At 54.9% G+C, this 57671-nt stretch carries 45 protein-coding genes and 3 pseudogenes (1 of these 48 running past the window's edge); 24 read left to right on the top strand and 24 right to left on the bottom strand.

Annotated features, from left to right (window positions below; translation table 11 throughout):
- The 3 genes from A462_RS20650 to A462_RS20660 all read right to left on the bottom strand — a co-directional run.
- On the bottom strand, positions 1–2945 hold the 5' portion of the coding sequence (locus A462_RS20650; RefSeq protein ID WP_008433968.1) for an efflux RND transporter permease subunit. It extends 247 nt beyond the left edge of the window; 2945 of the gene's 3192 nt are visible here — the first part of the coding sequence; it begins with the start codon at positions 2943–2945; the stop codon falls past the left edge of the window.
- Between the two features lie 11 nt (positions 2946–2956).
- Positions 2957–4201, bottom strand: coding sequence for a multidrug efflux RND transporter periplasmic adaptor subunit MexE (gene mexE, locus A462_RS20655; RefSeq protein ID WP_008433966.1), 1245 nt, complete (start codon positions 4199–4201; stop codon positions 2957–2959).
- Positions 4202–4340: 139 nt separating this feature from the next.
- Positions 4341–4619, bottom strand: coding sequence for a LysR family transcriptional regulator (locus tag A462_RS20660; protein WP_008433963.1), 279 nt, complete (start codon positions 4617–4619; stop codon positions 4341–4343).
- Positions 4620–4791: 172 nt separating this feature from the next.
- Here A462_RS20660 and A462_RS20665 point away from each other — a divergent pair, with 172 nt between their 5' ends.
- Positions 4792–5370, top strand: coding sequence for a TetR/AcrR family transcriptional regulator (locus tag A462_RS20665; RefSeq protein WP_008433961.1), 579 nt, complete (start codon positions 4792–4794; stop codon positions 5368–5370).
- Positions 5371–5643: 273 nt separating this feature from the next.
- Here the strand turns inward: A462_RS20665 and A462_RS20670 are convergent, their stop codons facing one another.
- Positions 5644–6675 (bottom strand): GlxA family transcriptional regulator, encoded by a 1032-nt coding sequence (locus A462_RS20670; protein WP_032899221.1) that lies wholly within the window; start codon positions 6673–6675, stop codon positions 5644–5646.
- Between the two features lie 170 nt (positions 6676–6845).
- Between A462_RS20670 and A462_RS20675 the strand changes: the two genes are divergently transcribed.
- Both A462_RS20675 and A462_RS20680 read left to right on the top strand, forming a co-directional pair.
- The gene (locus A462_RS20675) at positions 6846–7454 is read left to right on the top strand and encodes an SCO family protein (protein WP_008433956.1); all 609 of its coding nucleotides are present in this window, start codon (positions 6846–6848) and stop codon (positions 7452–7454) included.
- Between the two features lie 727 nt (positions 7455–8181).
- Positions 8182–10215 carry a hypothetical protein gene (locus A462_RS20680; RefSeq protein ID WP_008433953.1) on the top strand — a complete coding sequence of 678 codons (2034 nt, stop codon included), beginning with the start codon at positions 8182–8184 and terminating at the stop codon, positions 10213–10215.
- Positions 10216–10523: 308 nt separating this feature from the next.
- Here the strand turns inward: A462_RS20680 and A462_RS20685 are convergent, their stop codons facing one another.
- Positions 10524–11822, bottom strand: coding sequence for a YiiX/YebB-like N1pC/P60 family cysteine hydrolase (locus A462_RS20685; protein WP_008433950.1), 1299 nt, complete (start codon positions 11820–11822; stop codon positions 10524–10526).
- A 461-nt stretch (positions 11823–12283) separates the two neighbouring features.
- Positions 12284–13264: a GlxA family transcriptional regulator gene (locus A462_RS20690; protein ID WP_008433949.1), complete on the bottom strand. Its 981-nt coding sequence runs from the start codon at positions 13262–13264 to the stop codon at positions 12284–12286.
- Between the two features lie 102 nt (positions 13265–13366).
- Here A462_RS20690 and A462_RS20695 point away from each other — a divergent pair, with 102 nt between their 5' ends.
- Together A462_RS20695 and A462_RS20700 are read left to right on the top strand one after the other, a co-directional pair.
- Positions 13367–14035 carry a DUF1326 domain-containing protein gene (locus tag A462_RS20695; protein ID WP_238544230.1) on the top strand — a complete coding sequence of 223 codons (669 nt, stop codon included), beginning with the start codon at positions 13367–13369 and terminating at the stop codon, positions 14033–14035.
- Positions 14032–14865, top strand: a complete 834-nt coding sequence (locus tag A462_RS20700; protein ID WP_008433946.1) for a DUF2182 domain-containing protein — start codon at positions 14032–14034, stop codon at positions 14863–14865. Before A462_RS20695 ends, A462_RS20700 begins: the two co-directional genes overlap by 4 nt.
- An 82-nt stretch (positions 14866–14947) precedes the next feature.
- Here the strand turns inward: A462_RS20700 and A462_RS20705 are convergent, their stop codons facing one another.
- The gene (locus A462_RS20705; protein ID WP_008433944.1) at positions 14948–15994 is read right to left on the bottom strand and encodes a GlxA family transcriptional regulator; all 1047 of its coding nucleotides are present in this window, start codon (positions 15992–15994) and stop codon (positions 14948–14950) included.
- Positions 15995–16097: 103 nt separating this feature from the next.
- Here A462_RS20705 and A462_RS20710 point away from each other — a divergent pair, with 103 nt between their 5' ends.
- The 8 genes from A462_RS20710 to A462_RS20745 all read left to right on the top strand — a co-directional run bounded on the left by A462_RS20710 (position 16098) and on the right by A462_RS20745 (position 23654).
- The gene (locus tag A462_RS20710; protein WP_008433942.1) at positions 16098–16739 is read left to right on the top strand and encodes an HD domain-containing protein; all 642 of its coding nucleotides are present in this window, start codon (positions 16098–16100) and stop codon (positions 16737–16739) included.
- 109 nt (positions 16740–16848) lie between these two features.
- Positions 16849–17730, top strand: coding sequence for an NmrA family NAD(P)-binding protein (locus A462_RS20715; RefSeq protein ID WP_008433939.1), 882 nt, complete (start codon positions 16849–16851; stop codon positions 17728–17730).
- Between the two features lie 209 nt (positions 17731–17939).
- Positions 17940–18701 carry an SDR family oxidoreductase gene (locus A462_RS20720; protein ID WP_008433938.1) on the top strand — a complete coding sequence of 254 codons (762 nt, stop codon included), beginning with the start codon at positions 17940–17942 and terminating at the stop codon, positions 18699–18701.
- Positions 18702–18780: 79 nt separating this feature from the next.
- Positions 18781–19902: an alkene reductase gene (locus A462_RS20725; RefSeq protein ID WP_008433936.1), complete on the top strand. Its 1122-nt coding sequence runs from the start codon at positions 18781–18783 to the stop codon at positions 19900–19902.
- 105 nt (positions 19903–20007) lie between these two features.
- Positions 20008–21414, top strand: a complete 1407-nt coding sequence (locus A462_RS20730; RefSeq protein ID WP_008433934.1) for an aldehyde dehydrogenase family protein — start codon at positions 20008–20010, stop codon at positions 21412–21414.
- Positions 21415–21492: 78 nt separating this feature from the next.
- Positions 21493–22089 (top strand): SIS domain-containing protein, encoded by a 597-nt coding sequence (locus tag A462_RS20735; protein WP_008433932.1) that lies wholly within the window; start codon positions 21493–21495, stop codon positions 22087–22089.
- Between the two features lie 22 nt (positions 22090–22111).
- A complete protein-coding gene (locus A462_RS20740) occupies positions 22112–22723 on the top strand; it encodes a LysR family transcriptional regulator (protein WP_008433931.1) in 612 nt (203 codons plus the stop codon).
- A gap of 310 nt (positions 22724–23033) precedes the next feature.
- Complete coding sequence (locus A462_RS20745; RefSeq protein ID WP_008433929.1) at positions 23034–23654, top strand: glutathione S-transferase family protein; 621 nt, start codon at positions 23034–23036, stop codon at positions 23652–23654.
- Positions 23655–24094: 440 nt separating this feature from the next.
- Here the strand turns inward: A462_RS20745 and A462_RS20750 are convergent, their stop codons facing one another.
- On the bottom strand, positions 24095–25132 hold the full coding sequence (locus A462_RS20750; RefSeq protein ID WP_008433927.1) for a GlxA family transcriptional regulator: 1038 nt from the start codon (positions 25130–25132) through the stop codon (positions 24095–24097).
- A gap of 462 nt (positions 25133–25594) precedes the next feature.
- Between A462_RS20750 and A462_RS20755 the strand changes: the two genes are divergently transcribed.
- The 6 genes from A462_RS20755 to A462_RS20785 all read left to right on the top strand — a co-directional run bounded on the left by A462_RS20755 (position 25595) and on the right by A462_RS20785 (position 31900).
- Positions 25595–26134 (top strand): hypothetical protein, encoded by a 540-nt coding sequence (locus A462_RS20755; RefSeq protein WP_008433925.1) that lies wholly within the window; start codon positions 25595–25597, stop codon positions 26132–26134.
- Positions 26135–26231: 97 nt separating this feature from the next.
- A complete protein-coding gene (locus A462_RS20760) occupies positions 26232–26942 on the top strand; it encodes an SDR family oxidoreductase (RefSeq protein ID WP_008433922.1) in 711 nt (236 codons plus the stop codon).
- Positions 26943–28325: 1383 nt separating this feature from the next.
- Positions 28326–29627 (top strand): MFS transporter, encoded by a 1302-nt coding sequence (locus tag A462_RS20770; RefSeq protein WP_008433919.1) that lies wholly within the window; start codon positions 28326–28328, stop codon positions 29625–29627.
- 156 nt (positions 29628–29783) lie between these two features.
- Positions 29784–30386, top strand: coding sequence for an SCO family protein (locus tag A462_RS20775; RefSeq protein WP_008433916.1), 603 nt, complete (start codon positions 29784–29786; stop codon positions 30384–30386).
- Complete coding sequence (locus tag A462_RS20780; protein ID WP_008433915.1) at positions 30386–30874, top strand: copper chaperone PCu(A)C; 489 nt, start codon at positions 30386–30388, stop codon at positions 30872–30874. The genes A462_RS20775 and A462_RS20780 overlap by 1 nt, the downstream gene beginning before the upstream one ends.
- Before the next feature lie 336 nt (positions 30875–31210).
- On the top strand, positions 31211–31900 hold the full coding sequence (locus tag A462_RS20785; protein ID WP_008433912.1) for a haloacid dehalogenase type II: 690 nt from the start codon (positions 31211–31213) through the stop codon (positions 31898–31900).
- A gap of 76 nt (positions 31901–31976) precedes the next feature.
- On the opposite strand, the gene A462_RS20790 is transcribed toward A462_RS20785, so the two are convergent.
- Together A462_RS20790 and A462_RS20795 are read right to left on the bottom strand one after the other, a co-directional pair.
- Complete coding sequence (locus A462_RS20790; protein ID WP_008433911.1) at positions 31977–32438, bottom strand: MarR family winged helix-turn-helix transcriptional regulator; 462 nt, start codon at positions 32436–32438, stop codon at positions 31977–31979.
- Between the two features lie 51 nt (positions 32439–32489).
- Positions 32490–33371 carry an NmrA family NAD(P)-binding protein gene (locus tag A462_RS20795; protein ID WP_008433909.1) on the bottom strand — a complete coding sequence of 294 codons (882 nt, stop codon included), beginning with the start codon at positions 33369–33371 and terminating at the stop codon, positions 32490–32492.
- 542 nt (positions 33372–33913) lie between these two features.
- On the opposite strand from A462_RS20795, the gene A462_RS20800 reads away from it, so the two are divergent.
- Positions 33914–34717: an HD domain-containing protein gene (locus A462_RS20800; protein WP_008433906.1), complete on the top strand. Its 804-nt coding sequence runs from the start codon at positions 33914–33916 to the stop codon at positions 34715–34717.
- 510 nt (positions 34718–35227) lie between these two features.
- On the opposite strand, the gene A462_RS20805 is transcribed toward A462_RS20800, so the two are convergent.
- Positions 35228–35821: a hypothetical protein gene (locus tag A462_RS20805; protein WP_008433904.1), complete on the bottom strand. Its 594-nt coding sequence runs from the start codon at positions 35819–35821 to the stop codon at positions 35228–35230.
- 138 nt (positions 35822–35959) lie between these two features.
- Between A462_RS20805 and A462_RS20810 the strand changes: the two genes are divergently transcribed.
- Both A462_RS20810 and A462_RS32900 read left to right on the top strand, forming a co-directional pair.
- Positions 35960–36577 carry a TetR/AcrR family transcriptional regulator gene (locus A462_RS20810; protein ID WP_008433902.1) on the top strand — a complete coding sequence of 206 codons (618 nt, stop codon included), beginning with the start codon at positions 35960–35962 and terminating at the stop codon, positions 36575–36577.
- A 279-nt stretch (positions 36578–36856) separates the two neighbouring features.
- The gene (locus A462_RS32900) at positions 36857–37465 is read left to right on the top strand and encodes a hypothetical protein (RefSeq protein WP_008433900.1); all 609 of its coding nucleotides are present in this window, start codon (positions 36857–36859) and stop codon (positions 37463–37465) included.
- A 100-nt stretch (positions 37466–37565) separates the two neighbouring features.
- Here A462_RS32900 and A462_RS20815 read toward each other — a convergent pair whose 3' ends face one another.
- The 13 genes and pseudogenes from A462_RS20815 to A462_RS20865 all read right to left on the bottom strand — a co-directional run bounded on the left by A462_RS20815 (position 37566) and on the right by A462_RS20865 (position 56446).
- Positions 37566–39020, bottom strand: a complete 1455-nt coding sequence (locus A462_RS20815; protein WP_008433898.1) for a hypothetical protein — start codon at positions 39018–39020, stop codon at positions 37566–37568.
- Positions 39017–40003 (bottom strand): nucleoid-associated protein, encoded by a 987-nt coding sequence (locus A462_RS20820; RefSeq protein WP_008433896.1) that lies wholly within the window; start codon positions 40001–40003, stop codon positions 39017–39019. The genes A462_RS20815 and A462_RS20820 overlap by 4 nt, the downstream gene beginning before the upstream one ends.
- Positions 40004–40336: 333 nt before the next feature.
- Positions 40337–40693 carry a transcriptional regulator gene (locus tag A462_RS20825; RefSeq protein ID WP_008433891.1) on the bottom strand — a complete coding sequence of 119 codons (357 nt, stop codon included), beginning with the start codon at positions 40691–40693 and terminating at the stop codon, positions 40337–40339.
- A 339-nt stretch (positions 40694–41032) separates the two neighbouring features.
- Positions 41033–41197 (bottom strand): annotated as a pseudogene (locus tag A462_RS35055) (hypothetical protein); the annotation flags it as partial.
- 474 nt (positions 41198–41671) lie between these two features.
- Positions 41672–42211, bottom strand: coding sequence for a hypothetical protein (locus A462_RS20830; RefSeq protein WP_008433889.1), 540 nt, complete (start codon positions 42209–42211; stop codon positions 41672–41674).
- Complete coding sequence (locus tag A462_RS33280; protein WP_083853198.1) at positions 42201–44096, bottom strand: tyrosine-type recombinase/integrase; 1896 nt, start codon at positions 44094–44096, stop codon at positions 42201–42203. The genes A462_RS20830 and A462_RS33280 overlap by 11 nt, the downstream gene beginning before the upstream one ends.
- Positions 44096–45886 carry a site-specific integrase gene (locus A462_RS33275; protein WP_083853197.1) on the bottom strand — a complete coding sequence of 597 codons (1791 nt, stop codon included), beginning with the start codon at positions 45884–45886 and terminating at the stop codon, positions 44096–44098. The genes A462_RS33280 and A462_RS33275 overlap by 1 nt, the downstream gene beginning before the upstream one ends.
- Positions 45883–46596, bottom strand: a complete 714-nt coding sequence (locus A462_RS34235) for a tyrosine-type recombinase/integrase (protein ID WP_157222833.1) — start codon at positions 46594–46596, stop codon at positions 45883–45885. Before A462_RS34235 ends, A462_RS33275 begins: the two co-directional genes overlap by 4 nt.
- A gap of 580 nt (positions 46597–47176) precedes the next feature.
- Positions 47177–47626: pseudogene (locus tag A462_RS20845) on the bottom strand (DUF808 family protein); the annotation flags it as partial.
- A 67-nt stretch (positions 47627–47693) separates the two neighbouring features.
- Positions 47694–49115 carry an efflux transporter outer membrane subunit gene (locus A462_RS20850; RefSeq protein ID WP_008433884.1) on the bottom strand — a complete coding sequence of 474 codons (1422 nt, stop codon included), beginning with the start codon at positions 49113–49115 and terminating at the stop codon, positions 47694–47696.
- The gene (locus A462_RS20855; protein WP_032899230.1) at positions 49112–52237 is read right to left on the bottom strand and encodes an efflux RND transporter permease subunit; all 3126 of its coding nucleotides are present in this window, start codon (positions 52235–52237) and stop codon (positions 49112–49114) included. Before A462_RS20855 ends, A462_RS20850 begins: the two co-directional genes overlap by 4 nt.
- Positions 52238–52242: 5 nt before the next feature.
- Positions 52243–55305: an efflux RND transporter permease subunit gene (locus A462_RS20860; protein WP_003210588.1), complete on the bottom strand. Its 3063-nt coding sequence runs from the start codon at positions 55303–55305 to the stop codon at positions 52243–52245.
- Between the two features lie 13 nt (positions 55306–55318).
- Entirely contained in the window at positions 55319–56446 is a 1128-nt protein-coding gene (locus A462_RS20865; RefSeq protein WP_008433882.1) for an efflux RND transporter periplasmic adaptor subunit, read from the bottom strand.
- Positions 56447–56687: 241 nt separating this feature from the next.
- Between A462_RS20865 and A462_RS20870 the strand changes: the two genes are divergently transcribed.
- Positions 56688–57293, top strand: a complete 606-nt coding sequence (locus tag A462_RS20870) for a TetR/AcrR family transcriptional regulator (RefSeq protein ID WP_003210590.1) — start codon at positions 56688–56690, stop codon at positions 57291–57293.
- Positions 57294–57504: 211 nt separating this feature from the next.
- Positions 57505–57671, top strand: a pseudogene (locus A462_RS20875) (REP-associated tyrosine transposase); the annotation flags it as partial.

Below are 57671 nucleotides of genomic sequence, written 5' to 3'. Positions count from 1 at the left end.
GGCCGCAACCGCATGCGGCAAGCCTCCAGCACCGCGTCCAGCGGCGACATGCCCTGCTCCTGTTTGTCCTTGGCGAACTCGACGATCAGGATCGCGTTTTTGCAGGCCAGGCCAACCAGCACAATCAGGCCGATCTGGGTAAAGATGTTGTTGTCGCCCTTGGAAATGATCACCCCGGCAATCGCCGACAGTAGAGTCATCGGCACGATCAGGATCACAGCCAATGGCAGGCTCCAGCTTTCATACAACGCCGCCAGGACCAGGAACGCCAACAACACGCAGAGCGGGAACACCAGCAACGCCGTGTTGCCTGACAGGATCTGTTGGTAGGTCAGGTCGGTCCATTCGTAGGTCATGCCATTCGGCAGTTCTTCTTTCAGCAGCTTTTCAATCGCCGCCTGGGCTTGGCCGGAGCTGTAGCCTGGCGCGGCACTGCCGTTGATTTCGGCGGTGACGAAACCGTTGTAGTGCGAGACGCGGTCAGGTCCCGAACTCGGACTGACCTTGACGAAGGTAGCCAGCGGGATCATCTCGCCGTGGTCATTGCGCACTTTCAATTGGCCGATCTGTTCCGGCTCCTGGCGGAACTGTTGTTCGGCCTGCACGTTGACCTGATACGTCCGCCCGAAACGGTTGAAGTCGTTGGCATACAAGGAGCCCAAATACACCTGCAACGTGTCGAAGATGTCGTTGATCGCCACGCCGTGGGTCTTGGCTTTTTCCCGGTCAATGGCGGCCTCGACCTGCGGTACGTTGACCGTGTAACTGGTGAACAGGTTGGCCAGTTCCGGAACGCTGCGGCTCTTGCCGATGATGTTCATGGTCTCTTTGTACAGTTCGTCGTAACCAAGGTTGCCCCGGTCTTCAATCTGCAAGCGGAACCCGCCGATGGTGCCCAGGCCTTGAACCGGCGGTGGCGGGAACACCGCAATGTAGGCGTCCTGGATGCCGCCAAACTTGGCGTTCAGCGATGCAGAAATCGCCCCGGCGGACAGGCTCGGATCCTTACGCTCATCAAACGGTCGCAAACCGATGAAGGCGATGCCGGCATTCGGGCTGTTGGTGAAGCCATTGATCGACAGGCCCGGGAAGGCCACGGCGCTGTCGAAGCCCGGCTCGTTCATGGCGATGCTGCTCATGCGGCGGATCACGTTTTCGGTGCGATCCAGGCTGGCGGCGTCCGGCAACTGGGCGAAGGTCACCAGGTACTTTTTGTCCTGAGTCGGAACGAAACCGGTGGGCGTGGTGCTGAACCCCAGGTACGTCATCGCGATCAGGCCGGCATAAACCAGCAACGCCACGCTACTGCCACGAATGACTTTGGCCACGGCAATCACGTAGCCATGGCTGGCCTTATCGAAGAAGCGGTTGAACGGTTTAAACAGCCAGCCGCCCAGCAGGCGATCCAGCACTTTGGAGAAACGGTCCTTCGGCGCGCCGTGGGCCTTGAGCAACACGGCGGCCAACGCCGGCGACAAGGTCAGCGAGTTGAACGCCGAGATCACGGTCGAGATGGCAATGGTCAGTGCGAACTGCTTGTAAAACTGCCCGGTCAGGCCCGAGATAAACGCTGCGGGCACAAACACCGCACACAGCACCAGCGCCGTAGCGATGATCGGACCGGTCACCTCGCCCATGGCTTTTTTGGTCGCCTCGACCGGTTCAAGCCCCGACTCGATGTTCCGCTCGACGTTCTCCACCACCACGATCGCATCATCGACCACGATCCCGATCGCCAGGACCAGGCCGAACAGCGACAGCGCATTCAGCGAAAACCCGAACAGGTGCATCACGGCAAACGTACCGATCAGCGACACCGGCACTGCGACCAACGGAATGATCGACGCGCGCCAGGTTTGCAGGAACAGGATGACCACCAGCACAACCAGGATCAATGCTTCGAACAAGGTGTGCACCACGGCTTCAATCGAACTGCGCACGAAGATCGTCGGGTCATAAACGATCTCGTAGTCCATGCCTTCCGGGAAGCTTTTCTTCAGCTCCGCCATCTTCGCCCGCACCTGGTTGGAGATGTCGATTGCATTCGAGCCCGGGCGCTGGAAGATCGGCATCGCCACCGCTTCCTCGTTATTGAGCAAGGCGCGCAAGGCGTACTGGTTGGAACCCAGTTCGACCCGGGCAATGTCTTTCAGGCGCGTGATTTCGCCGTCCGGACCGCTGCGGATGATGACGTTCTCGAACTCTTCTTCGCTGACCAACCGCCCTTGGGAGTTGATCGACATCTGGAAGCTCGTGGCATTCGGTGCAGGCGGCGAACCCAGTTGCCCGGCGGCGACCTGACGATTCTGCTCACGCACTGCGTTGACCACGTCGGTCGCGGTCAGATTGCGCGAAGCGGTCTTGTTCGGGTCGAGCCAGATACGCAGCGAGTAATCACCAATACCGAACATCTTCACGTCACCAATACCGTCCAGACGCGCCAGCTCATCCTTGACGTTGAGGATCGCGTAGTTCGACAGGTAGAGCATGTCGTAGCGCTTGTCCGGCGATACCAAATGCACCAGTAACGTCAGCTCCGGAGACGCCTTGTCGACAGTGATGCCGATACGCGTCACTTCCTCGGGCAGCTTAGGTTCGGTGCGGGTCACACGGTTCTGCACCTGGACTTGGGCGTTGTCCAGATCAGTGCCCAGGGCGAACGTCACGGTGAGGGTGAGTCGGCCATCCGCCGTGGATTGCGAGGACATGTACAACATGTTCTCGACGCCGGTGATGGCTTGCTCCAGAGGCGCCGCTACAGTTTCACCAATGACTTTCGGGTTGGCGCCGGGGTAGTTGGCGTGGACGACCACGGTGGGTGGCACCACTTCTGGGTATTCGCTGATCGGTAACTGGAACAGCGAGATCGCGCCGGCAATCAGGATAAGCAGCGACAGCACCGCCGCGAAGATCGGTCGCGTGATAAAGAACTGGGAAAACTTCATATCGGTGCTCCTTATCCGCGAGGCGCAGCGGTTGATTCGGCTTTCACCAGCGCAGGTGATTTAGCAGAAACCGGTGGATTGGAGGCTTCGATTGCCTGGCGTTTTTGCGTCAGGATCGCCACGACTTCAGGGCTGGCCATTGGCGCATCCTCAGGACTGATCACCGCACCGGGACGTACGCGCTGCAGGCCGTTGATGACGATACGATCCTCTTTTTGCAGACCACTGCGCACGATGCGCAAGCCTTCCAGTTTCGGTCCGAGATCGACGCTGCGATACACGGCTTTGTTGTCCTGATCGACCACCAGCACGAATTTCTTGCCGAGGTCGGTGCCTACCGCTTCGTCTTTGATCAGCAGGCCGGGATAGGCGGCGCTGCCCACCAGTTTCAACCGTGCATACAGACCGGGGGTGTACTGGCCGTCTGCGTTATCGAACACCGCGCGACCACGGATGGTGCCGGTTTTCGGGTTGACCTGGTTGTCGACAAAGTTCATCTGCCCGAGGTGACTGTTGCCCTCCTCGTTCGACAAGCCCATGTACACCGGCGTGGCTTGACCGCGCTGCCCCTGGCGGGAAAGTTGGCTGTACTTGAGGAACATGCGTTCGTCTGCGTCGAAATAGGCATAGACCTTGTCGGTGGAGACCACGCTGGTCAGCGGTGTGGTGTCGGCGGTCACGATGTTGCCAGCGGTGATTTCCGCCCGGCTGACGCGGCCGCTGATCGGTGCAGTGACGCGGGTGAAACTGAGGTTCAAGCGCGCCAGGTCCAACTGCGCCTGAATGGCATCGACCCCGGCCCGGGCTTCCTGCGCGGTGGTGGTGCGGGTGTCGGCCAGCTCGGCAGAGATCGCGTTACTGCTCAACAAGCGCTGGCCCCGCTGCGCTTCGTTGCCGGTGCGGACCAGGGTGGCGCGCGCCTGTTGCAGCTGCGCCTCGATGCGATGCACTTCGTGTTCGAACGGGCGTGGGTCAATCTGGAACAGCAAATCGCCCTTCTTCACCAGCGCGCCGTCGTTAAAGGCTACGCGATCAATCTGCCCGGTTACCCGAGGACGAACCTCGACGGTTTCCGGCGCTTCCAGGCGGGCGGTGACTTCGTCCCATTCGGTAATGGGTTGCTCCAGCACCTTGGCCACGGTGACGTGCGGCGCACCCGGCGCCTGGGCGGCATTGGGTGTGCGTTCACACGCGGTAAGCACTACCAGCGCCAGTGCAGCAAGGGGATAACGCAAAGGTTTGAGTGACTGTTCCATAGGTAGTGTCCGCCAGACGGTTTGGGAATTTCCGGATTCTCGGCGTCGCGCGAGGTCGCGACGAATTGAACGGAGTGAAGTTGGCTATCACCAATAATGATGACCATCATGTTTAAGGGTAAAAAAGGATCGATCCCGCTTAAACCTTGGTATTGGTGAGCACGGTACAAACGGAATCCAGCGCCGGCCCCAACGCCTGCGCAGCATTCAACGCTCGCTTAGTGGGCACCATCCGGCGACCGATGCGCTCGAACAAAGGGTCGTTGAACAGCTTGCGCAAACGCACCAGCGCCGCGCTGACCGCAGGCTGGCCCAGCGATAATTGCTTCGCGGCGCGGGTGAGATTACGTTCCTGGATGAGCGCCTCGAACACCACCAACAGGTTCAGATCGATACCGCGCAGATCATTACGATTCATGAGTCCGGTCCACGTAGAGATTTTCAACTTGAGTCACAGGCTCGGGATCCGACAGACTTGCGTCGATTCGGGCAAAGCCATTGCAACGACCTTATATGACGACCATAATAAATACCAGCCTCTCAGCGACGCTTTTCCCAAGTGCAATCGACTGGGCTACAGGAGCAGTCTCATGAAAGTCACAAAAGACCAGGCCGCCGCGAACAAAGAAGCGATCCTCACGGCTGCGTCCCGGCTGTATCGGGAAAAGGGCATCGATGGCATCGGCATTGGTGAACTGTCGCGCTCCGTGGGCCTGACCCATGGCGGCTTCTACGGACAGTTTCCGGGCGGCAAGGAACAACTAGCCTCAGAGGCCGTCAGTCGGACGTTCGAGTCCAATATCCAGGACTGGCAAAACGCCAAATCCATTCCCGAACTGATCAAGGGTTACTTGACGCAAGCGCATCTTGATAACTGGACCGAGGGCTGCCCTATCCCCGCGCTGGGCGCCGACGTGGCCCGCACGGGTGGGACCGTCAGTGTTTCCTTCACCAAAGGCGTCGAACGCTTGATCGAAACGTTGATGGCGTTGGTCGATGGGGAAAGCCATGACGAGAAGTATCTGGAATCGCTGCGCATCCTGTCATCGATCGCAGGGGCCATGCTGATTGCCAGGGCGTTGAACAAGCCTGAGTTATCCGAGCAGTTTCTGCAGTCGGTGATCAGTGCTTGGCCTACTGCTCCCGCACCAAAAGAACGGGCTGCGTAGCGCCATTCAAATTTTTCATACGGGGACAAACTAAAACCATCCTCAGCCCTGATCGAAGATTCTCGCGAAACACCTCTGAAACGAGGGCGTCTGATCGACTAGCGGCAGATTAAGTTAGATGGCTCGGCAACTACTTGGGTGGGCTGGATTGCAGTATCACCTGCTGGACTGCACTGCCGAACAATCCAATGACGACGCTGAGTCCATTGGCATAAACGACAATGGGAAACTGGTAGAGATACAAGCCCCTAAAGCTCTGACTATTTACAACGCTTAGGTCAACTCGCCATTTCGGGAGAAGCGTTGTGCGTATTCAGTAGGGCTAACCCCAAGACGTCGCACAAATGCATTTCTTAGGACATCCACGCTGTGGTAACCACAGCGACGCGCGACTTCTGATATCGACTGCCCTCCAAGCTCAAGTTCTCTACAGGCTGCTTCCACCCTAACGTCCTCGACGTACTTTGCCGGCGAAGTTTGCAGCTCTTGCTGGAACATGCGTAATAACGTCCTGATGCTTGTGGAGAGCCTGCCGGCCAGTGCTTCGACTGACAGTTCCGAATTTAAATTTTCCCTGATCCACTGGCATAGCTCACCCAGATTCGTACCGGGTACATCCTGCGACCGACTGGTGACACTGAACTGCGCCTGTCCACCAGGACGCCGCAAGAACAGGAGCAGGTTTTTCGCAATGTCCAAAGCGACGTCATCGCCTAAATCCTCGCTGACCAATGCCAGCGCAAGATCGATCCCGGCGGATGTGCCAGCCGACGTGTACACATTACCGTCTTTGACCCAGATCAGATCTGGATCAACCTGCACATTTGGATAGCGCTCAGCCAGCGCGCGCGTCATCTGCCAATGCGTCGTGGCCTTACGCCCCTCTAGGACTCCTGCCTCGGCAAGTGCGAACGCACCTACACTTATCGAACACAGGCGCCTCACCGTCGTCTCGGACTGCGAGCCAATCCAAGTGATAGCCGCCTCATCAAGCTGACCCATTACTTCCCAGCCCGCAGCCACGATCAACGTGTCGATTGCTTTGTTTTCGAGGCGCTCTTGCGCAAGCGTCCTGTGCGCAGTGAGTTTGAAGCCAGTGCTGTTCTCCAGATGTTCATTAGCATCCGAACAAACCAACTCAAGTACGTAGGGGGCATCCTCCCGGTCGTACAGACTATTCGCAAAGGCGAACACATCTGCGGGTCCAACCACGTCGAGCGCATCTATGGGCGGCATAGCCAAAATCACCACTCGTTTTTGCGTCCGACCTACAGTTGGATGAGTTGCATTGGTCTTTTTCTTCACGGCCCGCTCCCGCCTTTGTCATGGGCGCATATTGGCACAAATCGTTGTAAATAGTTAATATTGCCAAACTGAAAGACACGTAAACATCTGGCGACTTCATTTTCTAGGAGCAAAATTCGAGTGACCGGCATTTTTCGACACCGTACCAGTGACCGAACGAGCCTAGACGAATGAGTGTTTTGGTAAGTCGCCGCCAGGTTATTGCAGGCTTAGGAGTATTGAGTCTCAGCCTACTGGCCGGCTGCGATTCTGGAGGTAGGCCGCTGTACAAGTACGGCAAGGATCTGAGTGATCAGATACTTGGGCGCACATTCAAGTTAACGGATACCGACGGCTATGAGACGTCGCTCTCAAGCTTTCGCGGCATGATGCCAATGGTGATATTTGGCTTTACCAAATCCCCTTCGATCGTCCCCACTGCCTTGGCTCGCGCGGCAGAAATCAAAAAGATGATGGGCAAAGACGGTGAGCGTTTCCAGCTTGTATTTGTCACCTTAGACCCCGAACGGGATACGCCGGCGATATTGGATGCCTACGTCAAATCCTTTGATCCGTCATTTGTCGCCCTTTACGGCACGCCGAAGGAAACGGCCGCCACCGCGAAAGAGTTCAATGTCGTCTACGAGAAAATTTCCAGCGGATCGACGTACACACTGTCTCACTCAACCACCAGCTTTGTTTATGACTACAGGGGAACGCTGCGGCTCGGTCTTTCTCAATCGCTTTCTGCACAAGAGTGCGCGGAAGACTTGCTGAACCTCATGGAGATCTGCGAATGATCCGGCGCTCCCATCGATAGATAAACGTTTGGAAGCGCAACCGTCGAAACTGGAAGGCATGACGATTAAAGCCGCCACGCTTTAGAGCGTCCGGGCCTCGAAGCGCATGGCTCACAGGTAGTTTTTCCTTCAGGGCGTTCACCTGCCTGAACCCTGAACCCTGAATGAAAAAGACCAGACTGACGCAGGTGATTTTGGCTTGGTCGCTAGGTTTTGGACGAAAAGTGCCTGCGTGACAATCATGCTGCGTTAAAAACAGGCTCGGAATACCCATTTACAACCCGTAAACTCCGCTTAAACGCCCGTTAGGCCTTGCCTGATCGCCGCTCGGTTTCGCACAATCACTGAGGGTATGCGCGTAACATTGACCCGGAGCGTTTCAGCTTTGCCGAACAAATCTACTAACGGACTACCCGGATACCGGGGATTTGAGTATCAGATCGAAGCAACCGTTTGGGTCGCGCTTCACTTGATGCTCGAGGCAAAGCGCTGCGACGCCATAGATGTTGAACCTCAGAGTGCCGAGGATCTGGAGCTTGCCATCAATGCTGACGAGTCCAGTTCGTCAGTGACTTTATCTGTGAGTTCTACTAGGCGCTTGGTGCTGCAGTTCAAAACTCGTAGTACAGCGCCATGGACCAAGGATGCGTTGAGTGACGTAGTGGGTAATGGTCGACCCCGTGAACGCAAGGGAAGTGGTCCAGCACCCCGTATACGTGCCTTGGAAATGTTGATCCAGCGTCTCGACACGACTTATGTGCTCGTGACGGATGCGGGCGTGGACTCCGCCATATTCCATCTCGTTACTCCGTCGCTGCTTGACAGTAGTGCTAACAGGAACCCCATTGGTCTCCTGGACAATAAGCTGAAGTCATGCGCCCCCGCGCTGCTGGGTCGCCTGGCGATCTTGCCTGCAGTCACCCGAGAGCTTATCGCTTTCCGGACTAAGGATCTTATGTCGCGTGTTGGTAAAGTGCCGCATGTTTTGCTCGATAAGTGCTTGGTGTCACTCAAATCGCAAATTAGAAAGCGGTTGCTGGGCGATCTTGCCGGTGGATTCGCTTTGGCGGAGCTGGAATCAACGCTTAAAACCTGCGGAGGAGTACTCGATAACGACCCCATACTTGGTTACTTTCCGCCAGACGAAGTGGCACACCTCGAGGCGCTCCTCTCGGAGCGAAACGTACTGGTGCTGGTCGGGCCTCCAGGCATGGGTAAATCTTCACTGGCTTCGTATCTAGTCCGACTCCATCGTCGCTACGACGTGCCGTTCATAATTCATTATGAGCGAACCTCGCCCGGCGAAATCGAGCGTCGAATGCAGGAGCCTGGCCCCGCTCTGTTTGTCATCTCCGATCCTTGGGGGGTCAGCGACAACAGGGGGCGCAGTGACATGACGCATGATTTGTCACGGATCATCAGTACAGCGAGCGCAGATAAAAGGTTCATCATCACATCTCGTAATGATGTGTATGACGACGTCGATTTGATGACGCAGCAGCAACTTGAGCGGTTCGTAGTACCACTTTCTCTGGAAAGTTATACGGAGCGAACGTTGTGGGACATCGTTACGTACCGCCTCTCGAAGCAGCCCTCAGCCTTACACGTTGCGCAAGGGTTTCGGTTGCAAATCCTTTCGGAGTTAAGAAGCCCCGCTGAACTCGACCTCTTCGGAACGCTGCTTTCCGAGACCGCCCATGACACCTTGGAAGCATGGGCGGAGGCATTGAGGGATCTGCTTTTTGAGGATCAACCATGGACGGCGATGCACTCTGCGGACAGTGATGTCATGGACTTAATAAAACGTGCCGGCAGCGTGGTATCAGGCCGATACGCTAAGGAAATCCTGTCAGAGTGGATGGCGGGCCACACGGCCTATGTGGCTGCCAGTTGGGTTTTGTTTGAGTCGTTTGAGCATTTGGATGAGTCCGAATTCATACAATTACTTGAGTCGGTGAAGGCGCTTTCGAAAGGACGGCCTCCACGACAATTCGTCGCGTTCCTCAAGAAAAACAAAATTGTGGAGGATCGGGACGGACAGTTGATCATTCACTCCCTTAGCCTGGGAGGCATGCGTGATCTGCTCGACTCTTCGAGGCATGACGCACTGCTGGCAATTGAAAAAGTTGTCCTTCATTACGTGGCTTGGATGTCGGGGGCGGACGAAATGAATAGCTTGGGTCATGCCTTGCGCGTTCTGGAGACGTGGGATAAGTGGAACGTTGGATCGGTCGTCGGTTTTCAAGAGACGATTGCGTCGATTGATGGCTTCTTGGAGAGGAAGTGCCTGGCGAGTGTTGGTGAGGCGTTCCGGGATGCTGTGTTCATGGCTGGTTGGTGGAAGTTGTCTAACAGCAAAATGGTGCAATTCGCCGGCTCGTGGAGAGCCCGAGAATCAAGTTCGAAATGGTACCCACCGGATCTCTCGCCGAACTTCATTCACGACCTTGTCACCTCTGGCGATGCCGCCAAGTTCCTTCCACTATTTGTGAGTGAGGTGATGCCAAATACGCCGGTCCACTACGGCCAAGATGTTCAAGCATTCGTCGCATACATCTGTCAATTCCAGGTGGATCTCGGGCCTGCGGCCCGCTCTGCACTGGATCTGATGTACTACAGATTGACCGTTGATGATGGCAGCGGTAGTTATCTTGACCCAGATATCGATCTTAATCTCAAGCCGTTGAAGGCTTTGTTTAACAGTTGTACAGGCGAGCACTACCCTGAACTTCCCGGCCCAACTCCTCATTGGGAGTTGTGATTGCTGACGAGGCACGGTCGTGCTGGGTGTGGCGTGAGTGTAAGGTTCTTCATCCGTTTGAGCTTACCAAACTCCCTACCACTCGGCTTCCCGCTCCGCATTCCTGACAAGCCTTTGCAGGCGCACCGCCGCCTGCAATTGGGTTTCCAACGGATGATCGAACAACAGCGCCCGGGCTAAGTTGGCGAGTTGCAGCGGGCCGTCGCACACCCGCTGCGCCGCGTGATTGACGTAATATCGGCGAACAAGCGTATCGCGAGCCTCAGCAAGTCGTTACACCGAAGTCCGGTACAACACCGGCTGTAAGGTCACACGCCAGGGTAGATGCATCTGATTGCGCTGATGACATTTGAGTATGTCGCTCGATAAGCCGCTTGGTAATCTGGGTTGGCGACCCATGGGAATGCATGATCCGGTTTGTAGAGTATGGCGTTTAACGTGTCTGGTAGAGCGTTGGCGAACGCGCTCACATAGACCGGGTTGACCTTGCTGAACCGGGCAAGTGAATCGTCCTGGCCGTGCTGGGCAAGAATGCTGAGCAGACCGATTTCGGTCATGAGTAGGTAGGATAGGTATCTGATCGTTTCTCGCGCTTTTTCCCTGTCTCTAGTTTCTGTGCTCGTGGGGAGACCTGCGTACATTCCACGTTTGTCGGCCCCGGCGCCGCTATTGATCATGCTGTCCTTGATCAGCAGCTCCAGATCTGGAAGTGCAGCGAGATTTAAAAGGTTATCGAGCTGGGAAAGAACAAGTTTGATACGGTGGGCATGCTGCTCATCCATGCGTCCGGGTTCTTCGCGTAGCAATCGGACCTCATTGAATACGGCCGCGCTGAATTGTGTGAGGCAAGCCTGCGCTTGCATGATTTGGCGAGTGCTTTCGTGTAGCGCCTCTTGAACCCTTACCTGCAGTTGGAGGTTAGTCAGCACCAGGCTATCGGTCTCATTTAGAAATTTCGACAGCGGGAGCGTCTCATCCATTATGGAGATGCTCATGCTTTCCAAGTCAGTATCCGGGGGCAATTGGGGGAACAATGAGTCTGCTGTGATGTTTTGCCAGTCCGGGCGCTGGCACCGCCTGTGAAGATCAAGGGGCAGTACTTTATGGTCTGGAAGCTCGCTCAAGGGTAAACCGACAATGCGGTAAGCCTGGGCAACCAATCTCGAACAGAACTGAGTGACATCGCCAGCACCGCCCGCGCCGAAGTATGTGGTGAAGTCATACTGTTGCTTAAGGTAGTGGATGCCCGCTTCAGCGATTCTCTTTGCAGTTTCCTCAGAAACACCGGAATTTCGATAGATCTCGTAGGTACTGTCCTTGAACTTCAGTGCGTCGGAGACGACCTGGAGTGTGACCTCTGTGCCGTCGGCGTGAATGATGATGCCATCCCCAGCGCCAAGCATCACATGCGAGAACTTGGGGAGGATCGGTTTCAGGCTGATCTTGTCGGTAGTGCGAAGGCTTGCCAGGATGCGTTGACCTTGGATGTTGCCCCATTGGAGTATCGCATCGACTCCTGACGTACGAGGAAGAACAAAGATGATGTCTCCCGCCCGCACTGCCATGTGGTTGAATTGTTCATCCTGATTGTTATCGACTTGATGCATATCGAGGTCACCGCGGGTTGATAAGGTTGAGCATGACGGATGGGCTATCAGAGGCGCGTCTTGGTGGCTGTCGGTAAGACGTCACGCCCCCCCCCCGCCGCACTTTTATTCGGAAAGTTCCTGTGTAGGGACATGCATGTTGAAAACAGGCTCAGAATGCTCACGAGGAATCAGTGAACTCCGGTCCTAGCTTCTCTTTTATTTGCCTAATCCCCCGTTCGGCTACTTTTCGTGCCAACCCTAAATACGACTTTTCGCTAGTTCAGGAATCTGTAGATCTCTCTTCGCGACGCATATTTACAACGTGCTGTCGATTGTAAAGCTGATAGGCAAGTGCCTGCTTTCGGCCGTTCATTGGCGGTCACTCCCGCGAAAAGTGCAGGGTCGAATCCGACGCAAATGACTGGTCAGATCGAATGCAAAACAGTGGGCAATTCTGCGCAATTACCCATTGATCAATCCTAGATCCGATTGACGCTAAACCGTTGGCGATACTCGCCAGGGGTCAATCCAGTAACTCTGATAAATATCTTGCGAAAAGCGCCGGGGTCGCTGTAGCCAACCTCCCACGCAATTGCCTCGATCGGCAACGTACTGAATTGCAACATCTCACGCGCGCGCCCAACTCGCAGCCTCTGGCAATAATCGATGGCGGTGAAGCCCGTGGCCTTGCGAAAACGCCGCAAAAACGTTCTTTCTTCCAGGCCGGAGCGCAGAACCAGCGACGCAAGGGCCGTATCTTTCGCACCCGTCGCCTGTAGCCAATGTTGGACTTTCAGAACCGGGGCGTCGCCATGAGTCAGGTTTGGAGAAAAAGCACTGTAGTAGCGCTGCTCTCGGCCGGGCGGATCTACCAGCAAATAATGTGCGGTTTCCGCCATGATGACCGGCCCTAGAAAACGGTCGACCAACTTCAAACCAAGATCAATCCACGCCATCAGCCCTCCTGCACTGATGATATCTCCGTCATCGATTACAAGACGGTCGATATCAAGATTCGCATCGGGGAACCTTTGCCGAAACAAGTCGGCATGGTCCCAGTGCGTGGTGACCGACCGCCCCGCCAGCAGACCGGTTTCTGCCAACAGGAACGCTCCTCCGCAGACAGAACACAACGTCGTTCCCGCCCGATGATGGCCGAGCAGCCAGTCAACAAACGGCGCGGCTTCCTCTGACGAGACCTGCGTACCCAAGCGAGGTGGCATCAGTAGCACCGTTGGGTTTCCACTGGCCTCCCCTGCCTTCTCATCGACTCTGACAGGTGTACCACCGGGTCCGTCAACCTGCCATTGGCTGACCTGCAGGAAAACGCCCGTCTCCTTGTAATGCTGCGCCGCAAAACGGTCCGCTACCCCGAATAGATCGATCAAACCATGCACGGCCGCAAGCTGTACGCCAGGGAAAAGGACGATGCCGATTTCAATTGTGAGCGGTCTGGCCATGTGTCGGTATTTACCCTGTTTATGTCGATATCGCCACGAGACACTATCATGCCTGCGAATCATCATGTCAAAAGTTTCACCACCAAACGAAAGGGGTAGGAGATGACAAACGAAGTAGCAACAGTCGCAACTCCAGAGTGGCGAATTGCAGGTGAATGGCTGGATGTCTGTTCGTGCAACTCACCGTGCCCATGCACGTTCGCTCAACCTCCCACAGGCAATCATTGCGAAGTGCTGTGGGCGTACCGAATCAATGAGGGTCACTACGGCCCGACACCGATGGCAGGTCTGAAGGTGGTCCTGCTCGCCAACTTCACCGGTAACCTTTGGGACGGCGCATGGTTGGATGCGGGCGTGTTCCTCGACGCTGCCGCCGACGATGCACAGCGAGCGGCCTTGGCAGCAATTTTCACCGGCCAGGCCGGCGGCTGGATGACACAATTCGTACCAACGCACGTGCGTGAACTCCGGGGCGTGGAGTTTGCAAAGATTTCGGTCGACATCGAGAGCACGCTCGAACACTGGCGGGTGACCGTCGATGACAAGGTCGAGGCGAGTGGGCAGGCCATGAAGGGGCCGACCTCCGATCCGACCAAGCTGCTGCAGAGCTTCAACCCACCCGGCAGTGAAGTCGGTCCCACCGACGCAGCTGTGACATGGGGCAAGAGCGTTGCGGGCCGTTGGAAGGCATTTGGGTTCGATCAAAACATCCCGGCCGGCCAAGCGAGTAAGCACATCCCGTTCGACTGGCACGGACCGGACGCACCATGATGAAATCGGTCCTCTCCGCTTCACGATCCGCAGCTTCTGCGCTCGGGCGGGGTCAAGCGGGCCTGGGCTGGACGATCGTTATCGTTGCGCTTAGCCTCGCCGCCTGGTTCGAAATGCTGGTGGTCATGGGTGACATGGATGAGGGGCCAGGAACCCCGTTACACGGCTTACCCACCTACCTTATTGGCTGGGTTGTCATGTTGACAGCAATGATGCTGCCATCGGAGCTCAACTACATTGCGGCGTTTGCCGCCATGCTGAAGTCCCGTGGAGGAAAATCACTCGCCCGAACGCGGCGCATGGCGTGCTTCATCGCGGGCTATGGCGTCGCCTGGATCGGCTACGGACTGGCGGCCTATCTGCTGGACTATGCGATTCGTGCCCTCAACCTCGAGTTTCTTGCGTGGTATAGCGCTGGTCCCTATTGGGCTGGCGCTGTTTTGATTATCGCGGGAATCTTCCAGGTCTCGGCTTTGAAAAATGTTTGCCTTACGGGATGCCGTTCGCCGCTGTCTTTTTTCGCTCAATATTGGCGAGGGGGCGATTTCGGGGCTGTTCTGATGGGCGCGCGACACGGCATGGTCTGTGTGGGCTGCTGTTGGGCGATGATGGCGGTGATGTTCGCTGTCGGCGTCATGAGTCCTAGCTGGATGGCATTGCTGACCCTGTTGATGTTCGCTGAAAAGGTACTGCCCGGTGGGCATAAGCTCGCGATTCCAATCGCCGTGTTCCTCGGAGCCATGGGGATCTGGATGGCGTTGTCACCCGACACAGTACCGTTTCTGAAAAACCCTATGACAGGCACCATTTGCAAGCCGCATGTGCACTGACTTACGGAGTGAATTCGTTTTTCGTAGTGGGGGGCGGCGGCATTTTATGCCGCCGCCCCAGTCTTTTGTCCATCGCGGCGAACTACGCCATCTCGCCATTGGGCGAGAAGCGTTGCGCATACTCCTTCGGGCTTACGCCAATCCGCCGCACGAAGGCTTTTCTCAGGACATCCACGCTGTGGTAACCACTCCGACGCGCGACCTCTTCCATGGACCGTCCACCCAGTTCAATCGAGCGACAGGCAGCTTCTATTCGTACGTCCTCGACATACTTCGCCGGCGTGGTCTGCAACTCTCGTTGGAACAAGCGGATTAACGTCCTGACGCTGGTGGAGAACCTGTCCGCGAGTATTTCTACTGTCAGGTCCGAGTGCAGGTGCTCCGCAATCCACAGACACAACTCATCCAGATTGGAACCAGGAACATGCTGTGATTGAAGAGCAACGCTGAACTGCGCCTGCCCGCCAGGACGCCGCAGAAAGAGGACGAGATTTTTCGCGATCTCCATAGCCACTTCATCGCCCAAATCTTCGCTGACCAACGCAAGCGCAAGATCGATGCCGGCAGAAATACCGGCTGACGTGTATACGTTGCCGTCCTTGACCCAGATCGGATTAGGATCAACCTGCACCTGGGGGTAGCTATCGGCCAGGCTTCGCGCCATACGCCAATGAGTCGTCGCCCTGCGACCATCCAAAAGTCCTGTCTCAGCCAGAGCGAACGCCCCAACACAGATCGAACACACCCGCCGAACACTCGCGGACTTCGTTCTTATCCAATCAATAGCGGACTGGTCTACCTGCTCTCGAGCTTTCCAGCCCGACGTCACGATCAACGTGTCAATTGCTTCGTTGTCACTACGTTCTTGGTCAAGCGTCTTGTGTGCCATCAGCGCGATGCCCGTGCTGCTCTCCAGGTGCTCGTTGGCGCCTGCAGAGACCAGCTCGAGTAGATAGGGTGCGGTGTCACCGCGATGCAACCGATTAGCAAAGGCAAACACCTCAGCTGGGCCGGTCACATCGAGCGAGTCCACTGGAGGCAACCCCAAAATTACCACTCGCTTTTGCTTGGCACTGATAAGCGGATGGCTTGCTTTCGTTGACTTGCTCACGGCTATCTCCCCACACATACGAGATAAGCATATTGGCACAAAAAGACCGAAAATAGTCAATTACGCCAAGCAAAAATACCTAGACTGAATTTCGACCCGATTCAACGCTGAGGAAGCAATCATGAGTACACCAATCATCATCGGCGGCTTCAGTGCTCCAGACTCTGAACTCGCCCGTAAAGCGTCTGCCCTCGTCGAGCGCGTCCACACAAAGGCGCTTCTGCACCACGTGCACCGGACATGGTGGTTTGCCGAATTCCTGGGCCAACAACGTGGCATGAAATACGACCGTGAGACGGTTTACCTCGCCGCGCTTTTACACGATTTGGGACTGACAAACGAATTCTCTGCCGACCAACGCTTTGAAGTCGACGGCGCAGATGCCGCTAGCCGCTTCCTGCTTGAGAACGGTTATTCAAAGTCGAAAACTGAACTCGTGTGGGATGCAATCGCGCTTCACTCGAGTGCTGGCATCGCCGACCGCAAACAGCCGGAGATTGCCCTCATTTACCTCGGTGCCCATGTCGACGTTATGGGGCTGAACATTGAGCAGATCACGCCTTCGCTGATCGAAGATACGCTCGCGCTCTACCCTCGTATCGGGATGAAGGCCGCCTTTACCGAGGCAGTTGCCGAAGTCGCCCGGAAAAAACCTTTTACTGCCATCGGCACCGGGCTCGCTGACGTCGGACGTCGCCACATCCATGGATTCGATTGCCCGAACGTGTGCGACCTGATTGATAACGCCCCCTTCGACAGCTGACAAACGACGTTGCGCAGCAGCACGCTCTACGACACTTCAGTCTTGATAAGACCTGGCGCAGTGTCCTCCGCCGAGCAGCGTGCGTATCACCAACACCGGAGAATTTATCATGCAGCAACGTAAGTATCTCGTCACTGGGGCCACCGGAAAAACAGGCGTGCATACCATTCGCTATCTCCTCAACGGAGGGCACGCGGTTCGAGCTTTCGTTCACAAAAAAGACGGACGTAGCGAAGCACTAAAGAATGAGGGCGCCGAAATATTTGTTGGCGATCTCTTGGAGCATGACGACATCGTTCGGGCGATGGATGGGATCACAGGTGCTTATTTGTGTTACCCCGTTCGGCCAGGTTATATCCAGGCGACTGCCTACTTTGCAGATGCTGCTAAACGGGCAGGCGTCGAGGTCGTCGTGGAAATGTCGCAGATTTCTGCGCGTGAAGACTCGTTAAGCCTCGCAGCCCGCGACCATTGGATTGCCGAGCGGATTATCGACTGGTCTGGTGTGCCGACCGTCCATATCCGTCCGACGTTCTTTGCTGAATGGCTGATTTTCCCCTGGGTCCTTGATCAGATCGTTAAACAAGACAAGATCACGCTGCCATATGGTGGAGGAAGACACGCGCCGATTGCCGCTGAAGATCAAGCTCGATTTATCGCCACCGTTCTCACGCAGCCTTCTGGTCATATTGGAAAGACCTACCCACTTTATGGCCCGGTCGAACTGGACCACGAAGAGATTGCCGATGAAATAAGCAGCGTTATGGGCCGAACTATCACCTACAGCCCATCGACCATTGAAGAATATAGCGAGCACTTGGAGACCTATAACCTGCCGGACTTTTTGATCCAGCATTTCCTTGCCGTTGCTATCGACTACCAGAACGGAATTTTTGCCGGTGAAGATGGAGTGATTGGCCAGGTGACCGGGCAGCCTCCTCAAACAATAAGCGATTTTGTTCGTGCTAATAAAAAAGCGTTCGAGCCGTGAAGTTTTTTGGCGCATGCGTTGGGTGTTTGTTGTCTTCGCATGCGCCATTTTTAACTCCTGGAATGACGGTGTGCCGGCGTCCTCCGATTGGCTGCTAGCGTTACTTCACTTCCTGCAGCCAAACTCAATCAGGCAAGCGTGAATATATTCAATAAGGCTTTTTCCGACGAAAAATTTGTTAAACACAATTCTCCACAGAGGCACCTGCAATGAAAATCAGCGGCAATACTATATTTATTACAGGAGCAACTTCTGGCATTGGACGCGGGCTTGCCGAGGCCTTTCACAACAAAGGAAACAAGGTAATTATCGGCGGCCGCCGCAAGGCCCTGCTGGATGAAATCACCCAGGCCAATCTTGGTATGGATTCGGTAGAAATCGACGTGAGCAACCCGGCGCAGATCGCCAGCGTCGCGGCGGATCTCATCCATAAATACCCGAAACTTAATGTCGTCATCAATAACGCCGGCATCATGCCGTTTGACGATGTGACCGGCCCGCTTGACGACGCCCAAGCCACTTACCTGGTCGACACGAACCTGCTGGCACCGGTACGTATCAGTGGCGCGTTCATCGAACACCTGAAACGCCAGCCACTGGCGTACATCATCAATAATAGTTCCACGGCTGCTTTTATTCCGATGGCAATGTTCGCGCTCTATTCCGCGACCAAAGCCGCCATCCACTCTTATTCGCTTTCCCAACGCTTCGCGTTGCGCAACACCAGCGTGCACGTCCTGGAAATTGCGCCACCTTGGGTTGACACCGACCTCGTTTATAAAAGCGGTGACGAACGCGCCTTGCAACTGGAGCCCTTCATCGAGCAGACGATGGCGTTGCTAGAGACTGCGACAACCGAGGTCGTCGTTGATGCGGGCCGCCAACTGCGTAATAGCGCAGGCCCGGGCGAACACGATGTCGTGAACTATCTCAACCAAATGTTCATTGACCATCCACTTCCGAAACCTTGACCTCGGGTCGGCAGGCCATCAAGACATCGATGGCCTGCTGATTGCACCAACGTCAACATTCCACGCGGGAAATTTTACCTTGAGTCTTTTTAACGATTTCAAACTGGGCAACCTGGTTCTGAAGAACCGCTTTGTCATGGGCCCGATGACACGCTCCCGTGCTTTTCAAGACATCGCCACTGAACAAACGGCGCTGTACTACACCCAACGCGCCACAGCTGGCCTGATAGTTACCGAAGGTACGCCTATCTCGCGAGAGGGCCAGGGCTATCTGTTCAACCCAGGCATTTACACGCCAGAGCAAATTGCTGGCTGGAAACTCGCCACTGATTCGGTGCACAGCGTCGGCGGCAAAATTTTCGCCCAGTTGTGGCATGTGGGTCGCGTCTCCCACACCTCGCTTCAAATCGACGGCGCCGCCCCTGTCAGCGCAACCGGCAAGGCTGCAAATGGCGCTACGGCCTACGCCTACACCGAGAATGGTGAGCCAGGTTTTATGCCGACGTCCACGCCCCGTCCCTTGGCGACCGACGAAGTACGCCGCGTGGTCGACGATTTCGCCCAGGCCGCGGCCAATGCCATAGAGGCCGGCTTCGACGGTGTTGAGCTGCATGGCGCCAACGGCTATCTGCTCGAGCAGTTCCTCAACCCGCTGGTCAACGACCGCACCGATCATTACGGCGCGCAGAACCTGGAGAACCGCCTGCGTTTTGTTTTCGAAGTGGTGGACGCTGTGTGCGAGCGCATCGGCGCAGATCGTGTGGGCATCCGTATTTCGCCTTACGGCCAGTTGATGGACATGCCGCTCTACCCGGAAATCGACGAGACCTACATGGCCCTCTGCACAGGTCTGGGCAAACGAAATATTGCCTACGTGCACGTCATGGATCAAACACACTTTTTCCTGGCAGCCGAGAACTCGATAGCCCGCGAGGATGCACTGAAAGCACTCCTGCGCAGCTGCCGCAAAGGCCTGAACACGACCGCACTGATCCTGGCTGGAGACATGACACTGGAGCGCGCCCGCGAATTGGTCGAAGCCGATCTGATTGACCTGCCGGCGTTCGGCCAACCCTTTATCTCCAATCCCGACCTGGTGGCGCGACTGCAAAATGGCTGGCCGCTGACGCCGCCGGATCGCGGCACCTACTATCAGGGCGAAGCCGAAGGCTACATCGACTACCCGCCGTACGCGGGATAGGTTTGCCGCTTGGATGATTGAAATCCCCAGACCAGAGTGGGCGGTGAAAACCTACTCACTTTAGCTGGGGACATTGCGTATCGCGTTAATGGATAGGTGAGCCCAATGTCTGAACAAACCCTGGCTGTACACTCCCCTTACGATGGCACTGTCATTGGCAAAGTGGAAGTCTCTACCCTGGCAGATGTCGAGCAGGCGCTGGCCGTCGCGCATAGTATTTTCCGCGACCGTAACCAGTGGCTGTCAAAACCAAAGCGCATAGAAATCCTGCACCGCGCCGCCGAGTTAATCAGTGCGCGCAAGGTACAGATTGCGATCCAGGCCGCTAACGAAGGCGGCAAGCCGTTGAAGGACTCCATCACTGAAGTAGAGCGCGGCATCGACGGCATCCTCAACTGCATCGAAGTACTTCGCACTGAAGCCGGTCATGTTGTCCCCATGGGCTTAAACGCTACTTCCGCAAATCGTGTGGCGTTCACCCAATACGAACCTATCGGCGTGGTCGCCGCGGTCTCGGCGTTCAACCATCCCTTCAATTTGATTGTGCACCAGGTGATTCCGGCCATTGCTGTCAGCGCGCCAGTGATCGTAAAACCCGCAGCCAACACTCCGCTCAGTTGCCAGACCCTGCTCGATATTTTGGCTGAAGCTGGCCTGCCAAAAGGCTGGGCTCAAATGGTGCTGCCGACTGATAACGCTATTACCGGCAAGTTGGTTTCTGACCTGCGAGTAGGTTTCTTTAGCTTCATTGGGTCCGCCGCCGTCGGTTGGATGCTGCGTTCGACCCTTGCCCCTGGCACTCGTTGTGCACTGGAGCACGGCGGCGTGGCGCCGGTGATCGTCGCTGCCGACGCTGACCTTGACGACGCCCTGCCACGTATCGCCCGCGGTGGTTTCTGGCACGCTGGACAGGCATGTGTCAGCGTTCAACGTGTTTTCTGTCACCGCAGCATCGCCACACAGGTCGCGGTGCGTCTAGGCCATATAGGTAATGCTTTGATGGTCGGTGATCCAGCTAGCATCCATACCGACGTCGGTCCACTGATCGCCGAGCGCGAAGTTGAGCGAGTTGGCCAATGGGTCGATGAAGCCATAGCCGGTGGTGCACGTCTGATCTCAGGCGGTAGTTCGCTGAGTCACAACTGCTATGCGCCCACGGTGCTGTTAAATCCGCCGATCAACTCGAATGTGATGCAGAAAGAAGTGTTCGGGCCAGTCATCGCGGTGTACGCCTACGATGATCTGGCAGATGTAATTAAGTTGGCTAACGCCCTGCCATTTGCCTTTCAGGCCGCAGTGTTCACCCAAGATTTGGAAACCGCCATGCAGTGTTACCAGAACCTTGACGCCACTGCCGTCATGATCAATGAGAACACCCTGTTCCGAGTGGACTGGATGCCGTTCGCCGGAGCACGGTTGTCCGGTCATGGCGTAGGCGGGATCCCGCACACCATGAAGGAAATGCAAGTCGAGAAGATGATGGTCTGGCGCTCTCGGGCCGTACCCGGTTGAAAGCATGATGGTTGGCCAGACACGCTTCTGGCCGAGACTACCACCGCATAAACCGTCCATAGAAGCGAGGTACTCGCCATGAACCAAAGACTGAACAGAATCAAGGGGATTTTGGCTGCAGAAGCCAAGGCTATCAGCAGTGTTGAGATCGACGATCGTTATGACCAAGCCATTGAACTGATGAAAACCTGTGAGGGAAAACTGATCATCACTGGCATCGGCAAAGCGGGGTTTATCGCTAAGAAATTCGCGGCGACACTTTGTTCAACGGGAACCCCTGCCGTCTACATTCATCCCGCAGAGGCCGCTCATGGTGATCTCGGCGTCATCGAGGAAAACGACCTGGTTTTTGTGTTTTCTACCAGTGGCAAAACTCGAGAAGTCATCGAACTGATCAAGTTCAGCCGGCACCTTACTTCCGGGAAAGTGATCGCTATCACCTCTCATCCAGAAAGTGAGCTCAGGGACAACGCTGATCTGGTTCTCGATATGGGAATTATCGAAGAGCCTTGTTACTTAGGCCTGACTCCTAGCGCGAGCATCGCGGTCATGAGCGCGATTAGTGACGCGATTACGCTAACGCTGATGGAGGAAAAAGGAATCACGCGCCGCGATTATGGTATTCGCCATCATGGTGGTTACCTAGGCCATAAGGCCAGGCTGGACAATGAATAAAAACTTAAAGCGACCGTAACCAATGAATCGTAGCAATCTGTACGGTATCGATTTTAATTTGTTAGTCATTTTTGAAACGCTCTTTCACGAGCGAAGTATGGCTGGTACTGCAGAAAAGCTGTCGCTAAAACAACCGGCTGTCAATGCAGCGCTGAAGCGCTTACGAACTCTGCTTGACGACCCCTTGTTTGAGTACATTGGACGGAAGATGGAGCCCACAGCCAAGGCAATACGCGCGGCACATATGCTTACCCCTGCGTTGGATTCAGTCTGTACTGCAGTGAGTGCGATGAGCAACGTTAAGCCAATGATCAGCCCTGCTAAGTTTCACATCGGTATCAATCTTGACATTGCACCCGCTCCGCTCTTTACGTTGACCAAGAGAATCACGTCAGCGATGCCTAGTGTAGGGTTAGTCGTACGGTATACAAGTGCCGAACAAATGTCTGAGATGTTATTGTCTGGCGACATTTCAGTGGGGGTAGGCCACGCGCCCAATTTGGCGCCTGAACTACAGAAAACCGCACTCGGAAAAACTGCTATCTGTCTTGTTTGGCGCCGTGTAGATGAGTCTGATCCGGCCGAGGTCTGGCTTCGAAGTGAACTATTGAAATGTTTCAACGAGAAAACCTAAAACCCCATAGCCCTTACGAGATCAGAAAAGGAACGGATGGACAATGTCGATCTCAAGATCGATCACAGCACTGCACACGTTTATTCGCTCGTTCGCCATGATTGGCTGACCATCGGTAACATTGTCTTGTGGCGTGGGTGAAAGCACGACTCCTATTGTGTTTCAGCTAGTAGGAGCGCAATTTTCCGAGGACAGGCTACTGAATTTTAGCCACGTGTTTCAGCAAAGTACCGAATGGCATCGCCGTCGCCCCGACCTCGCATCCTGAGGCAGCGCGTGCCTAACCAAATCCCGCGCGAGGGAGTGTCTGATGAACGCTGTTATAGAGCTGTACGGCGCCCAAACCGGCAACAGCCTGAGGGCTGCAATCGCCTTGGAAGAAGCAGGTGTGCCGTACACGGCACGCCTATTGAATCTGCGGGCACATGAGCACCGCGACCCGGCGTACCTGGCGCTCAATCCCGCTGGAAAAGTCCCGACGCTGGTTGATAACACATCAGTACCGGCACGGATCATCAATCAATCAAACGCAATCATTCAATTCGCCGACGCTAGTGCTCCCGGCCGGCTAGCACCCGCACAACTTGGATCGGAACGTGATCGGGTTTTTGATCGGTATTTCTTTTTCGTGACTGACGTCATTGCGCCTAGCCACTCAGCTTTCTTCTTGCGCCAAACTGGACTTGACGATGCAGCGGCAAAGATCGAGCGGCTTGTCATCGAGCAACTGGTCTATTCGGAAAGTTTTCTTACCGACACCTTCATGGCTGGCGATCATTTCTCCATGGCGGATATCTCAGCGTTCACCATTGCTGCATCAGTACGTGACAAATTGAACTGGGCAACGCTGCCTCGCTTATCGCGGTGGTTCAATACAGTCGATGCTAGACCTGCCGTACAACGGGGAATAAGAGCTTTCGAGAATCCGTAGTCGCAATCTTGGGGAGCACTCCGACAACCAGCCTCTCGGCCCACGTGCAAATTCTAAATTTGGCAGGCTATCGCGGGGTTCGCAGCAGGATTGTCGCGCGAGATACTGCTGAGCTATCTGCCCGCGTTCTTTACAGGCTGCGTACTTTGCTTGATCGCTGCTATTGGCATATTGACGGTCAGACAGAAGGAAAAGAAGCTGCATTAGTCCAGAACGCGTGATGAATCATGCCTATGACTCCGAGGGAACTATAGGCTTGGACGGAGGCTGTCGTTCACGGAAGCAGAATGTGTGGAAGTTTAGGGTGACCGGTCGGAAGTCGTCCGGATCGACGTCGCCATAGACCCCAGCATATTGGCCGATGATTTTCTCGAGCCTGCTCGGTTCATGCCTCAGAAGGTAGGTTTGGGGGAATTGCTTGTCGGTGCTGGAGGCCGATATCAGCCGGACTCCGTCGGCTCGGTGCCTTTGCCTAAATGGTGGGAATACTCCATTGGGCTCAAACCAAAGCGGCGCGTAAATACCCTCCTAAGCACGTCGACGCTGTGGTAACCGTTTCGGCGACTGATGTCGTGCATCGATTTCTCGCCAAGCGCAAGCGAACGGCAGACCGCCTCCAGCCGGACGTTTTCGACGTATTTTGCAGGCGTGGTCTGCAATTCTCGCTGAAACATTCGTATCAACGTTCTGACGCTGGTTGAAACTCTGGCTGCCATTATCTCGACTGTGAGATCCATATGCAGATGCTCACTGATCCAGAGGCATAATTCGCTCAGACTTGAATTGTGCGCCTGCTGTGACTGAAGCGCGAAGCTAAATTGCGCCTGTCCGCCCGGACGATGCAAGTACAGAACCAAATTCTTCGCTATCTCCATGGCGAAGTCATTTCCAAGATCTTCACTTACCAGCGATAGCGCGAGGTCGATTCCGGACGATATGCCAGCCGACGTGTAGACATTGGCGTCTTTCACCCAAATGGGAGACGGATCGACCTGTACCTTGGGATAGCGCTCCGCCAAGCGTCGTGCCACGCTCCAATGAGTCGTCGCCCTGCGGCGGTCCAGAAGACCCGCGGCAGCCAACGCGAACGCCCCAACACATATAGAGCACACGCGCCGCACAGTCTTCGAGCGCGTTCGAAGCCACTCTATGGCTTCCTGGTCGATCTGTTCGAACGACCTGGATCCCATTGTCACAAGCAAGGTGTCAATGGGTTTGTTCGCACGCCGCTCTTGCTCGAGTGTGCTATGCCCTCTGAGTGCAATACCTGTTTCGCTCTCGAGGTGCACATCAGCAGCAGAGCTAACTAGTTCGAGTAAGTAAGGGGCAAGTCCACCGCGGTCCAGTTGATTCGCCCACGCGAATACTTCCGCTGGGCCGATCACGTCGAGCGCGTCTACCGGTGGCAAACCCAATATGACAATCCGCCTCTGCCTCACGTCTGCAGGCGGAGCGGCTGGTTTCGTCAATTTTTTCATTGGAGGTGGCCCCGTGCGTCCGGGCTTAGAGTGAACATTTGTGGCAGAAATAGTCTTGGATCTGTCACTTGTGCTCCGTCCGAACAGCATAGACTGAAATTCGCTGACCCTCGCATGCTTCGGCGAGCCTGCCATTCGTGAACTCGTAGATAGGCGCGGAGAACGGAAATGTTTGGCACTGGACACCTGTCACCACTCGAAAATTCCGAGGCAGTCGCAACAGCTATTCGCCAATTTATGCAACATCTGGGGACATAGCTCTAAGGAGATGCCTGAAGGGCTGTTCGCCCTATGACCGTCGCTTGTGGGCCAAGTGGACAGGCCGGTTGCTGCAGAGGCTTGTGGCATGAGTGGGAGTCAAGCGCACGAAAACGAACCTTAACCAATCGGGGTAAGACGGAACGAGCGAACCGAGCATTCGCTTTGCAGTGTCAGTGCTAACTATTTGTTTAGGAGGTAACGATGCGCTTCTTTCCGAAGGTAGTTGCTGCGCACAAGATTGATCCCGATAAGCGAGCGAGTGCAGTTGATTTCGTCAACCGAGTCAATTGGCTGTTCGAGACATGGGATCTCGAGGAAATGATCAGTTCATTTACTGCTGATGCGAAGGTCATTCATTTCAAGGGTGAAGTAAGCGGCGAATCCAACATCCGCCATTTTCTCACTGAGATCTATCCTTATCTGGTTCCAGGAATCAGTCGTTGCGGCTCGGGTCACATTGTTGATGAAGAGGAAAATGGACTCGTCGCAGTCCGATATCACAACCTTCTTGTACGCTACGCGGTACCGGAAGACGCTCCGAAAATGAGCGACGGCGAACTGACCGAGAGCGATTATCTACCGATGATCTGGATGTATTCGCCAATGCTTGATCGACTTCGCGAGACCGAAAACGGTTGGAGGATCGCCGAGCGCTACATCGGCGGCTCAACGACGAATCGCCGACTGACGCCGCCAGATATCTCCGCCGCTGCAATACGACCTTTCCTACCTGGTACTTAAGGAAAACCAAGAGCTGGCTGCTCGGGCTGGCCAGCACTGGACATCCCGAGCAAGGGCATTCGATCCTTCTGTTTCACTCCCCCCTGGAGTTTTGAATATGAAGATCAAGAATTCAGTCGTGTTCGTGACGGGAGCGAGTCGTGGGCTCGGCCTGGCATTTTCCCGCGAGGCACTCGCTCGCGGTGCTAAAAAGGTCTATGCAGGGATCCGCAATCCCGAAGACTTCGCCGAACCCGGCCTCGTTCCAGTCAAGCTCGACGTCACCGATCCAGAGTCCGTCATCGCGGCGGCAAGGATCGCATCCGATGTGACTCTGCTGGTGAACAATGCCGGGATTGCGGAGGTCACCGAGTCGCCGTTTTCCGAAGGCGCAGATGATCAAACGCGGCGAATCTTCGAAACGAATTTTTATGGCCTTATGCGAACGACTCGTGCGTTTCAGGCTTCCCTTCCCAGCAATGGCACGGGCGGCATCATAAATGTATTGTCCGATGTCACCTGGAGAAGCGTGCCAATACTTGCACCGTATTCAGCATCGAAGGCAGCGGCATGGAGCTATACCAACAACATCAGGGTGCATCTTAAAGAAAGAAGCATCCAGGTGGTCGGTTTGCATGTTGGCTTCGTGGATACCGACCTCACGAAGGATTTCGACGTGCCGAAGGCAAACCCGATGGACGTAGTCCGCCAAGCCTACGACGCCCTTGAGGCGGGCGAAAGTGAGGTTCTGGCGGATGAAGGTACTCGTGCATTGAAGCAAACGCTTTCGTCCAAGGTTCCAGCGTACATCGATCCTGAAATTCTCTAGTCGAGGGACGCATGAACTGAATCTCGCTCGCGATTCAGGCACTTTTCGATCAAATTCAGCTCATTAAAACTTTGAACCAGTCTCGCGCCATGTGCTGGTTGCACGTGCCGATAGTGAATGCTTCAGAAATGTCATTGAGGGCCCTGTCACCTAAGAGCATCAGAGGAATGAGGCACTGGGTGATTCGGAGACTCGATGGCTCAAGCTGAGCATCGTATAAGCGAGTGATCTGCCGACTCGCCTTCCTTATTGCGGAACAATTGCACTGATCGATACCTAGCGATTGGCTAGCCGGCAGCACCTCTATATTGACTCTCTGCTACTGATGATTGTTTAAGCATTTGCGTACTGGTTACGCATAGACATCTCGGTATTTTTCAATGAAAGCCTGCATGGACAGCGCGGGCGCGCCGGCACCCTTTCCACTACGTCATTCACAGCCGAGAAAACCCCCTCTTAGTAGTCCTGAGCGACTTCAACCAGATTCCGTACCAAGGCTGGCGGAAACTTGGAATCCTGCGTCAGGCCCGCTGTGCACCGGGGATCAAAAGCGTTCGAGAATCTATAACGCTGCCAGTTGAACTGTTGGACTCCGGGTTTTCTCCTGAGTAACGCATGGGTTTCGATCTTCGCAGCCGCCATCGACGAATGTGTTTCTTGAGATCGGCCGGTGGTGCTTGGCAGAGGCACGTGACCAGCAGTGAGAGTCGTGGGCCGCGTGTGGAGTGACGATTCGGTATGCCTAGAAGGCCAGAACAGATCCGCCTCAAAATTTGGCACAAATCATCCAGAAACAGTCAATTCTTACCTATGGAAAACACATAGAGTTGGTTTCGGCTGGTTCCCACTGGTGAATGCAAATATCCGGTATCCGTACCCTTCCCCAGCAGCGGCCGCCAGGGGAATCAGCCATACAGACCGACCTGTCGGGTTGGTTGAGAAGTGATCCAAATACGCTCACGGAGGAGGCTTTCGGGTCAGCCTAGCTCGGTGTGATACATCGCTTCACATGACGACAATAATTTAAATAAAACGCTCGCCATTGACCGTGACTAGGCTGGGTAGAAGTTCAAACCGAGGTAACGCGAGCGATGCCTTTTGCGGCAAGCACTCCGCTCAAAATCACCCGGTTGCGAAAAGAAGCAGCCAGTCCCGTCCGTAGCTGTATCGGGCGCAGGCTAGGAGCCGGCAGGCCGCTAGTTCTCCTGTTGTTCAGCGATGTTGAATACCTCGGTCGAATGAAGATTGACGAGTGATTCCTTGGAGCTTGAAACGCACGGTACGCGAGGCGAGAGCCGCTAAAAAGCTGTGGAACTCTTCGTTCGACAGCCCTCACTTTCTTGCAATCGTAGTGGCGATGAGTGCCACAAAAAAGGAGTACCTATGATTTCCGGATGGCTCTCGAGCGTTCTCGCCCGTCGTAACATTCACTACGGCTGGGCCATGATCGCGGTCACATTCCTAACCGCCCTGATCAGTGCTGCATCGGTAGGTGCTCCGGGTGTCTTCATCGTGCCGATGCAGATGGAGTTCGGCTGGAACACCGTGGAGATCTCCTCCGCCCTCTCGATCCGTTTCGTGCTCTTCGGGCTGATGGCTCCTTTTGCTGCTGCACTGATGAACCGATATGGCTTGCGCCATGTCACCCTCACTGCATTGACGATCATTGTGGTCAGCCTGCTGCTGTCGCTAGGAATGACGAAGGTTTGGCAACTCGTAGTCTTGTGGGGCGTCGCCGTCGGCATCGGTGCTGGCATGACCGCGTTGACGCTCAGCGCCACAGTCGCCTCGCGCTGGTTCAGTGCTCGTCGAGGCCTCGTCGTTGGCGTCCTCACCGCCAGTACGGCAACAGGACAGCTTATTTTTATGCCGATTCTCGCAAGCATCACCGACCAATGGGGGTGGCGTTGGGCTCTCGGCTTGATGTGCGTGATGTTGGTGATTGCCGCATTGGCGGTGCTGCTGGTAATGCGCGATCGTCCGAGTGACATGGGCTTGAGGCCCTACGGGGATGTCGGCACGGACCCGATCGCTGTACCGACATCAAGCAGTGCATCGATCATCGCCGCTTCAATCGGCGCCCTGCGCGACGCCGCAAAAACCAAGGTGTTCTGGATCCTGTTCGGAACATTCTTCATCTGTGGGGCGACAACCAACGGCCTGGTGCAAGTTCACTTGATCCCGATGTGCGGTGACTTTGGCATTTCGCAGGTGAAGGCTGCTGGCTTACTCGCCGCCATGGGCGTATTCGACCTTGTCGGTACCGTCGCGTCTGGCTGGCTGTCCGATCGCTTCGACAACCGCCACTTGCTGTTTTGGTACTACAGCCTTCGTGGTTTGTCGCTGATCGTGCTGCCTTTCACTGACTTCTCGATCTATGGCCTTTCATTGTTCGCTGTGTTTTACGGCCTTGACTGGATTGCGACCGTTCCTCCAACCGTGCGTCTTGCGGCCTCCCGTTTTGGTGCGGAGCGCGCGGGACTTGTGTTCGGGTGGATTTTTGCCGGGCATCAAATCGGTGCAGCCGCCGCTGCATTTGGGGCCGGTTGGTCACGGGTGACACTCCTGAGCTACCTGCCGGCGTTCTTCACAGGCGGCGCGCTTTGCCTGATTGCCGCGGTAGCCATCATGACCATCCGACAGCAGGAAAAGAAAGTCGCATCGACAGTCCAAGCTGCGAGTTGAGCAAAACGAGATAGGTCAATTCATGCGGTTGGTGGCTCCTTTCGCACCAACCGTTAGGGTTTCGAATTCTGAGGTTTTTCGTTAAATGCTTAGCTCAAGGAGGAGCACACACACTGAAATTCGGCAGCACATTCATCTTCAAATAGGCACCTGCACATGAATACGCTTTTAACTCGCCGCAACGTAATCGCAGGCATGGGTGTGCTCGGCCTGGGCATTCTCGCAAGCTTCAATAGCTCCGCTTCGACCTTTAAAAACGGCTGGGATTTGAGAGGTCAGGCTCGCGGACGTTCGTTCACCTTGAACGACACGAAAGGCAATCAAAAGACGCTGTCGAGCTATAAGGGCTCGGTCGCAATGATTTTTTTTGGTTTTACCCAATGCCCAGCCGTCTGCCCCATCACACTGTCCAAGGCGGCAAAAATCAAAAAACTTTTAGGTCCTGATGGCGACCGACTGAGGGTCGTCTTTATTACGTTAGATCCGGAACGCGATACGCCAGCCGTCCTGGACGCCTACGTAAAAACTTTCGATCCAACGTTTGAAGCACTGTATGGAAGCCTAGAAGCCACGGCGGCAACAGCTGCGGAGTTTGGCGTTATCTATGAAAAAGTCCCCCTCGGCGAGACCTACACCATTTCTCACACCGCGATGAGCTATGTCTATGACTCCAAGGGGACGCTGTGCCTTGGGTTGAGTCAGTCGCTCACGGAACAGGAATGCGCGGAAGATCTACTCACTGTCATGAAGGTCAGCTAATGAAATCTCAATCCAACAAAAAATCGCTCATCAAACCTCTGGGGCGAATCGCGCTACTTTTTTCTCTGTTGGGGATGGCCTGGCAAGCGAGCGCCCAGACCAAAATTGAAGACGCATGGATTCGGGCAACCGTGCCCGGGCAGCAATCGACCGGCGCGTTCTTAAAGGTCACGTCCAGTACGGACAGTAAACTGGTTAACGTCCAATCGCCGGCAGCAAAAATGGTCCAGATTCACCGAACGACCATGCAAAACGAAGTGATGCACATGGACCCCGTTGATTCGGTCGCTTTACCAGCTGGCAAAACCGTCGTCTTTGACCCAAGCGGCTACCACGTGATGTTCATAGGGTTATCCGCCCAAGTGAAAGACGGTGACAAAGTGCCTCTGACACTGATAGTGGAAGACGCTACCGGCAAGAAGGAATCAGTCAAGCTGGACGTCGATGCACGAGCACTGAACGCGTCTGACAGCGACGATATGAAGTAACCCCTCCCCCTCCCACTCGACGAAATTTGATCCTGGCAGTTAGGACGATTGCCAGGATCTGCGGCACAAAACCTTGTCATAAAGTAAAAACTGGACACTTACTGCGAATACTCAGCGTTAGTCGAAGCCCGTCTCACGCCCACGCCGCAGAGAGCGCTTTACGCCCCCCTTCAGCATCTAGGGCACAGTAGAGCAGCAACGCCAGCGAGTTTTCAGCAACAGCCCAAGGTTTTACTGCATCGATTAAGCGTTCTAACGCTACAGAAACGGCTGCACGATAAGTCAATGCGCGAGCTCCAAACCCTGTTAACCAGTTAAGAATGTCTAGGGGTAATCATGACCACACCACGAATCTCCGCCTGCGTGTTTGATGCCTACGGGACTCTTTTCGACGTACATTCGGCGGTCGCAAGACATGCCGATGAGCTGGGTCAGCACGCTCGCGAAATATCGATCCTATGGCGCACCAAGCAACTGGAGTATTCGTGGGTGCATACCCTGATGCGGCGCCATACAGATTTCTGGACGTTAACCGAGGCAGCACTCGACTATGCCCTGGCTTTTTACAATGTGAAAAATGAGCGGCTAAAACAGACGTTACTAACAAGCTACCTGACGCTGGACGCCTACGCTGAAGTCCCGGCGGCGTTGCACAGCCTTCGCGAAGCAGGCGTACGAACAGCGATCCTTTCGAATGGATCTCCCCGGATGCTGGAAAGCGCGGTTCGGTCTGCGGGTCTGGATAGTCTGCTTGATGAGTGCCTTTCCATTGAGCAGGTGCAAATCTACAAACCGGATCCGGCAGCCTATGAGATTGCGGTAGCAGCATTGAATGTGTCGTCGACCAAAGAGATCGCCTTTTTCTCATCCAACGCATGGGACGCCGTAGGGGCTCATGCGTTCGGTTTCCACGCGTTTTGGCTTAATCGATCCAGGCAGCCCGAGGAGTATGGGTTGTACGAGAAAGCAACGAAGCTCGAATCGTTGAACGGTGTAGCTTCATGTGTGACTGCACAGATCCGCTAACTGGCACGAAGGGGCCCCGGAGGAATCTGTCGGTGATCGTTGCGCCCGGGGTCGCCCTGGAAGGCAGCGCAATAATTCAGTCGTTCGATACGGCGCGCTCGATATCACCGACCACCACGGCAGCCAGTCCCTGCCGCAACGAGCTTACTTGTTCCGCGCCGTTCAATCGCTCAAATTGCCGTTGAGCCTCTTCCCAGAGCGGCGCCGTTCTTTCAAACAAGTCTCGCCCCGCCTCGGTTAATTCAACCAGGCGACTCCTGGCATCGGATGGCGAAGGACTGATCGAGATCAATCCATCGCGCTCCAACAGGCCGGTCATTTTCCCCATCGCCGTGCGTTCGATGTCGAGCCGCTCAGCAAGGGTATTGATTGCAGCACTTCCCAACTCATTAAGCGCTGCCAAGGCAAGGTACTGAGTAATGCGAAGCCCCGAAGGCTCGAGTTGCGCATCATAGAAACGGGTGATCTGCCGGCTCGCCTTCCGTATGGCGGAACAGTTGCAATGGTCGATCCCTAGGGGTTGTTTCACCGGCAGCATCTCTACTTCCTCTTCACTACTGTTTGATTTTTGGTGCCTTGGCTATTCAAGTCACACATACACGTCGCGGTACTTTTCCACGAAGGCCTGCACCGACAGAGCAGGCGTTCCAGTAACCTTCTCTACTATGTCGTTCACACCTGCGAAGACGCCTTCACGGTAGTTCTGAGCAACCTCGACCAAGTGCTGTACGAGAGCTGGTGGAAACTTGTACTCATGCTCCATCTTATGCTCGAACGCCTCAATTGATGTCGGTGCGTACTGGATTTCCGCGCCAAGCACTTCACTCATAGCGGCGGCTATTTCGGTATGGTTCATTTCGACCGGGCCATGAAGGTTGTAGATCTTTCCTTCGTGCCCCGTTGGGTTGGCCAGAATGTGGGCAATCACCCGGCCTTGGTCATCAGTAGCGATAGGCGCGTGACGGCCATTTTCAAAGGGGAACTCGATTTTTTTCGTAGCCCAGATTTCTTTTGCAAAGTGAGGATACGCCAGCCAGTCCGCAAAAAAAGTCGGGCGAAGGTGCGTCGTCGGTACGCCTGACCAGTCGAAAACGCGCTCCGAGATCCAGTGATCTTGCGCCAGGTGACTTTTGGAATCGCGGCGCGCGGAGATCTGCGACATGTTCACGATTGCCGTTACCCCAGCCTCCTTCGCTGCCTGGGCAAAATAGGCCGCACCTTCGACGATTCCAGGTGCCAGTGGATAAAGGAAATAGGCCGAGCGAATTCCTTCCATTGCCGCACGAATAGCATCGATGTCGGTGAAATCGCCGATTGCAATTTCAACTCCGCGCTTGCGCAAAGCCGCAGCCCTTTCGTCGTCCGAACGCACGTAAGCGCGGACGCTTTTGCCCAATTTAAGCAGCTCATCAATTGCCGCTGCGCCAGTCCGCCCGGTTGCACCACTTACAAGAATATCCGCTGCGCTCATGTTCGTAATCCTCTCAATTGGTTAGAGCAGATGCCCCTTAATTCACGATAGGAGCATATGCCCCTATGTGGAATTAAATATAGGAGCGTACGCTCCTATTGTCAATCGATGCTCATGACCGTTCAGCGGGTCGACCCGCTTAGGCGTCCACACGATACTCTCGCTGACCGGACGCGAAGCCTTGCATTACAAGGTGTAGACGCATATTGAGTGGCCGCTCGAATAGGTCTGCGGGCAGCAGGCGACAGCGCACGAAATCATGGATGTCAGTTAGGCAGTGCAAACGATGAGTGTCGATATCGACTCCAATTATGTCGATATCGACAATGGTTGAGACAACCCTCCCCCCGTATTCTCAGTCTCATGCGGGTAGCGCCAAAGCCCGCAGGTAGCTGTCGCAAAATCGGGGCGCAGACCCAGCGAGGTTCTCGGACCATTTTGCTTCGGCAGGACAGTAAAAAATCAATGCTACTTTCAGCACTTTGCTGAATTGCAATAAGTAGTAGTTGCAACACCGTGACGAAAACGTCCAGGAGTCAAGAATGAAGATTGTGTCTAGCTCAACAAGCGCACTCGATGTCTCAGTCGGATCCGTGGAATGGGGAGAATCCACCAAAGGCATTCTCCGTGAGAGCGAACAAGTTCAGCTCATCGAAAATTTGAAGTACATCTTTAGCCAAGAGAAGCTCGATGCAGAACGCCACCGACTTGGCCTTCTGAATCCAAAGTACATTTCCATCGATGACCTTTTACCGCCTGACACCAAAATGGTCAGAGAGTCCCTCGCCTATGTTCAGGACTTGTATAAGCCGACTTTGATGCGACACTGCTGGCGTACCTACTACTTCGGATCAATGATCGCGTTGCACGATGGCATCGAATTTGACCGTGAACTCGGTTTCGCCTCGGCCATGCTTCACGACCTCGGCTTAACACCCACAGCTGACCCGCGGCCGTGTGACTGTTGCTTCGCCGTCAACGGTGGCGTGCACGCACGAGACTTCCTGTTAGGCCAGGGCTTCGCGCGCGAGCATGCCGATACGGTGGCGCACGCCATTGCCGTGCACCTTAATTATCACGTTCCAGCTGAGGAACATGGCGCAGAGGCATTCTTGGTTACGCGCGGCGCTATCTGTGATGTCTTCGGCACCGGTGTGTCACGAATGTCTCAACAATCAGTAAAAGATGTGCTTGCCAAGTACTCCCGCGACGAACTCTACAGCGTCTTCAGCGCGACAGCATTTGAACACCTGGTCGGCACGCGATTTGAAGTTTCGTTCAAGGCCGTGACAAGTGGGCTGGTGGAAACAATTCCGCACGCACTTGATTTACCGCCTTTCGTTTAATCTGCTTACAGAATGTCCAGGCTGCGACTTACTTAGTTAGTAGTTCCCAGTCTGGCTTCTGCCCTTCCAAAATATCTTATAAGCCAACTGATGTTGTGGTGACATGGATCAGTGTTCCAAATACAAACGCGTTGGAGGCTTACAAAGAAAAGCTCTGTGGATACTTGTCGAGCATGCGATGAAACGGAGCGGAACGAGATCGTCAGCAGTCGGCTAAGGGAGAATACTGTAGCGAGTCACCTACCCAGACCTTCACGTGCGTGGCTTAGCAGGGACGAGATGTCAGGAGCTCATCGCGCGGGGGGCATCGATCGCCGGAGACGGCTTACCAATTAAGTAGATAGTTTAAAGCTGCCGACCTCCGTACGAGAGCCAGCAACGGCCGCACCGCCATTATTGGGCGGTCAAGGGGTCTCTTCAACGAACGACGTGCCGCCACCTGGGGGCTGAAGCCCATATCCAACGGCATGCAAAATGCGGCGACCACCACTGTCAGTCGCCGCTCTGAAATCAAGCCTCGGCCTGGTCAGGAATGTCGCTCACTACCTCAGTCAGCTCCAGCGTGTCGATATTGTAGAAGAAGCCGTAGATCTCGACGTTCGCTGGCACCCCCGGATTTGCTCGAACAACTCCAACATCGTATTTGAGCGAGGTCTCGAAATCCGAAATGCAGATGCTGTCATGGTCAAACGCCGAGGAAATATCGCTGCCGTGCTCATGTTTGAACGCGTCAATGATGCCTTCATTGGTGAACGACGTCGCACCGCAGAATGAGTGGTGCACAACCACAACCCTTTTGATGCCGAAGAGATGGACCATCGTCGCAATTGACTGCACACCTGCGACGGCACGACCACCAGCGACAGACACGGGGAATAATGTCGTCGTATGTCCTACCCGATTTCCAGCTTCATCGAGAACGTTTTCGCCCGGGTAGACCTCGCCAAAATGCTTGGCAACAACGGCCGGTATTTCCGAAGCACGTGGATCGAAGCAGTGGATGACGATGGTATTGAGACTCACCGCCTTGGCGAAGAGCGGGCGGAACTCCGCTTCGTTGTACCAAGGCTGTGCTTTGAACGAGAAATCATTGAAGTTGGGCATTTTGTGTCTCCAGCGCTCTTGAATATTTTGTGACTGGGCCAAGCCAGTCAGCAAAAAGTACACAGATCTGTCTACCTTTTCAAGAAAAAAGTAGACAGATCTGTGTACCCTTGGTAGGGTGCAGGCTGGAGAATTTCTATGACGAATTTTGCTTCTAGTTTCAAAGACCTTCGCTTTGAGGACATTGCATCTCTCAAGCCCCGGGATCGTATATTAAAGACGGCAATCGTCCTCTTTAATGAACGCGGTGTGCACACTGTCGGAATTGATCGAATTATTGCTGAGAGTGGTGTGTCGAAGAGAACTTTTTATAACTACTTCCCTTCTAAAGCGGATCTTATTGCCGCCTATTTGGATTTTTGGCACTGGCTGCGATTTACGAACCTTGACAAGTACGCTGCGCGAGTTTGCGGCGATCCAAAAGCCGAGCTGCTGGCAATTTTTGATTTCCTTGAGTATTGGTTTTCCGAACAAGATTTCAGAGGCTGTGCATTTGCCCGAGGCCTGAATGACTTTAATGATGACGCATCGCAAATTCTGCGCGCCAAAGTTAGTGTGCACTTCGATGAATGGGCCAACTTCATTATGAAGCGGTTATCCCAGCTCGTGGAACCTGAAAAGGCGGACATCATCCTCCCGCAGCTTCTAAGCCTAATTACCGGAACAACCGTAGTTGCCCACGCCTCAGGCAACGTAAAAATCGCGCAACTGAATAAGAACATAGCTGAAGCACTCTTAAGTGGTCGAGTAATCTAATCTCGAAGATTAATTAGTGCATAATAGCCAACTCGAAAGCGCAATATAAACTGACTCATAGTCGCGGTAATATTTAAAATCTCGGATACGGACCGCCTACCATCCTGCAAGGGCGTGGTTTAATTTTACCTAACCAACGGTAAGCTGAACGAAACGATGAGAATAAAGTACACAGGCTCAGTACCTATGGTTAGGTCCGAACCGAGGTTAAGATGCAATATTTAATACCATAAACGTAGTGCTGAATTTATAAACCATCTCAAATGGAGCATTGTGGTAATGGAAATAGAAAATATCCTGAAGCTTTTAAGTCCTGTGGGTGTAATAGCAGGTGTTGCAAAGATCATCTACGAACACTCCTCCAGCAGCAAACACAAATTAAGGGACGACTACCGCTTTGCTAAGGATTTTCTTAAAGACATGGAACACCCTGACGGCCTTCACCATCTTGCCGTTCAGCGAGGCTATTATGCATTGGCGGGTACAACATCCATAAACGTGACTGACATTGCTTATCTTATCTCTCTGGAAAACCCAGACAAGTCGTTGAAAGATTACGCTCTAGCAAGGAATTATGTTGAGTTCAATGCGAAACTGAATCGAGTGGTCTACAGACCTAAGGTAAAAAGTAAATTTTCCAGAAGGTGGCGACAGACTGCGCATTTTAGCGCCTATTTTATATTCGCTTATTTATCCATATCACCACTCATTCTCCCTAGCTACTATAATCTCGGCTCACACTTCATGTGGTTGGCAATAGCCACTTTCCCTGTGTTTGGTTTTTTTGCGTTCCAAACACTGCGCAGTTTTATCAGAATTCAAAGAGGTGAAGCTTTGGTCAATGAGCAGAAAAAACACACCACACTGATTATTATAGAAAAAAAATAAGCGCAGCTATAATCGACTTCTGGGCTGGTGGCCACTTGCTGAGATAAGCGTTAATCAAAGTATCGTCCGCGCAGATCTTCGGCAAGACTAACGCCAGTGACTAACAGCGGATTGACAGGACGGCGCAAAGACAGTCCAGCAGATGATTTAAGGGAGCATCGACATAAATGAGGATGAAGTCAGGGACGGCAAGCGACAAGAAATACCTGATCATCACCAAGTACAGTACAAGACAGAATGACCAAGAAACCCAATAGACGGCTCGTCCCGAACCGATGGGATTCTCCACCAGTCGTTTCCAGTCCGTATCCGACATGAAGCTATACAGCTTTTTCCGCCAGTCCCGTCGGCTGTTATCTGCCAGGTTGTTGAACCTCAAGCTGGAGACAGTGCTGACCAAGATACTCAGGAACAACAACACAGCGACACCAAGCTGGAGAACCTTCATAGAAGCGTCTGGAATGGCGTTGGGTAATACGGGGGCTTTAAGCGCAGCTACGACGCCTGCTACGGCAAAATCTCGCCAAAGCGCCGAAACCAAGTCCCGGGTTGCGGTTTGGGTTTTGTTGACCTCTTCTTGCAAGCCTTTTCGGAGATCTCCCAGGCTCTTGACGGCCTCTTTACTTTGTTCTTGAAGATGGAAAGCGAAAGCTTCCTTCGCGCCGGCAAAACTATTAGGCAAAACATCATTGGTCCCGGACGGCCAGGTTTCCGCAGCGCTCCAGTTGATGCCGACATGGTTATTTAGCAGCTGAAACTTCGTTTCTGCCTCGCGAGGCGTGGCATAGACCCACTCACAGACATCATGGATCAGTTCAAAATTGATCTTGTCCCAGCACGTGTGTTTTTCGATAGGAATCGGTAGGGATCGCCCTCCACGAAAGAATACCTGGGCATCTTCCCCTTCGGACCTGATTTCCGTCGGCAGACAATAAATCAATTTTTGAACGGCGACGCTCGACCACGTTCGAAACGACTCGCTTGACTCCTTGGGCTTGTCATTGAGCAACCAGGCATCGATGTATTGCGGAGTGAATCGTTGCGTGAAATCACGCACCAGCTTGCCAGGCTTTTCGGGGGCTTGTTTGAATTCGGATAATGCCCACTCACGCCCAAACGGTTTCACGGAAAACAGAAAAGTTGAAAACTCAGAAAAATCGCCAGTGACCTCGATGCACTTTTGATTTTTGAGGCTTTGACCGCTGACCGAAAGCCCTTCCAGCCAACCTTTGAAACCCTTCTGACTGAAGAAAAGACACCGATCATCCTGGGTGGTCTTTTCTAGGACGATCGTCAGGCTCTCGCCTTCAATATCATCCCATGCCACGTTGGCAATCCGGAGCCGACCTGCAACCTCGGCGAATAATTCCAGCTCACCCAACCCGAGGTCTTCGACCTGACTGGCTATCGCCTTTAGCTCGACAACCAGCTCCGGAGCGTGATGAGTCACATTATCGATGCGGACGCTCTGAATCGACTCGGTCAGTGTTGACCCAGGTAGATGCGCGAGCTTTCGAAAAAAGCCGCTGATCTCGTCTCCAGTTTGTTTGCTCATAGTTCCTGCAAGCGACTCGTTCGAATGGTGACGATGGTTCCGTCATCCGTGTGCTGAACGTCAAGCAGGCCTTTAGCCCTCGCCGGCATGATTATTCGAATCCCCTCAGAGGTCATGTATTTCTTGTCCTCACTCAGGGGAAGTTCATCCTCGTCGTATGCAAAGGATTCGCCTGTCAGCTTGAGGCTGTCCAGCTCTTTATCAAACGTTTGACGAATGTCCTCACTGGCTTTGACGCCAAAAAAATCGATGAAGAATGCCTCGACCTCAAACTCCTTTCTGGCTTTCGCGATTTCCACAATCTTGTCTGAGACCTTGGACGTAATAGCTCGGGGCAATTCCTCGGCGTGAGCCTTTACCGTTTTCCTGACGGCCTTAACAAGATCGCCTGTCATCTCCTTCGGATTACGCAGTCGCTCAACCCCGAGGAAATTCTTATAGAAATCGCTGATGCCAGCGCGACTCATGCGATCAATGATCACGACCTCGGCGTCATCGGCTTTAAGGTCTATCAGCGCCGACTTCTGCAGTGCCTTGGGTGATTCGGTAAAGTTGTTCGTTACCGCCTGGAGGATGGCCTTGGCACCTTCGCGAGTAAAAGTGACGACTTTCTCGGAGTCGTACTTGATCAGCGAATACAGCTTTCTGTCATTCACTTTCAATCCGATGACGATCAGGACACCCGTTTTCATCCGTTTGTCGCCCACGCGATGAAACTGGCGAGCCAGATTTTTAGAGATGTCTACAAAGGTATGCTCCCCTCTTTCCCAACTTTCGAGCTTTTCCTTGACCTGAGAATTCACCTTAAAAAGAAATTTGTTGCCCTTGAGCGTTTCTTTGATGCGGTCGATAAAAAACTGCTCAAAAGTCGCGAGGGGGGTGTCGTCGAATAGGATCGGGTCATCCGCTCCGTGGTGAACCACGTGGAATATAAAATTCTCGATCTTTAGCGCATTAACTTCGGCAGTCGTGAGAGTGGCCAAGCGATATCCTCGATGCGGGCAGAAAGATAGCTAAACGCCATCAACAAATCATCTAACCACCTTTTTTGTCGGATGCACAGCTCGTAGAATCCAAATCCACATCCGTATTTTACTGTACAAATATACACCCATAATTTGGCTACGCCAGTTCTCTCTAAGCCGTGCGCCAAGTCAAAACGACGCTGCCACGCGAGAACTGCCGATCCGGGTGAAACCGCGGCCACGCCGGCTACCAGGCGAACCTGGCCATATCTCCGTAAGCCTCCGCTCTCTTTTCGACCAAAATATCGAACGCGCCCATCCCATGCGACCAAGTAGCGTCGGCCGCTGCACTCACCAGTCAGCACTAGGCAGGCGGACACCTGCGCGTGCTGTTGTGCTCGACGCACTTCGCCTACCAGTGGCACGACGGCGCTTTTTGCCCTCCATTTTAATGATTTGCAGGGGACTGGGACGTACCTCTTCCATCAGTGAACTCAGTCTCTCCAGCTCGCCGATTGCCCGCAAAACAGCAATCAGGTTGATCAAGGTACCTTTCCCCTGATTAAGCAGCAGGTGCAATGTCTGACGGCTAATCGCCGCGTTCTCTGCCACCGTTTCGAGACTGATGTTCCTCTTTAACCGCAGCGTTTTCAGGCGCTCCCCAACGGTGAGTGCGAGGACTTGATCCGTTTGAACACGAAATCGCATAGCGTCTGCCTTCCTAGACATTAATCGGGTTAATCAGAGTTTACGTCAGCAATTCTAGACAATACAGTGCGATAAATTCCCACGCTGCTGCAATCAAGAACGCCCCCCTCCCCCATGACCTGCGTCGGCCACGCTCATGAGCTGCGCTGAGCAACCGAATCAGCTGTTTTTACCCTTCGCGTACCGTTTTAGTGGCCTCCTTAACGCCCAAGCGCCGCTGAGGTTTGAGAAACTTGCATTCACAAACCTCATTATTCGCCCGCTTGTTAAATAAATGCTGCCGCTTTACAGGTGTAATTACATGGCCCTTATCTCGTTACGAAATCGTCCATCGAGGAGTCATTTCGACTCGGACGTGCCGGCGCGTCGCCAGTCACCAAAAGGTTCGTTGGCGCCGACATAGCGCATCGCCGTGTGCACGTCGCGCCAACCGACATACTTCATCAAATCTTTCGGGCTCCATTGGTTGCGCGTGGCCCAGGTGGCAAACCCACGGCGCAGCGAATGGCCACTGTAGCGCTACCCGGCGACACCGCCGCGCGTTAACGCCCGGCGCAACACCCGGGACACGCTGTACGGATGTAACGCGGTCGGGGCCAGATGCCCCCAGCGATCAATGCTGCAAAACACCGGTCCAGCCTGCAATTGACTGAGCGCCAACCAGTCTTCAACGCCTGCACCAGAGATAGTCGTTTTAGCGCCGGCACACTGACGGTACGGCCCTGATGCTCAGGGTCGGTTTTACTGCTGGATAGAAACAGGCTCAGCCCTTCGCCCGGCAGCAATGGGTTGGTTACAATCAGCAGCCGGCACAAGTCGTGCAGCGAAAGGCCCGCCAAAAATCCAGCAAAAGCAAGGTCCAATTGCCACCAGCGCGTAGACGCACGACCAAGTCGAGCAATGTTGCCTCCAACTGCAGTGCCTTCTCGCATTGTTCCAGTTCGCGCGACTGCAAAAATCAAAACGAAGCAACCAAAATCATTCAACAATTTTAAAGTTTTTCTTTATTGTGTCTCTAAGTCTAGCAATTTCCAGTCCACCTTCACGAATCCGCGATTCTTGTTTAGTACTATAGTCAGCTAGCCTTTGTAATTTCAAATTCAGATCAGCTAATTCCTCCTTCAGTTGCAGGGTACGATGAAACCAGGAACCAGCTACATACCTCGCTTTCTTCAAACGCTTTTGAAGTTCTTTGAGCTCGTAATCTTTAGAAATTGATTGTTCTTGATGAACCACGACTACAGCAGTATCGCGATGTTTTTTGATGTCCCTCAATTCGGAGAATGGCCAACCCTCATTGATATCAAGCACCTCAGCATGGCTGGCGTTAATAAGAGAGTTTCTAGCTCTGAACGTCAAAGTGTTGCGATGAACCCCTGCCAATCGAGCTAGGTTTGATTTCGTCGCAGGTTGGGCCGGATCACTCCTAATTTCTTTCAGCGCCGACTCTATCGACTCTGTAATCTGCTCAAAGTCTTGGGCATTTCTAGCAGAAAAAGGAAGATTTTCAGTCGTCATCTAGTTTTACCTCCAGAACATTGCAAACTCGTTTTGCCTCCTCCGCGGCGGCCTCGAAATGGTCTTTAGCATATGCAAAGCGCGGATCTTTGGCTCTGCTACGACTTTCAGCCAACATCGCTTTCCACGCGGGACCATGGACCTCTTTAGTAATTATACTGTTAGAACACGCGGAGGGATTGCATTTTAGCTGTCCTAAGCAGGGAGGCTGTTCGCCACCGATCTTTTCGCTTTTCACTCCTGTACAGTATGCAAGACCCACATTTACCAAACTGATACTGTTGTCCACTAAGGTTTCGATCAGCCGATCCCTTTCAAAACCAGCATCAGTCATGCCTTTAAAAAAACTTATCCTTCTTTCATCTATTTCACCTGCCGCACCACCATAGATTTTTTGATTTGGATCAAAAACTCCCAAAGCCATATTCTTTTTTAATTCGCGGAAAAATTCGCTCGACTGCTGCGACTGAATAAGCTTAGCAGCGTTACCGTACGACAAAGTGACGTCTGAGGGCAATGAGACAACACGACTATATAGGTGCTTCATCTGAAAGCTAATATACGGCAAGCCCAACTTTACCCTAACAAGCTGTCGAGACAAGGAGTGCTTAAATTGATGGGTAGTGAATTCAACGCCATCAAAAACCCCATCATCATTAATGTTTTTTAAAAAACCATTAACTGCCCCAGACAGAGACTTATCTAAATAAGGTTGGTTTTTTCCTGTCACACAATTGCAAGGCGCGAATAAATAATTATTGTTCTTGAGAGGAGCTAGACATTTGAGAACTGCAATGGCGTCTTCCACTGCCGGTATTGCAACCCATGTATCGTCATATAGCTGATGGTCCCCGCGTTTTTTTGATACTCGACCTACCACACAGGGCACCCCCATGCGCTCCTCTAAACAATCAACCGTCATTGAAGCCATTTCCGAGTATCTTGGCCCGAGATATAGTCCTAACACACACAGCGCAGCACTATTGATCTGTGTAGTGTACTCCCGCATCGCGCCTGCAGGCCTTATTAGCGTTTTCTTGAGCTTCTCATACTCACTACGATGCTCCTTAGAGTAACCAAGTCCTCGAAGCCGGATATATATATCAAAGTCGTCAGCGAATGACTGGACTACCGTGCGGATTTTATCTGGCGCTTTGTAGAAACTATCATTATCGATATCTGCCTTTTGCAAACCGTACCGATCCATAAAATCATGTACACGACCGATAGATCTCTGGCTTAAAGCAGCAAATTGTTCATCTGAAAAAAAGCGTAGATCATCGACTGGTTTTCCGGCGGCAGTACTGCCCAATCCCTCATTTTTAAAGACCAAACTATCTAAATCATTTTGCGTTAGTGAAAATTTACGTTGCACCAAAATTGCAGAACGAAAGTGAAATGCCACCCTGAGACCACGCCGAATATCATTGACACTTCGGCAACCATGAGTTTTGGCAACAGAGAACAAGTCTACAAGCTGAAGCTCCGCGATACTCGATACCGATACTGGATCGGGAAAACGCTGAACAACTACAGCTGAAATAAAATCTAAAGCTCGCTTGATCTTCGGCATCAACGAATAAATTTTTGCATATCCGGGCCGCTCTGCCCCTTTGGAAAATACAAAACTACTAGGAGACAATATATATATACCGAATATAGTTTGCAATTCATGCCGGAGGGCATTACCAAAGGGATAGCCGTCCCAATTCAAAGTATACCTTGAACTCGATATTGACCGCGGAGCCCCTTTGACGTCGTCAGCAAAGTCCCAAAAGCTCTGAAAAATAAGAGACTTAGTGGAAACACGCAATCTAGAGAGATCGACCGTGTGCTCAAGAGCACCCTCAATAAGTGACGGAGGTGATATTAATACTTTTGCCATTACATCACCGATCGCAAAACGATAGTGTCAACAATACTATTAACATTCAACGATGCTCTTTCGGCCTCTAATAAGTCCTCTATTGCCCAGTCACTAGTTTCAGAATCCAATAGCCCATTTAGTATATGCAAATTCTGCTGTAATGCAGCACGATGAGGAGTTGAAGATACTCCCTGTTCGAACGCTACTAGATACTGCGCTCGCAGAGCAAATAAGCTTGGTAAATTTTCTCTGAATATCAACACATTCGGGCAACGTAAGCACATATTGAATATCGTACAAGCGCAACCATCCCCGATGCCGGCAGCTTTACGAATATTATTAGGTGGACTGAAAACATTTTTGCACATACTTAGTGGCGTAGAAAAAATCACATCATTGCGGCGTGAGGAATCCAACGCAATTGGTTTTGGGTTAATTTGAAAATCCCTTGCATTATCCCGAATCATGGACAATGCTGCTTTCACCTCCTTCCGCGCGATCGGATTAAAGTCATGAGAATCAATATACCGAAATGTCGTCAATATACTGGCATGCCCCAAAATATCTTTGACGATATAAACGTCGACTCCACGCCTTAAAAGCTGAGAAACTAAAGATGGCCTAAAGCGGGGAAGTGTCACATTCAGAGGTTCTCCCGTACGCCCAACAAGTTTGTAACGGCGTGAAAAATCGTTAGACCAGACAGTCAAACACTTATTGGGCATTAAATAATCCCTCTCCCGATATTTCCCACTCTTGCTTTGGTAAACAAACAGGAAGTTTCGGCTTTGAGTTGGTAACTTTTCTCGAAAGCGGCTTGTTAAATCAAGCAATTCCCCCCAAAGTTTTTTTATCGTTTTATTCTGATACCCATCCAGCGCCTGAATATCAGACTGAAAAAGCCCCAAATGCATCTCTGCTTCGCCACTCCCTCTAAGCTTCGAGTAGCGAAGATACGGCCGACCTGTAATTGGGTGACACTCTTGGTAACTGTCGATCTGCAAATTCAACGCTACCGAAGTATTCAGACCTGTGATAGATACAATTTTGAAGAGATAGGGCAAGATGTGCTCATAACCAATTCTTGAAGTTACACCCCATCGTTTATATAACTCATTTAGTCCTCCGTGATAATTCGTAGCCGAGGAAAAAAAATTTCGATGTTCAACACGTGTCTCAGGCAAGTTCTGCAGTGGTACACATTCAAGAATGTTTTCAAAATACCACCTCATATTATCTTCGTCGCGCCACCAGCCATGGAGGACAGATTTCCTTTTACCCTCCACACTTCTATTTTCAGGAGCAACTCCTAGACCAGTGACTTTGTAAGGCAACAAAAACCTTCTTACATTTCTAATATCACTATCCAGAGCATTCTCAATTTGTTCCATTTCACCTAAATCGTAAGGCAAACGAGCATCAGTTCCCCGCCCAGAACTAGCAACTGCTGAATCCAAATAATCTGTAATGCCTACGTGTTTCTCATCAATCGCCAAATTTATGACTTGCCGAAATGTAGATATCAAAGTGCCTAGATTATTGTTTGAAACACCAATATCTTCCAGAAATGCGCGAAACCTAATAAGACTGTATTCATCAATCCCTTTTCCAAGCAAATATAGTCTATCAACGCCATATCCAAGTCCCTCACTAGCCCACCTAATCACTTTGTTTAAGCACTGGGTGTAAGCATTTTTTGCGGACCTCGATGGGTTCACTCCCAATTTTTTGCTGAAGATCCACTTTATTTGAGCATAAGGATCATCCGTACTCGGCTCCGGTATAATCTCTAAGGAAAATGCATTCATAACTGCGCTCTTCTTTTTTTTGGCCGACCACGCCGTTCCACGCAAAGCCTTATGGGCAAGTACGTTTTGGTATATATATCTTGAGCTTCTTCAAACCTACTTTTTAACCCCCGCTCTTTGAGTTTGGAAAACATAGCAGCTGGTAGATGAGTATATTGCTCGGTAGACTTTATCGAAGAATGACCAAATTGAGTCTGAATTAAGACCATTTTCTCAATATAATCATTCCCCCACTCGCCCTGGAGTATAGAAAGTGCTGTACCATGACGTAAGCGATGTGGACTAATGATGCCCGCCGGAAAGCCTGCACGCTTCCGGGCGTCTGATATCATCTTCTGAACTGCCTTGGCAGTTAACGGTTTTTTTTTGATATTTAGAAACGCAGGCTTTACTGCATTTCCGCCTGAAAATCTGTATACAGCCGTATTATGGTAACGCTGTATTCTCGAAAATACAGCCCGAGAAATAAGCGAATAACGCTCTTTAATATGGTCCTTCCCAGAACCCTTGCTTCCTCTAATCAACAGAGGCAAATATTCGAATGTCTCATCAAAGCATTGTAATAGGTCGATATCGTGCTTCATGATTCGAGGTACTTCCGAAACCCTCACCCCCGTCTCGTACATGAAGTGCAGAACACACCTCTGTGACTCATGATTGAGTGCGCAGGCCAATTGGATAAACTGATTTTTCGTGATGAAGCGGGGCATTTTGCGTCGCGGCCTCCTCGTCATGTACCGACGTGACCAGCCACTTTCTGTCCTAATATGACCCGCCTGAGCAGTTGTCAGCCAAACAAAGAACTCCTTTAAGCTGACTTCTCGGTTCCTGACCGTACTGTCTGCAAAACCATCGTTCTGGAGCGACTTAAAGTACTTCTCGAGCCCGAGAGTGCTAATGGAGGTCAATAGCACGTCAATGGGAATTCGACTGTGCAGCTCAGAACTTCGCAAGTACTCGCAGAAATATTTGAGATTATTCCCGTACAACTCAATAGATTTCGGAGAATAATTTCTGGGACTTTCCACCAGTGAGCGGAGCCACGCTGAGGCGAGCTCAACAACTTCCCCTTGGTCATCAAATAGGGTCGGCCGCGAGGGTCTATTGCGCGACGGCTGAATCATGAAGAAATCCATCGTATGAACCCCTACAGATTGCTCCTGAATCAGTATGGGTGGGCACGACGATATGTCAAATCGTACTGTGCATGTTCATCATCCTCGCTAGCACTGGCAATACTGAAAAATAGGGCTACCCCTTATACTGTGCAAAAAAAAATTAGTGGTTTAAAAGGATGAAGTCGGTACGGATCGCGCCCTTGATCTTGTCCTTCTCGAAGGCCACCAGGTCCGTGGCCGGATCCGCCACGGCTTCCACCAGGTGCGCCTGTTCTTCGGTGCGCTTGTGGAAGAAGCTATGGGCGAGTTTTTCGAAACCTTCAAAACACAGGTAAGCGCCGCCCAGCATCAACAACGGCGTGACCGCCCACGGCGCAAACGCGCTGATCAGCAACGCAGCCGGCACCAAAATCAGCTTGTTGACGAACGAGCCCTTGGCCACCGCCCACACCACCGGAATTTCCCGCTCGGCGCGCACCCCGGAGACTTGCTGGGCATTCAACGCCAGGTCGTCCCCCAGCACGCCGGCGGTTTTCTTCGCAGCCATCTTGGTCATCAACGCCACATCGTCGAGCACCGCAGCGATGTCGTCGATCAATACCAGCAAACTGCTTCCTGCCATGGCTCAGGCTTCCCGTGATTCAAAGTGCGCCGAGAATAACGCGGCGCACACCGGGTTAGCGAGCCGTTCAGTGCTGAGGGGTTTGCCAACCACCGCCCAGGCTCTGGATCAGCGCCACACTGCCCTGGCTGAGCTGGCCCTGGGTGTCGCGAAGATTCTGCTCGGCTTGCAGCAACACCAGTTGCTGGGTCAGCACGGCCTCCTGGCTCACGGTGCCGGCGCGCAACTGTGCTTCCTGGCTGCCGAACAGTTGCTGATTACGCTGGTACACCTGCTGGAACGCATCGGCCTGGGTTTGCAGGTGGTTGATTGCCGACAGGTTGTCTTCAACGTTCTGCAAGGCGCTGAGCACGGTACCCTTGTAGGTCGCGGCGATCTGGTCATAGCTGGCCTCGGCCTGCTTGACCGCCGCTTCGCGGGCGCCGCCGTCAAACAGGGTTTCCGCCAGCGCCGGGCCCAACGTCCAGATGCGATTGGGCAGGGAGAACAACCCGCCCAACGCACTGCCGCGGTAACCGGCCTCGGCAGTAAGATCCAGGGTCGGGAAGAATGCGGCTTCAGCCACGCCGATTTTCGCGTTGGCCGCCGCTGCCGAGCGCTCCGCCGCCACCACATCGGGACGCCGTTGCAGCAGGGTCGACGGCAAGGTCAACGGTGGCCGCGGGACCACGAAGCTGTAGTCATTGCGCACCGCCACGCTGAATTCACTCGGCGCCACGCCCACCAGCACGGCCAGCGCGTGTTCGTATTGCTCGCGGTCGCGCAGGGAGGTCTGCAAGTCGGCAATCGAAGTGGTCAACTGGTCCTGCGCCACCAGCAACTGGTCGTTGGTGGCGACGCCCTGGGTGAACTGCACCTGGATCATTTCCAGCAGTTGCTGGTTGATCTTCTGTTGTTGCTGCAACAGGCGCACGTCGATGTCCATCTGCCGCAGGGCGAGGTAGTTACTCGCCACGCTGGAACTGATGGACAGCCGCACCCCGGCCAGCAACGCATCCGATTGCTGGGCCGTCGCCTGGCTGGACTCTATCCCGCGCCGCACCAGGCCCCACAGGTCCGGCTCCCAACTGGCGGTCAAGGTTGCGCTGACGCTGTTCGCGACGCCGCCCGTCGAGGTGCCGGTAGTCGACGTACCGCTGCCGCTGCCCGCCGTTCCCCGCGAACCCGACAACCCCACGCCCACCGTCGGCCACAAACCGGCCCGGCTGGACGCCACCTGCGCCTGAGCCAAACGGTACGCGGCCTCCGCCGCGATGATCGATTGGTTGGCCTTGGCCGAGCGCGCCACCAGGTCGTTCAGCACCGGGTCCTGATAGGCCAGCCACCACTGGCTGTCCATCGCCCCTTGGGGGTTAGCCGCCGCGCGCTGCCACTGCGCGCCTTCCTTGAACGACTGCGGCAGCTCCATGGCGGGCTTCTGGTAATCGGGCCCGACCATGCAGCCGCCGAGCAGCAGGCTGATGCAAAGCACGCTGTATTTCACGTTCATAACCTTGCTTCCTTACGCCGACCCAGGCGCTGTGACGCCCGGTCGAGCCACAGGTAGATCACCGGGGTGGTGTACAGCGTCAGCACCTGGCTGAACAGCAGGCCACCAATAATCGAAATCCCCAACGGCCGGCGCAACTCAGAGCCATAACCGGTGCCGAGCACCAGCGGCAGCGCGCCAAGGATCGCCGCCAGGGTCGTCATCATGATCGGCCGGAAACGGATCAGGCACGCTCGGCGAATCGCTTCCTTGGCCGTTAGGCCGAACTCCCGCCGCTCGGTGATCGCGAAGTCGATCATCATGATCGCGTTTTTCTTCACGATACCAATCAACAGAATCACCCCCACCAGCGCAATGATCGACAGCTCGGTGCCGGTCAGCAGCAAGGCGATCAACGCACCGACGCCGGCCGAGGGCAGGGTCGAAAGAATGGTCAGCGGGTGCGTCAGGTTTTCGTAGAGGATGCCCAGCACGATATACACGCACAGCAACGCAGCGACGATCAGCAGTGGCTCACTGGCCACCGACGACTGGAACACCTGGGCCGTACCGGCAAACTGGCCGACCACACTGGCGGGCATGCGCAGTTGCTTCACCGCATCGTCCACCATCGCCGTGGCCTGGCCGATGGACGTGCCGGGCGCCAGGTTGAACGAGACTGTCACCGCCGGGAACGTGCCCTGGTGACTGATGGAAATTGCGGTGCGCGCCACCGTGTTATCCGCCAGTGCCGAGAGTGGCACCAGGGTCTGCCCGGTGGTCAGGTTGGGCGCCGCCGTGGTGCCCTTGGTGGTCGTGGCCTGGGTGCCCGTCGGCACATAAATGCCCTTGAGCGCGGAAGGGTCGGTCCAGTATTCCGGCGCGATTTCCATCACCACGTGGTACTGGTTGGCCGCGCGATACAGAGTCGCGACCTGGCGCTGGCCAAAGGCGTCGTACAGCGTCTGGTCGACCGCCGAGACACTCACCCCGAGGCGCGCCGCCGTGTCCCGGTTGATTTGCACATTGGCCAGCAAGCTGTTGTCTTGCTGGTCGGTATTGAGGTCGGTGAGTTGCGGCAATTTGCGCAGCACCGCCACCACCTTGGGCACCCATTCGTCCAGCGACTCCTGGTCATCGGCGGTCAGGGTGTATTGGTATTGCGCGCCACTTTGCCGGCCACCCACGGTGATGTCCTGGGCCGACTGCAAATACAGCTTGGTGCCCGGCAAGTCGCCGAGGCTGCGGCGGATCTGGCCGATGATTTCGGTGGCGTTGTCCTTGCGCTCGCCCAGGGGCTTGAGCAATACAAACATCTGCGCGCTGTTGACCGCCCCGCCGCCCCCTCCGCCACCGCCGACAAACCCGGCGACGGTTTCGATGTTCGGGTTTTTCATCACCTTGCGGTTGATCTCGGTGAAGTCCTTCTGCATCGCCCCATAGGAAATGCTCTGGTTCGCCAGGATGCTACCCTGCAAGCGCCCGGTGTCTTCCTGGGGGAAAAAACCCTTGGGCACCAGCACGTACAACACGCCGGCGAGCACGATCACCAACACCGTCACAAAACCCATCAGCACCGTATGGTCGATCACCCAACCGAGGGTGCGATCGTAGAAGCGGTGAAAGCGCGAGTCCGGGTGTTCACTGCCTTCATGAATCGCTTTCGGCGCGCGCAGCAGCACGCTGGCGAGCATCGGTGTAACCGTCAGCGAGATCAGCATCGAGATCACGATGGCCACCGACAACGACACCGAAAACTCGCGGAACAGCCGCCCGACAATCCCGCCCATCAGCAGCAGCGGAATAAACACCGCCACCAGCGACACGCTGATGGTCAGTACCGTGAAGCCGACTTCCTGGGCACCGGCCAGCGCCGCTTCCACCCGGGTCTTGCCGCGCTCCAGGTGGCGCATGATGTTTTCCACCACCACAATCGCATCGTCCACCACAAAGCCGGTGGAAATCGTCAGCGCCATGAGTGACAGGTTGTTCAGGCTGTAGCCGAGGAAGTACATCGCGCCGAAGGTGCCGAGCAGCGACAGCGGCACCACAATCGCCGGCACCAGGGTGCTGCGCCAGTCGCGGAAGAAGCCGAAGGTCACCAGGGTCACCAGCAGGATCGACACCAGCAACGTGATCTCGACGTCATGCAACGAGGCGCGAATGGTGGTGGTGCGGTCCATCAGCAGGTTGAGCTTGATCGTCGCCGGAATCGAGCTTTGCAGGAACGGCAGCGAGGCTTTCACCGCGTCCACCGTTTCGATCACGTTGGCGCCCGGCTGCTTGAACACCACCAGCAGTACCGCCGGCTTGCCGTTGGACAGGCCGAAGTTGCGCAGGTCCTGCACGTCTTCGCGCACGTAGCCCAGGTCGGCGATATGGATCAGGTCGCCGTTGTGGGCCTTGACCACCAGCGGCCCGTAGTCCTTTTCATCGAGCAACTGGTCATTCGCCGCAATGCCGTAGTTGCGATCACCGATGGCCACGTTGCCCTTGGGCAAGTTGACGTTGGAGGCGTTGATCACCTGGCGCACCTGCTCCAGGCTCACGCCGTACTGGTTGAGCCGATCGGGGTTCAATTCCACCCGCACCGCCGGCAGCGCCCCGCCGCCCACCGTCACGTCACCGACCCCGGTGGTCTGCAACAACTTTTGCTCCAACAGGGTCGAGGCCACGTCATACATCTGCCCCGGCGTGGCGCTGTCGGAGGTCAGGCTGATGATCAGAATCGGCGAATCCGCCGGGTTGACCTTGCGGTACGTCGGGTTGCCGGACAGGTCGCTGGGCAGGTTGCTGCGGGCGGCATTGATCGCCGCCTGCACATCCCGCGCGGCGCCGTCGATGTCGCGATTCAGGTCGAACTGCAAAATGATCCGCGCCGAGCCCAAGCTGCTGGATGAGGTCATCTGCGTGACCCCGGCGATCTGCCCGAACTGGCGCTCCAGGGGCGTGGCCACTGAACTGGCGACGGTGGTCGGATCGGCGCCGGGCAACGAGGCGCTGACGCTGATGGTCGGGAAATCCACCTCCGGCAACGGCGCCACCGGCAACAGCATGAAGGCCAGCGCGCCAAACAGCGCGAGGCCGGCCGCCATCAAGGTGGTTGCAATCGGGCGGCGAACAAACGGCGCGCTGAGGTTCATTGCCATCAGACCGCTTCAGCCGGGCGGCGGCTGAAGCGCTGCCCCAGGCCGTGCATGGCGAGGAAGATCACCGGCGTGGAAAACAGCGTCAGCAACTGACTGAGCAACAACCCGCCGATAATCGCGATGCCCAGCGGGTGACGCAGCTCCGAACCAATCCCCGTACCGAGCGCCAGCGGCACCGCGCCGAACAGCGACGCCATGCTGGTCATCAGGATCGGCCGGAACCGCAACTCTGCCGCCTGGCGGATCGCAGCCGTGGGGCTCAGGCCGCCCTCGCGTAACAACTCCAGGGCAAAGTCGACCATCATGATGCCGTTTTTCATCACGATACCGATCAGCAACACAATGCCGATCAGGCCGATGATGTCGAACTGCGTGCCCGTCACCAGCAGCGCCAGCAAGGCCCCGAGTGCTGCCGAGAGCAGCGTCGAAAGGATCGTCACCGGGTGCACGAAGCTCTCGTACAGAATCCCCAGCATCAGGTACACCACCACAATCGCCGCCACCACCAGGAATACCTGGTTGGACAGCGACTGTTCGAACGTCGCCGCCGCGCCTTCCAGGTTGGCCTGCACCGACAGCGGCAAGCCGACCTTGGCCTCGATGTCCTTGAGCCGCGTCACTGCCGTGCCAAGGGTCTGGCCCGGAGCAAGGTTGAACGACACGTCGGCATACGGAAACTGACCCAGGCGGTTGATGGTCACGGGCGTGCGCACCACCTGCATGGTCGCCATGCTCGACAGCGGCGCCACACCGCCACCGGGAATGTCCACGTACAACCCGGTGAGCAGGTCCGGCAAGTTGCGCGGCGGATGGTCGGTGGCGATCACCACGTGGTACTGGTTGAGCTGGGTGTAGATCGTCGAGACCTGGCGCTGGCCGAAGGCGTCATACAGCACGTCGTCAATCGCCTGGGGCGTGATGCCGAGGCGCGAGGCGGTGGCGCGGTCAAAGGTCAGCTGGATCTGATTGCCGAATTGCATCGCCTGGCTTTGCACGTCGGTGAACATCGGGTCTTGCTTGATCGCCGCCAGCAGCTTGTTGGTCCACGTTTCCAGCTCGTCCGGATCGGTGGCTTGCAGGCCCAGCCGGTAGCTGGTGGTGGACACCGTGGCGTCGAGGGTCAGGTCCTGTACCGAGTGCAGGTACAGGCGGATCCCGGCGTCGTCGGCGTTGGCATCGGAGAGCCGGCGGATCACCTCGGTGGCACTGTCACGCTCGCCGCGGGGCTTGAGGTTGATCAGCAGGTTGCCCTGGTTGATGGTCGGGTTGGTCTGGTCGATACCGACGAAGGACGACAGGCTTTGCACCGCCGGGTCCTTGAGGATTCGCGCGGCCAGGCGCTGTTGCTCGGTCTGCATCTGCTGGAACGAAACGGTCGGCGCGGCTTGGGAAATGCCCTGGATCAGCCCGGTGTCCTGGTCGGGGAAAAAGCCCTTGGGCATGATCACCAGAATCATCAGGGTCAGCGCGGCGGTGAGCGCTATCGAGATCAGGGTCAAGGTGCGGTGCGCCAACACCCAGTCAAGGCCACGCACGTAGTGGGTGTTGATGCGGTCGAAGAAATCCGCGCGGCGCTCCTGGTGCTTATTCTTGAGCATCCGCGCGCACATCATCGGCGTGAGGGTCAGGGAGATGAACGCCGAGATAACGATGGTCACGGCCACGGTCATGGCGAATTCGCGGAACAGCCGGCCGACCACATCGCCCATGAACAGCAGCGGGATCATCACTGCAATCAGCGCAATCGACAGCGAAATAATCGTGAAACCGATTTGCTCCGACCCCTTGAGCGCCGCCTCCAGCGGCGAGTCGCCCGCCTCGATATAACGCGTGATGTTTTCGATCATCACGATCGCGTCGTCCACCACGAATCCGATGGCGATAGTCAGCGCCATCAGTGTCAGGTTGTTCAGGGAAAAGCCCAGCGCATAAGCCACCGCCAGGGTGCCCACCAGCGTCAGCGGCACGGTGACTGCCGGAATAACCGTCGCCGCAACGTCGCGCAGGAAAATGAAAATCACGATCACCACCAGCAGCACCGCCACCGCCAGTTCGTACTGCACATCGGTGACCGAGGCGCGGATGGTTTGCGTGCGGTCGGTCAGCACATCGACCTTCAAGGTACCCGGCAAACTGGCCCGCAGCTTGGGCAGCAATTGCTGCACGCGGTCGACCACCTGAATCACATTGGCGCCGGGCTGGCGCTGGATGTTCAGCACAATCGACGGCGTGCTGTTGGTCCACGCAGCCTGGCGCGGGTTCTCCGGGCCCTGGGTGGAACTGGCGATCTGCGACAGGCGAATCGGCGCGCCATTTTTATAGGCGATCACCAGGTCGCGGTATTCCTCGGCCGATTGCAGCTGGTCGTTGGCACCAATCGAATACGCCTGGAACTTGCCGTCGATATTGCCCTTGGCCTGGTTGACGTTGGCCGTGCCGAGGGAGGTGCGCAGGTCATCAATGGACAGGCCGAGGCTATTGAGCGCCGAGGTATTCGCCTCGACCCGCACCGCCGGGCGCTGACCGCCGCTGATGGTCACCAGGCCGACGCCAGTGATCTGCGAGATCTTCTGCGCCAGCCGTGTATCCGCCAGGTCCTCGACCTTGGTCAGCGGCAACACATCGGAGGTCAGGGACAGGGTCAGCACCGGCGCATCCGCCGGATTGACCTTGCTGTATACCGGTGGGTACGGCAGGTTGGCCGGCAGGAAAGTGCCGGCGGCGTTGATCGCGGCCTGCACTTCCTGCTCTGCCACATCCAGGGACAGCGACAGGTCGAATTGCAGGGTCACCACCGAAGCGCCGTCGGAGCTGGTGGAGTTCATCGACTTGAGGCCCGGCATCTCGCCGAGCTGGCGCTCCAGCGGCGCGGTGATCGAGGAGCTGACCACGTCCGGGCTGGCGCCGGGGTATTGGGTGAAGACCTGGATGGTCGGGTAATCGACTTCGGGCAACGCCGACACCGACAACAGGTGATACCCCAACATCCCCAGCAACAGCACCGCGACCATCATCAAGGTGGTGGCGACGGGACGTTCGATAAAGGGCCGCGAAATGTTCATGCTCGGCAGCTCCTCACTGGGCGACGACCTTCACGGCCGAACCGTCATCCAGTTTGTCGGCGCCTTCGGTGATCACCTGCTCGCCTGGCTTGACCCCGTTCTCGAGCACCGCCGACACATCGCCCATCGATGGGCCGGTCTTGATGTTGCGCAGGCTGGCCTTGTCGCCATTCACCACGAACACGAAATCGCCCTTGCTGCCATGCTGGATCGCCCGGGTGGGCACCACGGCAACCTGGGCCAGGGTGTCGGCCTTAAGGCGCGCATTGACGAACTGGTTGGGGAACAGCGCACTGCCCGAATCATCGAACTGCGCCTTGACCTTGATGGTGCCGGTGGAGGTGTCTACCTGGTTGTCCAGGGCCAACAGGCTGCCGGTGGCCAGCAGGGCTTTCTTGTTGCGGTCGTAGGCCAGCACCGTCACGGCGCCACGGCCCAGGGCCTGGTTGATAGCGCCCAAGTCGTCCTCGGGGACCGCGAACACCACGGTGGCCGGGTTCATCTGGGTAATCACCACGATGCCGGTGGTGCTGGTGGTGGTGACGTAATTGCCGGGGTCGACCAGGCGCAGGCCCACCACACCGTCGACCGGCGAGGTGATGGTGCAGTAGCCGACCTGCACTTCAAGGTTCTGCACATTGCCCTGGTCGGCGGCCACGGTGCCCAGTTGTTGCTGGACCAAGGACGCCTGGGTGTCGACGGTTTGCTGGCTGGTAGAACCGGCCTTGACCAGTTCGCGGTAGCGCACCAGATCGCGCTGGGCATTGCTCAACACAGCCTGGTCGTGGGCCAGGGTACCCTTGGCCACGGCCAGTTGGGCCTTGAGGGCGCGGTCATCGATCCGCGCAATCACCTGGCCCTTGCTGACGTGCTGGCCTTCCTTGAATTCCACGCTGCTGAGGATGCCATCGACCTGGGTGACCACGGTCACACTGCGGGTGGGGGTGACGGTGCCGAGGGCATCGATATACACCGGCACGTCCTGCAACACCACCGGCACCACGGCCACCGGTTCGCCGGTGACGGCCGGCCGGCCTTTGTGCCCGCCTGCAAAGAAGTGCAAACCCAGGGCAATCAACAACGCTACCAGTAACAACGTGCCAACGGCCCAGGCGAACGTACGTCGTCTGCTTTTCTCCACGGGTTTCTCTCTCGAACGCCGAAAACAGGAAGGGGCGGCCAGGCTAAATGGCCGCTCGCTGCCTGAACTCTAGCAGCGCGCTGGAGCTGTGCCTGTACGACCGTGAATGCGTTCAGCATCAAGACAGACAAAGTCAGCTGGGCGCCCCGCCATGCAAGGGCTGCGGCGGGATTCTTGAGCCCTGCGCAAAGCCGGTGCTACCATGCCAGACCGCCTGTCTTGGCAAGGAACCTCCTGGTCTATGAGCACCATTCGCGAGCGCAACAAAGAACTGATCCTGCGGGCTGCCAGTGAGGAGTTTGCCGACAAGGGCTTCGCCGCGACCAAAACCAGCGACATCGCCGCCAAGGCCGGGCTGCCCAAGCCCAACGTCTACTACTACTTCAAGTCCAAGGACAACCTCTATCGCGAGGTGCTCGAAAGCATTATCGAGCCGATCCTGGCGGCCTCCACACCGTTCAATCCTGATGGCGACCCTTCGGCCGTGCTGAGCGGGTACATCCGCTCGAAGATCTGCATCTCCCGGGATTTGCCGTTTGCCTCGAAAGTGTTTGCCAGTGAGATCATGCACGGCGCCCCGCATTTAAGCCCCGAGCAGGTGGAACAGCTGAATGCCCAGGCCAAGCACAACATCGACTGCATCCAGAGCTGGGTGGACCGTGGGCTGATTGCGCCGATTGATCCGCATCACCTGATGTTCAGCATTTGGGCGGCGACGCAGACGTATGCGGATTTTGACTGGCAGATTTCGGCGGTGACCGGGAAGGCGAAGTTGGATGAAGCGGATTATGAGGCGGCGGCGCAGACGATTATTCGGTTGGTGTTGAAGGGGTGTGAGCGGGACTGATAGACCGCAGCGTCTTCAAGATTCGCGAGCAAGCCCGCTCCCACATTTGAATTTGTGCCAGACATAAATTGTTTAAACGCCGCAGATCCAATGTGGGAGCGGGCTTGCTCGCGAAAGCGCCCTCCCAGACACATCCTGCACAAAGCCAAACCATCATCTCCAGATTCCCCGATCTAGCCTCTCAGAACCCCACCTGAAGAGAGGCAAAGGAATGCCTGATCCAGCTGCTTCACATCGCCTGCGCATCGGGCGATTCAGCGAGTCCAACCGCATCTACCTGATCACCACCAACACCCACGAACGCGCGCCGATATTCAGTGATTTTTATCTCGGCCGCCTGGTGGTCTGGCAATTCCGGCTCGCCCAGTATCAAGGGCT

The sequence above is a fragment of the Pseudomonas sp. Ag1 genome, from assembly GCF_000278565.1.
Classification (GTDB): domain Bacteria; phylum Pseudomonadota; class Gammaproteobacteria; order Pseudomonadales; family Pseudomonadaceae; genus Aquipseudomonas.
Note: the sequence above shows the minus strand (reverse complement) of the source record. Positions and strands in the feature narration are given on the sequence as shown.

Bases quoted from the DNA above. Each gene is read 5' to 3' on its own strand.
- A462_RS20815 (WP_008433898.1), bottom strand. From the start codon at position 39,020: ATGAGCAAACAAACTGGAGACGAGATCAGCGGCTTTTTTCGAAAGCTC.
- A462_RS20710 (WP_008433942.1), top strand. From the start codon at position 16,098: ATGAGTACACCAATCATCATCGGCGGCTTCAGTGCTCCAGACTCTGAA.
- A462_RS20870 (WP_003210590.1), top strand. From the start codon at position 56,688: ATGAGCACCATTCGCGAGCGCAACAAAGAACTGATCCTGCGGGCTGCC.
- A462_RS20755 (WP_008433925.1), top strand. From the start codon at position 25,595: ATGCGCTTCTTTCCGAAGGTAGTTGCTGCGCACAAGATTGATCCCGAT.
- A462_RS33280 (WP_083853198.1), bottom strand. From the start codon at position 44,096: ATGGCAAAAGTATTAATATCACCTCCGTCACTTATTGAGGGTGCTCTT.
- A462_RS20855 (WP_032899230.1), bottom strand. From the start codon at position 52,237: ATGAACCTCAGCGCGCCGTTTGTTCGCCGCCCGATTGCAACCACCTTG.
- A462_RS20825 (WP_008433891.1), bottom strand. From the start codon at position 40,693: ATGCGATTTCGTGTTCAAACGGATCAAGTCCTCGCACTCACCGTTGGG.
- A462_RS20700 (WP_008433946.1), top strand. From the start codon at position 14,032: ATGATGAAATCGGTCCTCTCCGCTTCACGATCCGCAGCTTCTGCGCTC.
- A462_RS20790 (WP_008433911.1), bottom strand. From the start codon at position 32,438: ATGCTGCCGGTGAAACAACCCCTAGGGATCGACCATTGCAACTGTTCC.
- A462_RS20800 (WP_008433906.1), top strand. From the start codon at position 33,914: ATGAAGATTGTGTCTAGCTCAACAAGCGCACTCGATGTCTCAGTCGGA.
- A462_RS20705 (WP_008433944.1), bottom strand. From the start codon at position 15,994: ATGTGTGGGGAGATAGCCGTGAGCAAGTCAACGAAAGCAAGCCATCCG.
- A462_RS34235 (WP_157222833.1), bottom strand. From the start codon at position 46,596: ATGCCCCGCTTCATCACGAAAAATCAGTTTATCCAATTGGCCTGCGCA.
- A462_RS20805 (WP_008433904.1), bottom strand. From the start codon at position 35,821: ATGCCCAACTTCAATGATTTCTCGTTCAAAGCACAGCCTTGGTACAAC.
- A462_RS20760 (WP_008433922.1), top strand. From the start codon at position 26,232: ATGAAGATCAAGAATTCAGTCGTGTTCGTGACGGGAGCGAGTCGTGGG.
- A462_RS20695 (WP_238544230.1), top strand. From the start codon at position 13,367: ATGACAAACGAAGTAGCAACAGTCGCAACTCCAGAGTGGCGAATTGCA.
- A462_RS20775 (WP_008433916.1), top strand. From the start codon at position 29,784: ATGAATACGCTTTTAACTCGCCGCAACGTAATCGCAGGCATGGGTGTG.
- A462_RS20740 (WP_008433931.1), top strand. From the start codon at position 22,112: ATGAATCGTAGCAATCTGTACGGTATCGATTTTAATTTGTTAGTCATT.
- A462_RS20810 (WP_008433902.1), top strand. From the start codon at position 35,960: ATGACGAATTTTGCTTCTAGTTTCAAAGACCTTCGCTTTGAGGACATT.
- A462_RS20690 (WP_008433949.1), bottom strand. From the start codon at position 13,264: ATGGCCAGACCGCTCACAATTGAAATCGGCATCGTCCTTTTCCCTGGC.
- A462_RS20770 (WP_008433919.1), top strand. From the start codon at position 28,326: ATGATTTCCGGATGGCTCTCGAGCGTTCTCGCCCGTCGTAACATTCAC.
- A462_RS20660 (WP_008433963.1), bottom strand. From the start codon at position 4,619: ATGAATCGTAATGATCTGCGCGGTATCGATCTGAACCTGTTGGTGGTG.
- A462_RS20745 (WP_008433929.1), top strand. From the start codon at position 23,034: ATGAACGCTGTTATAGAGCTGTACGGCGCCCAAACCGGCAACAGCCTG.
- A462_RS20675 (WP_008433956.1), top strand. From the start codon at position 6,846: ATGAGTGTTTTGGTAAGTCGCCGCCAGGTTATTGCAGGCTTAGGAGTA.
- A462_RS20860 (WP_003210588.1), bottom strand. From the start codon at position 55,305: ATGAACATTTCGCGGCCCTTTATCGAACGTCCCGTCGCCACCACCTTG.
- A462_RS33275 (WP_083853197.1), bottom strand. From the start codon at position 45,886: ATGAATGCATTTTCCTTAGAGATTATACCGGAGCCGAGTACGGATGAT.
- A462_RS20685 (WP_008433950.1), bottom strand. From the start codon at position 11,822: ATGCATCAAGTCGATAACAATCAGGATGAACAATTCAACCACATGGCA.
- A462_RS20665 (WP_008433961.1), top strand. From the start codon at position 4,792: ATGAAAGTCACAAAAGACCAGGCCGCCGCGAACAAAGAAGCGATCCTC.
- A462_RS20785 (WP_008433912.1), top strand. From the start codon at position 31,211: ATGACCACACCACGAATCTCCGCCTGCGTGTTTGATGCCTACGGGACT.
- A462_RS20735 (WP_008433932.1), top strand. From the start codon at position 21,493: ATGAACCAAAGACTGAACAGAATCAAGGGGATTTTGGCTGCAGAAGCC.
- A462_RS20795 (WP_008433909.1), bottom strand. From the start codon at position 33,371: ATGAGCGCAGCGGATATTCTTGTAAGTGGTGCAACCGGGCGGACTGGC.
- A462_RS20780 (WP_008433915.1), top strand. From the start codon at position 30,386: ATGAAATCTCAATCCAACAAAAAATCGCTCATCAAACCTCTGGGGCGA.
- A462_RS20720 (WP_008433938.1), top strand. From the start codon at position 17,940: ATGAAAATCAGCGGCAATACTATATTTATTACAGGAGCAACTTCTGGC.
- mexE (WP_008433966.1), bottom strand. From the start codon at position 4,201: ATGGAACAGTCACTCAAACCTTTGCGTTATCCCCTTGCTGCACTGGCG.
- A462_RS20830 (WP_008433889.1), bottom strand. From the start codon at position 42,211: ATGACGACTGAAAATCTTCCTTTTTCTGCTAGAAATGCCCAAGACTTT.
- A462_RS20715 (WP_008433939.1), top strand. From the start codon at position 16,849: ATGCAGCAACGTAAGTATCTCGTCACTGGGGCCACCGGAAAAACAGGC.
- A462_RS20850 (WP_008433884.1), bottom strand. From the start codon at position 49,115: ATGAACGTGAAATACAGCGTGCTTTGCATCAGCCTGCTGCTCGGCGGC.
- A462_RS20750 (WP_008433927.1), bottom strand. From the start codon at position 25,132: ATGAAAAAATTGACGAAACCAGCCGCTCCGCCTGCAGACGTGAGGCAG.
- A462_RS20730 (WP_008433934.1), top strand. From the start codon at position 20,008: ATGTCTGAACAAACCCTGGCTGTACACTCCCCTTACGATGGCACTGTC.
- A462_RS32900 (WP_008433900.1), top strand. From the start codon at position 36,857: ATGGAAATAGAAAATATCCTGAAGCTTTTAAGTCCTGTGGGTGTAATA.
- A462_RS20680 (WP_008433953.1), top strand. From the start codon at position 8,182: ATGTTGATCCAGCGTCTCGACACGACTTATGTGCTCGTGACGGATGCG.